This window comes from Flagellimonas zhangzhouensis (assembly GCF_900102925.1).
Taxonomy (GTDB): Bacteria; Bacteroidota; Bacteroidia; order Flavobacteriales; family Flavobacteriaceae; genus Flagellimonas; species Flagellimonas zhangzhouensis.
Genome location: NZ_FNKI01000005.1, coordinates 1 through 57671, shown reverse-complemented (window position 1 = coordinate 57671; position 57671 = coordinate 1). Strand labels below are relative to the sequence as shown.

General features: G+C 37.9%; 40 protein-coding genes (1 of these 40 running past the window's edge). 22 read left to right on the top strand and 18 right to left on the bottom strand.

The window, feature by feature from the left end; all coding sequences use genetic code 11:
* The 4 genes from BLQ18_RS15425 to BLQ18_RS15410 form a co-directional block, all read left to right on the top strand.
* Positions 1–1488, top strand: partial view of a translocation/assembly module TamB domain-containing protein gene (locus BLQ18_RS15425; protein WP_470303230.1) — the end only. Its footprint begins 2976 nt before the window's first position; the window shows 1488 of its 4464 coding nt (coding positions 2977–4464); its start codon lies beyond the left edge, outside the window; its stop codon occupies positions 1486–1488.
* A 133-nt stretch (positions 1489–1621) separates the two neighbouring features.
* Entirely contained in the window at positions 1622–2608 is a 987-nt protein-coding gene (pfkA, locus tag BLQ18_RS15420; protein WP_090298720.1) for a 6-phosphofructokinase, read from the top strand.
* 23 nt (positions 2609–2631) lie between these two features.
* Positions 2632–3633, top strand: a complete 1002-nt coding sequence (gene gap / locus BLQ18_RS15415; RefSeq protein WP_090298717.1) for a type I glyceraldehyde-3-phosphate dehydrogenase — start codon at positions 2632–2634, stop codon at positions 3631–3633.
* 75 nt (positions 3634–3708) lie between these two features.
* Positions 3709–4560 (top strand): N-acetylglucosamine kinase, encoded by an 852-nt coding sequence (locus BLQ18_RS15410; protein ID WP_090298715.1) that lies wholly within the window; start codon positions 3709–3711, stop codon positions 4558–4560.
* On the opposite strand, the gene BLQ18_RS15405 is transcribed toward BLQ18_RS15410, so the two are convergent.
* Together BLQ18_RS15405 and BLQ18_RS15400 are read right to left on the bottom strand one after the other, a co-directional pair.
* A complete protein-coding gene (locus BLQ18_RS15405; protein ID WP_090298711.1) occupies positions 4553–4933 on the bottom strand; it encodes a RidA family protein in 381 nt (126 codons plus the stop codon). The genes BLQ18_RS15410 and BLQ18_RS15405 overlap by 8 nt on opposite strands.
* 47 nt (positions 4934–4980) lie before the next feature.
* Positions 4981–7674 carry a putative LPS assembly protein LptD gene (locus tag BLQ18_RS15400; protein ID WP_090298708.1) on the bottom strand — a complete coding sequence of 898 codons (2694 nt, stop codon included), beginning with the start codon at positions 7672–7674 and terminating at the stop codon, positions 4981–4983.
* 176 nt (positions 7675–7850) lie between these two features.
* On the opposite strand from BLQ18_RS15400, the gene BLQ18_RS15395 reads away from it, so the two are divergent.
* From BLQ18_RS15395 to BLQ18_RS15345, 11 genes are all read left to right on the top strand, one after another.
* Positions 7851–9032 carry an N-acetylmuramoyl-L-alanine amidase gene (locus tag BLQ18_RS15395; RefSeq protein WP_245668159.1) on the top strand — a complete coding sequence of 394 codons (1182 nt, stop codon included), beginning with the start codon at positions 7851–7853 and terminating at the stop codon, positions 9030–9032.
* A 55-nt stretch (positions 9033–9087) separates the two neighbouring features.
* On the top strand, positions 9088–10089 hold the full coding sequence (locus tag BLQ18_RS15390; protein ID WP_090298701.1) for an MlaD family protein: 1002 nt from the start codon (positions 9088–9090) through the stop codon (positions 10087–10089).
* The gene (locus BLQ18_RS15385; RefSeq protein WP_090298698.1) at positions 10090–11418 is read left to right on the top strand and encodes a 4Fe-4S dicluster domain-containing protein; all 1329 of its coding nucleotides are present in this window, start codon (positions 10090–10092) and stop codon (positions 11416–11418) included. It abuts the gene before it with no gap.
* A 10-nt stretch (positions 11419–11428) separates the two neighbouring features.
* The gene (locus tag BLQ18_RS15380) at positions 11429–12214 is read left to right on the top strand and encodes a (Fe-S)-binding protein (protein ID WP_090298695.1); all 786 of its coding nucleotides are present in this window, start codon (positions 11429–11431) and stop codon (positions 12212–12214) included.
* A 1-nt stretch (position 12215) separates the two neighbouring features.
* Positions 12216–12698 (top strand): ABC transporter ATPase, encoded by a 483-nt coding sequence (locus BLQ18_RS15375; RefSeq protein ID WP_090298692.1) that lies wholly within the window; start codon positions 12216–12218, stop codon positions 12696–12698.
* A 91-nt stretch (positions 12699–12789) separates the two neighbouring features.
* Positions 12790–15702, top strand: coding sequence for a glycoside hydrolase family 3 N-terminal domain-containing protein (locus BLQ18_RS15370; RefSeq protein ID WP_090298689.1), 2913 nt, complete (start codon positions 12790–12792; stop codon positions 15700–15702).
* Positions 15703–15730: 28 nt separating this feature from the next.
* Positions 15731–16873 (top strand): N-acetyl-alpha-D-glucosaminyl L-malate synthase BshA, encoded by a 1143-nt coding sequence (gene bshA / locus BLQ18_RS15365; RefSeq protein ID WP_090298686.1) that lies wholly within the window; start codon positions 15731–15733, stop codon positions 16871–16873.
* Positions 16874–16976: 103 nt separating this feature from the next.
* Positions 16977–17333 (top strand): hypothetical protein, encoded by a 357-nt coding sequence (locus tag BLQ18_RS15360; RefSeq protein WP_139297740.1) that lies wholly within the window; start codon positions 16977–16979, stop codon positions 17331–17333.
* Between the two features lie 118 nt (positions 17334–17451).
* Complete coding sequence (locus BLQ18_RS15355) at positions 17452–18621, top strand: OmpA family protein (RefSeq protein WP_245668158.1); 1170 nt, start codon at positions 17452–17454, stop codon at positions 18619–18621.
* Between the two features lie 233 nt (positions 18622–18854).
* Complete coding sequence (locus BLQ18_RS15350; RefSeq protein ID WP_175443788.1) at positions 18855–22883, top strand: T9SS type B sorting domain-containing protein; 4029 nt, start codon at positions 18855–18857, stop codon at positions 22881–22883.
* A gap of 21 nt (positions 22884–22904) precedes the next feature.
* A complete protein-coding gene (locus BLQ18_RS15345; protein WP_090298678.1) occupies positions 22905–23840 on the top strand; it encodes a PorP/SprF family type IX secretion system membrane protein in 936 nt (311 codons plus the stop codon).
* Between the two features lie 234 nt (positions 23841–24074).
* Here BLQ18_RS15345 and BLQ18_RS15340 read toward each other — a convergent pair whose 3' ends face one another.
* The 5 genes from BLQ18_RS15340 to BLQ18_RS15320 form a co-directional block, all read right to left on the bottom strand.
* Entirely contained in the window at positions 24075–25103 is a 1029-nt protein-coding gene (locus tag BLQ18_RS15340) for a glycosyltransferase (protein ID WP_090298675.1), read from the bottom strand.
* Between the two features lie 214 nt (positions 25104–25317).
* Positions 25318–26586, bottom strand: coding sequence for an ATP-grasp domain-containing protein (locus tag BLQ18_RS15335; RefSeq protein WP_090298673.1), 1269 nt, complete (start codon positions 26584–26586; stop codon positions 25318–25320).
* Positions 26587–26652: 66 nt separating this feature from the next.
* Positions 26653–27894 (bottom strand): glycosyltransferase family 2 protein, encoded by a 1242-nt coding sequence (locus BLQ18_RS15330; RefSeq protein WP_245668157.1) that lies wholly within the window; start codon positions 27892–27894, stop codon positions 26653–26655.
* Between the two features lie 2 nt (positions 27895–27896).
* Positions 27897–28709 carry an SMP-30/gluconolactonase/LRE family protein gene (locus BLQ18_RS15325; RefSeq protein WP_090298670.1) on the bottom strand — a complete coding sequence of 271 codons (813 nt, stop codon included), beginning with the start codon at positions 28707–28709 and terminating at the stop codon, positions 27897–27899.
* A gap of 6 nt (positions 28710–28715) precedes the next feature.
* Complete coding sequence (locus BLQ18_RS15320) at positions 28716–29462, bottom strand: SDR family NAD(P)-dependent oxidoreductase (protein ID WP_090298667.1); 747 nt, start codon at positions 29460–29462, stop codon at positions 28716–28718.
* A 346-nt stretch (positions 29463–29808) separates the two neighbouring features.
* Between BLQ18_RS15320 and BLQ18_RS15315 the strand changes: the two genes are divergently transcribed.
* Positions 29809–30591, top strand: a complete 783-nt coding sequence (locus BLQ18_RS15315; RefSeq protein ID WP_090298664.1) for a hypothetical protein — start codon at positions 29809–29811, stop codon at positions 30589–30591.
* Positions 30592–30645: 54 nt separating this feature from the next.
* Here BLQ18_RS15315 and BLQ18_RS15310 read toward each other — a convergent pair whose 3' ends face one another.
* From BLQ18_RS15310 to murJ, 9 genes are all read right to left on the bottom strand, one after another.
* Positions 30646–31260 (bottom strand): sugar transferase, encoded by a 615-nt coding sequence (locus tag BLQ18_RS15310; RefSeq protein WP_090298661.1) that lies wholly within the window; start codon positions 31258–31260, stop codon positions 30646–30648.
* Positions 31260–32402 carry a glycosyltransferase family 4 protein gene (locus BLQ18_RS15305; protein WP_090298658.1) on the bottom strand — a complete coding sequence of 381 codons (1143 nt, stop codon included), beginning with the start codon at positions 32400–32402 and terminating at the stop codon, positions 31260–31262. The genes BLQ18_RS15310 and BLQ18_RS15305 overlap by 1 nt, the downstream gene beginning before the upstream one ends.
* A gap of 11 nt (positions 32403–32413) precedes the next feature.
* Positions 32414–33511, bottom strand: coding sequence for a glycosyltransferase (locus BLQ18_RS15300; RefSeq protein ID WP_090298655.1), 1098 nt, complete (start codon positions 33509–33511; stop codon positions 32414–32416).
* 64 nt (positions 33512–33575) lie between these two features.
* On the bottom strand, positions 33576–34655 hold the full coding sequence (locus BLQ18_RS15295; protein WP_139150413.1) for a glycosyltransferase: 1080 nt from the start codon (positions 34653–34655) through the stop codon (positions 33576–33578).
* Positions 34652–35242 (bottom strand): serine O-acetyltransferase, encoded by a 591-nt coding sequence (locus tag BLQ18_RS15290; RefSeq protein WP_245668156.1) that lies wholly within the window; start codon positions 35240–35242, stop codon positions 34652–34654. Before BLQ18_RS15290 ends, BLQ18_RS15295 begins: the two co-directional genes overlap by 4 nt.
* A 362-nt stretch (positions 35243–35604) precedes the next feature.
* Positions 35605–36144, bottom strand: coding sequence for an acyltransferase (locus BLQ18_RS15285; protein ID WP_090298649.1), 540 nt, complete (start codon positions 36142–36144; stop codon positions 35605–35607).
* A 21-nt stretch (positions 36145–36165) separates the two neighbouring features.
* Positions 36166–37230 (bottom strand): glycosyltransferase family 4 protein, encoded by a 1065-nt coding sequence (locus BLQ18_RS15280; protein ID WP_090298646.1) that lies wholly within the window; start codon positions 37228–37230, stop codon positions 36166–36168.
* Between the two features lie 106 nt (positions 37231–37336).
* Positions 37337–38515 (bottom strand): O-antigen ligase family protein, encoded by a 1179-nt coding sequence (locus BLQ18_RS15275; RefSeq protein ID WP_090298643.1) that lies wholly within the window; start codon positions 38513–38515, stop codon positions 37337–37339.
* A gap of 78 nt (positions 38516–38593) precedes the next feature.
* Positions 38594–39943 (bottom strand): murein biosynthesis integral membrane protein MurJ, encoded by a 1350-nt coding sequence (murJ, locus tag BLQ18_RS15270; RefSeq protein ID WP_090298640.1) that lies wholly within the window; start codon positions 39941–39943, stop codon positions 38594–38596.
* A gap of 499 nt (positions 39944–40442) precedes the next feature.
* On the opposite strand from murJ, the gene BLQ18_RS15265 reads away from it, so the two are divergent.
* Complete coding sequence (locus BLQ18_RS15265; protein ID WP_090500101.1) at positions 40443–42587, top strand: CBM96 family carbohydrate-binding protein; 2145 nt, start codon at positions 40443–40445, stop codon at positions 42585–42587.
* Between the two features lie 181 nt (positions 42588–42768).
* Here BLQ18_RS15265 and BLQ18_RS15260 read toward each other — a convergent pair whose 3' ends face one another.
* Together BLQ18_RS15260 and BLQ18_RS15255 are read right to left on the bottom strand one after the other, a co-directional pair.
* A complete protein-coding gene (locus tag BLQ18_RS15260) occupies positions 42769–43791 on the bottom strand; it encodes an NAD-dependent epimerase (RefSeq protein ID WP_090298634.1) in 1023 nt (340 codons plus the stop codon).
* Positions 43788–45185: a nucleotide sugar dehydrogenase gene (locus BLQ18_RS15255; RefSeq protein WP_090298631.1), complete on the bottom strand. Its 1398-nt coding sequence runs from the start codon at positions 45183–45185 to the stop codon at positions 43788–43790. The genes BLQ18_RS15260 and BLQ18_RS15255 overlap by 4 nt, the downstream gene beginning before the upstream one ends.
* 271 nt (positions 45186–45456) lie before the next feature.
* Here BLQ18_RS15255 and BLQ18_RS15250 point away from each other — a divergent pair, with 271 nt between their 5' ends.
* From BLQ18_RS15250 to BLQ18_RS15230, 5 genes are all read left to right on the top strand, one after another.
* Positions 45457–46551, top strand: coding sequence for a DegT/DnrJ/EryC1/StrS family aminotransferase (locus tag BLQ18_RS15250; protein WP_090298628.1), 1095 nt, complete (start codon positions 45457–45459; stop codon positions 46549–46551).
* A complete protein-coding gene (locus BLQ18_RS15245; protein ID WP_090298625.1) occupies positions 46544–48487 on the top strand; it encodes a nucleoside-diphosphate sugar epimerase/dehydratase in 1944 nt (647 codons plus the stop codon). The genes BLQ18_RS15250 and BLQ18_RS15245 overlap by 8 nt, the downstream gene beginning before the upstream one ends.
* A gap of 14 nt (positions 48488–48501) precedes the next feature.
* Positions 48502–49275 carry a polysaccharide biosynthesis/export family protein gene (locus BLQ18_RS15240; RefSeq protein WP_090298622.1) on the top strand — a complete coding sequence of 258 codons (774 nt, stop codon included), beginning with the start codon at positions 48502–48504 and terminating at the stop codon, positions 49273–49275.
* 29 nt (positions 49276–49304) lie between these two features.
* Positions 49305–51665, top strand: coding sequence for a GumC family protein (locus BLQ18_RS15235; protein WP_090298618.1), 2361 nt, complete (start codon positions 49305–49307; stop codon positions 51663–51665).
* Between the two features lie 253 nt (positions 51666–51918).
* Positions 51919–57671, top strand: a 5753-nt coding sequence (locus BLQ18_RS15230) for a malectin domain-containing carbohydrate-binding protein (RefSeq protein ID WP_175443787.1), incomplete at its 3' end; no start/stop codon positions are given.

The following is a 57671-nucleotide window of genomic DNA, read 5'->3' as shown; positions in this document are numbered from 1 at the left end:
GTGCGTTTGTTCGACCAAACGTTCTATTTTGAAAGAATAGGATTGTCTGATGTCGCTGAGGGTACTACTGCCGTTTTGGATGGAACCATTAGCCACACAGGTTTTGATGATTGGCAATTTGGTTTGGACATAGATACCCAAAACGATCGTTTCATGATTCTGAACACTGAATACGACGAGGAAAACCTGTATTATGGTACAGGATTTATGAGAGGTACAGGGAGCATTTATGGTTCTGTGGATGCCTTAAACATATCAGTGGTGGCTGCTACGGCAAAAGGAACTTCATTAAAAATTCCGTTGAGCGATGTAACTAGTGTTGGGGATTATTCTTTCATCAATTTTATAGAAAAAGATAAAGCAAATTCATTTGATGATGAACGTGTGATAGAAGAGTATCAAGGTTTGGAAATGGACTTTGATTTGGATATTACGCCCGATGCGGAAGTAGAGATTGTAGTGGATCAGGATACAGGCAGTTCCCTTAAAGGAACGGGAGCAGGACTTATGCTGATGGAAATCAATACCAATGGTAAATTCAATATGTATGGTGAATTTGCCGTGGTTACAGGAGAGTATCAGTTTAAATATGGAGGTATTATTGATAAACGTTTTAGTGTGCGGCCAGGAGGAACCATTCTTTGGGAAGGTGACCCTTTAGCGGCCCAATTGAATCTGGAAGCTGTCTATCAACTGAATGCCAATCCAGCTCCCTTATTGGATAACGCAGGTTATACAGGTCGTGTACCCACCGAAGTGGTTGTGCGATTGGATGGAGAACTGGAAAGCCCCAACGTAAACTTTGATATCGACTTCCCAGGAACTACCTCGGTTGTGCAGTCTGAGTTGGAATATCGCCTTCAAGATCCAACAGTGAAAGAACGAAATGCCTTTTTCCTTCTAGCGCAGGGCACTTTTGTAAACGATCAAACAGGTATCAACCAACAGGCCGTTACTGGGAATTTGATTCAATCTGCTTCAGGATTGTTCAACCAAATATTATCGGGCAACAATGACAAATTAAACTTGGGACTTTCTTACGAGCAGGGTTATACAGATCCAAATGCAGATATTGCCACCGAAGATAGAATTGGGGTTACCGTATCCACACAAATTTCCGATCGTATTTTAGTTAATGGTAGAGTAGGAGTTCCAGTTGGCGGTAGCGGCGTATCAGAAACCGTTGTGGCAGGTGATGTTGAGGTACAGGTACTTTTAAATGAAGAAGGCACCTTAAGCGCAAAAATATTCAACAGGGAAAACCAAATTCAACAATTTTTGGCAGAACGACAAGGCTACACACAAGGGGTTGGTTTATCCTATCAGGTCGACTTTGATACCTTTCGGGAGTTAATTCGAAAAGTATTCAAACCAAATGCCGAAGAACCCGAACCAGAGCCCCAAAATACTACCACCGAAATTATGGGGCGGGATAGTTTAATTCGTTTCTCCCCAAAACCTGCAAATTTGCCAAATCCAAAGCGCTAGGCTTTTATATTTTTCATGAATTTGATATTAATTTATTACGAAAACGTTTGAGTATTTCACCGAATATAAATAAATTATTAAGCGAGTAGAAATTTGGATAAAGTTTCCTAGTTTTGAGGTCTTAAAATTTTTAATGGCTTCAGAAATTAAAAAAATCGCAGTTTTTACATCAGGAGGGGACTCACCTGGAATGAATGCAGCACTTCGTTCCGTTGTTCGTACCTGTGCATATTTGGGTAAGGAATGTGTTGGTATCTATAGAGGGTATCAAGGAATGATAGAGGGCGACTTTAAGCCCATGGATGCCCGTAGCGTAAACAATATAATAAACAAAGGGGGAACCATACTAAAATCGGCCCGTTGTGAGGAATTTAGAACTCCAGAGGGACGTAAAAAGGCCCACGAACAATTATTGAAGGAAGGTGTGGATGCCTTTGTGGTAATTGGTGGTAACGGTAGTTTTACAGGAGCCTTGAATTTCAATAGGGAATATAATTTTCCAGTGATAGGAATTCCAGGTACTATCGACAATGATATTATCGGTTCATCTTACACCATTGGTTTTGATACTGCCATTAATACGGTCGTGGATGCCATCGATAAAATTAGAGATACGGCAAGTTCGCACAATCGTTTGTTCTTTGTTGAGGTGATGGGTAGAGATGTAGGTCATATCGCCCTAAATGCAGGAGTTGGAGCGGGAGCAGAAGAGATTTTGATTCCAGAGCAAAACTTGGGACTTGAGCGATTGTTGGATTCCCTAAAAAGAAGTAAGGCTTCAGGGAAATCTTCCAGTATTGTAATTGTTGCCGAAGGTGACAAAACAGGGAAGAACGTCTTCCAATTAAAGGAATATGTTGAGGAGCATTTGCCAATTTACGATGTGCGTGTATCCGTATTGGGGCACATGCAACGTGGGGGTAACCCAACCTGTTTTGATAGGGTTTTAGCCAGTAGGATGGGAGTAAAGGCCGTAGAAAGTCTTCTTGAAGGAAAGTCAAACTTAATGGTGGGTGTAAGAGATACCAAATTGGTACTTGTACCGCTAGAAGAAGCTATAAAAGCACACACAGAAATTGACGAGGAACTCATAAGAGTTTCGGACATAATGACAACTTAATTGTTAACACTAAAAAAGTAAAAATGTCAAATTTGAAAATCGGAATCAACGGATTCGGTAGAATTGGAAGGTTGGTATTTAGAGCAACCGTAAAAAGAGGTGATGTAGATGTTGTGGCAATCAACGATTTGTTGGATGTGGAACACCTTGCATATCTATTAAAGTATGATTCGGTACACGGTAATTTTGAAGGTACTGTTGAAGTTAAGGATGGCCACTTGGTGGTAAATGGGAAAACCATCAGAATTACTGCTGAGCGTGACCCAAAAAGCTTGAAATGGGATGAAGTTGGTGCTGAAATCGTAGCCGAATGTACTGGTATTTTCACCACATTGGACATGGCACAATCACACATCGATGGTGGAGCCAAAAAAGTAGTTATCTCTGCACCATCTAAAGATGCTCCTATGTTTGTAATGGGAGTGAACCACAAAGATGTTAAGCCTAGCGATACAATTATTTCCAATGCATCTTGCACTACCAACTGTTTGGCACCTATTGCCAAAGTTCTTAACGATGAGTTCGGTATTGCAGAAGCTTTGATGACCACTGTTCACGCTACAACTGCTACTCAGTTGACTGTTGATGGTCCATCTAGAAAAGATTACAGAGGTGGTAGAAGTGCCCTTTTGAACATTATTCCAGCGGCTACAGGTGCTGCAAAAGCAGTAACCAAAGTAATTCCATCTTTGGAAGGTAAACTTACAGGTATGGCCTTTAGAGTACCAACTGCTGATGTTTCTGTAGTGGATTTGACCGTTAAATTGGAAAAAGAAACTTCTTACGAAGGAATTAAAGCTGCTATGAAAGCTGCTTCAGAAGGAGAGCTTGCAGGAGTTTTGGGATATACCGAAGAGTTGGTAGTTTCCCAAGATTTTGTAGGTGATGTTAGAACTTCCATCTTTGATGCCGATGCAGGTATCGAGTTGAACTCTAAATTCTTCAAAGTAGTATCTTGGTACGATAACGAAACAGGATACTCCAACAAATTGATTGAATTGGCTTTGCACGCAGCAAGCTTATAATTTAATTCTTACACATAATTTTTTCCTGAAGAGGGTTTGCGCCCTCTTCAGGTTTCTATACTAAACTCTCGACGTATGATTTTGATTGTGGATAGTGGCGCTACAAAATCCGATTGGATTGCCCTTGACGATAAAGGAAAGCAACTGTTTGTAACCCAAACTTTAGGCTTGAGCCCAGAAGTTTTGACCAAAGAAGTAATTGAAGACCGATTGGCCAACAACTTTGAACTTTCCAAAAACAAAGAACAAGTACGTCAACTTTATTTCTACGGGGCTGGTTGTGGCACCGATAGAATGAAAAAATTCTTAAAGGCTATTTTCAAGGATTTCTTTCCCAATGCCAAGGCAGAAGTTAGGGAAGATACCTACGCGGCCATTTATGCCACTACCAAAATTGGTAGACAGGGTATCGTTTGTATTTTGGGAACTGGTTCCAACTGTAGCTATTACGATGGCAACCAATTGATTCAAAAAGTAACTTCCTTGGGTTATATTTTGATGGATGATGGTAGTGGAAACTTCTTCGGTAGAAAACTGATACGGGATTACTACTTCCACAAAATGCCACAAGATCTTGGAATAAAATTTGCCAAGGAATACGACCTTGATGCAGATGTGATCAAAGATCATTTATACAAGCAACCCAACCCGAACACCTATTTGGCAACCTTTGCTCGTTTTATCATCGAGAACAAAGAGCACCCTTATTGCAAAGGTGTAATTGAAAAAGGGCTACAGCAGTTCGTGAACAACTACATTATGCAGTACGAACTCGCTACTAAAGTGCCGATCAGTTTTGTGGGAAGTATTGCCCATTTCCTTCAAGATGAATTGACCGCTTGTTTGGAGCGCAACGATTTAATCTTGGGTGTTATCCGTCGTAGACCTATTGAAGGTTTGGTGGAGTTTCACCAGGAAACTATTTAACGGCAATCATAGAAATTTCCACGTTCACAAATTTGGGAAGATTCGCAACCTCTACGGTTTCGCGAGCTGGAGCTGTTTTGGCATCAAAATAAGTGCCGTATACTTCATTGATTTGTGAAAACTGATGCATATCCGCAATAAAAATTGAGGTCTTGATGACATTTTCAAAGGTCATCCCAGCTTCATCCAAAATGGCTTTTAAATTTTCCATGGATTGTTGGGTTTCCTTTTTGATATCGCCCTCAACCAATTCCCCAGTTGCAGGATCAATTGGAATTTGACCAGAAATATATAAAGTGTCTTTTACCAATACTGCTTGGTTATACGGTCCAATAGGAGCAGGGGCATTTGGGGTATTGATTATTTTTTTCATTTGAATGAATTTAGCAGGTTTGAAGGTATAAAATTAAGACTAAAACCTTAACGCTGGGATCTACTTTCCCACTTAATATCGCTAAGAATGGAACTCTTGATCCCAATGAAGAAATACCAACGTTCGTAACGTCCAAAAGGTGTCCAATCGAAACTTAATCTAAAACTTCCCAAATCACGTTTAAAAGCAAAACGGGTATCGGCAAAACCTTTGTTCTTTAAGTCGTAACCAGAGTTAAAACCTACTTCCCATTTGGGGGATAATTGGATATTCCCAGAAAACATCAAAGAGTGATTGGTGATTTCTTGCTGACGATTGGTATTGTTATAAGTTGCGACATAGGTAAAACGCGCATCCCAGGGCAAGGAAGTTTTATAAATGGGGTTGTCCCGTTCCTCTTCATCATCTCCACCGCGACCTCCTTGACTTTGTCCACGAGTTGGAGTTCTAATATCGTCCATGGCAAACACATTGGTGCCATAGTCTGTATTTTGTTGGTCGTCTTTATCACCACCCTTTTTCTTTTCGCCACCTTTTTGGAACATTTCACTGTTCAAACTAAAACCTGTATTGATTCGAGCAGCGGTCAAACGGGCCAATCCACCACCATTGTTAACGTTTAGTGTATTAATTCGTCTGCCATTGTTGTCTACGGCATATGGGTCGAACGTCGCCGAAAAGTTGATGGGCACATTTTTAATGATTTGAGTGGCACCGCTCATGCTGATAGGACTCAATTTTAAGGAATCAGCTTCCAGGTTATAGCTGGCAGAAAAGGTAAGGTTGCTCAAAATACTCACCTTTTTAGGTTCGGTGGCAGTGGAATCCTTGTCCCTAACCTTGGCCTCCAAAGTGTTTTGGATAGAGAAGCTAAGGGAACTCCCCTTATTTAAAGAAGGACGTCCATAAATACTTGTTTCGTAGGGCGTGTATTGAACTTCTTCTCCATCAGCATCTAAATAACTGTCGTAAAACTGTTCAAACGAAGGAGTATACCCATAGCTAACGGATGGGCGAATCACGTGTCGCAGTGCTTGGATTTTTTTATCCTCACCGAAATTAAAAGTACCATACAAAGTGGTACCTATACTTGCTCCTAAATTGTAACGATTAAATCGGTCGAAGCCCGCAATCGTATCCGTTACCACTTCAGCCAAATCAGCATCATATTGCCTACGGATGGTCTCCAAAGTCCAAATATCTTCATAGCTACCACTTAAACTCACGCTTAAGTATTTGGCCATTTTAAAGTTGGTGGCAATGGGCAAGCGGTGTCTGGCTCCAATTCGGGCATCATCGAACATTCCGCTTTTAAAAAACTCTTCCTCTGTTGTGGTGATGCTGTTTTGGGCATTAACATCATATTGGAAGTTGATGTTGTCTATGATTCCTTTTTTAACCTCGTCACGCTTCACAAAAGGATAAATGCGTTCCATGCTGGCCTGAAAAGTAGGCAATGACATATTTATGGTCTGTGTCCTTGAGTTTTGGGTATGGCTTAAGGTTAAGCTTGCATTTACCGAAGGATATTCTGGAAAGGTCTTCGAATAACTTATAGATGATGCGAAGGTGTTGGTTTGCGCATTATTACGGTTCACTTGATTTAGCGAGTTGGTGTAATACTGGCTACTACCCAAGTTTACTGAGGCCGAGAAACGTGAATTGGGACTGGCTTTTGCATCTTGCGAATGGGAAATCCGTATGTTGTAATTACTGGTTCTGGAGTAGTCGTCAAACCCTTTTTGACTGGTCACCAAATTTTCGTAACTGAAATTAATATTCCCTTGAAATTTATAACGTTTGGAATACACGGATCTACCCTGAAAACCGTAACTACCGTTGGTGTAATAATCTCCCGTTAAACTTACATCTACATATTCACTGATGGGTAGATAGTATCCTCCATTTTGGATAAAATATCCTCTACGCGGGTCGTTACCAAAGGTGGGGAACAATATACCTGCCACCCTTCCCGTGGTAAGCGGAAAATAAGCAAAGGGGAGTGCTACTGGAGTGGGCACATCCACAATATACATGTTACTGTACCCTGCAATGATCTTCTTTTTAGGAACAAATTTCGCTTTCCGAACCCTGATGTAATAATCAGGATCAACGGTGTCTTTTGAGGTGGTCAGTTTACCTTCATAAAGGAAATAAACTGAGTCATTTTCCTTTTTCGTGATGTTGGCATACACCTTCATGGCATCACTGCCCAATTGCCCTAGCCCTGCTTGTTGTTCCGTTCTCGAATTCCAAATAAGGGCTTTTTGCGTATCAAAATTAAATCGGATGGAATCGGGTCTAACTTCGTTTTCACCTTGCTTAAAAAATGGTAATTGGGAATAGTTGCCCAACGAATCTTTGAGTCGCCCAGCGTACACCTCATTTTTAACATAATCCAAGATAATAACCCCTGCTTTAAGCTCTGTATCTTGGTAATAGATCTCAGCCTCATCGTACAAATAAATTTTGTTGTCTTTTTGGCTAAGTTTTACGTACTCCTTTGCTTTATATTGGATTTTATCCAACAACATCGCCTGTTTTTTGGGTACAGTGTCCGTTTCAACAGTATCGGTTTCTACCTGTTTGTTTAGGATGTTCGCTGGCATTATCGGAGCAACAAGGGTGTCGCCTACAGCTTTTATAGGTAAAGGTGTAATTGGATCTTCCTGAGCACTTAAGGTTGCTATGCCACAAAGAAGAACAAATAGGAAAAGTAAAAGATGTTTGTTTGCTTGCAACGTGATAAATCCTATTTTTGTGCTAGTCGGCCCAGTTTTTGAGGCCAAACTTACATATATTTTTTTGTTCTTTTAATTCGGTTACGATTATTTTAACCTATGTGGAACATATTAATTAATTAGTTCTTATGATCAAAAGTCCGTTAGTATTAGTAGTCCTCAACCTCACTCTTTTTATGATGACTTCTTACGGTGGCCCATTAAAGCATGAGCCTCCTAAAGACAAATTTGTAGTGGTTTTGGATGCCGGACACGGTGGTCATGACCCTGGAAACATTGGAAACGGTTATTTGGAAAAACAAATTTCCTTGGCCATTGTACTTAAAATTGGAGAAGAGTTAAAAAAGTATCCAGATATTAAAGTGGTGTACACCCGTGATGATGACACTTTTGTGGATTTATTCGCTAGGGGAGATATTGCCAATCAGGCTGATGCAGATTTGTTTGTTTCTGTGCATTGTAATGCCCATAACTCTGATGCGTACGGAACTGAGACCTACGTTTTGGGGCTTCATGCCAATCGTCAAAACTTTGAAGTGGCGAAAAAAGAGAACTCTGTAATTTATTTGGAAGATGATTACGAGCAGCGTTATGCTGAATACGATATCAATTCGCCCGAATCGGTTATTGGATTGACCATTATGCAAGAAGAGTTTTTGGACCAGAGTATTCAATTGGGAAAAAAGCTTCAGGATAATTTTACTTCTGGATTAAAAAGAAAAGATAGAAAGGTAAAGCAAGCAGGTTTTATTGTGCTTCATCAAACCTTCATGCCCAGTGTTTTGATAGAAGCTGGTTTTTTGACCAATAAAAATGAAGGCAGCTATCTAAACTCCAAAAAAGGTCAGAACGAAATGGGAAAGGCCATTGCGGATGCTGTTTTGGCCTATAAGGAAGAAATGGGATTTGTTTCTACACCAGTAGCAAATCAACCTAAACCAGAGGCGCCTAAACCAGTAGAAAAGGAAACCCCAAAACTTGAGGACACCCAAGTAGCGGTAAATATCCCGAAAGCCACTCCGAAAGAAGTTAAAACACCTGAAACTACTCCCGTAAAAGAGGAGCCAAAGGCGGCAGAGCCTATTAAACCAGAACCTAAGAATACAGGTGTGGTATTTAAAGTTCAGCTCTTGGCTACTGTAAAAACTATTCCTTTAAAAGGTGAGAACTTTAAAGGATTGGATGTGTTGTCCAAAGAGCCTTATAAAAATATGTACGGGTATATGTATGGTAACGCAGGTACATATGCTGAAGCTAAAGCTTTAAAAAAACAAGCAGATGCCGCAGGATATCCAACTTCCTATATTGTTGCCTACAAAAATGGAGTTAGGGTTCCTATAAAGGAAGCATTAAAGTAGTAGGGTGTGGTGTTGAAAATATTCCTAATTTTGTTTAAACCGTAAACCGAATCTTTTGAAACTATCCAGGGAAATTAAAACCGGGATTATCGTAGTCGCAGGTATTGCTGCCTTGATATTTGGCTTGAGCTACTTAAAATCCACTCCGCTTTTTGAAAATAACAAAACGTTTTACGCTGTTTATGACAATGTAGGAGGTCTACAACCTGGCACCCAGGTATCCATTAATGGATATAATGTGGGCAATGTAATGAGCATCAATTTTAAGGATAGTTCAGGAAAATTATTGGTCACTTTTACCGTAAGCAATGAATTTGAATTTTCTGGCAACAGTGTGGCGGAACTTTTTGATACAGGAATTATAGGAGGAAAAGGAATTCAAATTGTTCCAGTATTTGATGAGGCGCCTTTGGCCAAGTCAGGGGATACATTGCCTTCCAAAATAAAACCAGGGATTACCGAGTTGGTACAACAAAAGTTAACGCCTTTGCAAATAAAGGTTGAAGGAGCTGTATCTCAAGCGGATACCCTTTTGATGAACGTGAACCAAATCTTGGACGACCCTACCAAAAAGGAGTTGAAAGAGACCATTGTTTCTTTAAATGAGGTAGTAAAATCTTTTAAAGGAAGTGCAGATAATATTAGTTCGCTATTGGAGAATAATAAGGAACAATTGGATAGTTCATTGAAAAATGTGAACACCATTACTTCAAATTTCTCCAGATTGTCCGATTCCTTGGCTAATTCAGACCTATCAGGTACACTTGCCAATTTCCAAACCACGGTTAACCGTTTGAACGGAATTCTTGAAGCCATTGAAAATGGAGAGGGCTCTTTGGGTAAATTGCATAAGGATGATGCGCTTTACAATAATTTGGCCGAAGCTTCACGCGAATTGGATTTGTTGTTACAAGACTTTAGGTTGAATCCAAAGCGATACGTGAATGTATCCGTTTTCGGCAAAAAGCAAAAGGATTATACACTTCCTGAAAACGATCCTGCAGAAAACAATCCCGAGCAACAGGAAAATCCTACCGAACAAAAAGAAAATCAATAAATGGAATACGTACCCAATATCCTATTTGCCATAGCCCTTGTTTTGGGAATAGGTTTCTTCACCCGCAATGTGAAAAAACTGTCACGTAACATTAAATTGGGGAAAGATGTCGATGTTTCCGATAACAAATCCCAACGTTGGAAAAACATGGCAAAAATTGCTTTGGGTCAGACCAAAATGGTGGTGCGCCCAGTAGCAGGGATCCTACATATTTTAGTGTATGTTGGTTTTATCATCATCAATATAGAGGTGTTTGAAATCATCTTGGATGGACTTTTCGGTACCCATAGATTGTTTGCTTCCTTAGGTGGATTATACGACTTTTTAATAGGTTCATTTGAAATCTTGGCGCTTTTGGTGATTGTAGCCGTAGTGGTATTTTGGATCAGAAGAAACATTATTCGGATCCAAAGGTTCATCAAACCAGAAATGAAAGGGTGGCCCAAACAGGACGGGAACATGATTTTGTACATCGAATTTGTATTGATGACCTTGTTCTTGACCATGAACGCGGCCGATTTTCAATTACAGCAATTGGGAGCCGAGCATTATGCACAAGCAGGTGCTTTTCCCGTGAGTCAATTTATTGTTCCCTTGCTGGAAGGACTATCTGAGTCTTCGTTGATTTTGGTAGAACGTACGGCATGGTGGTTACACATTTTGGGCATTTTAGCCTTTTTGAACTACCTCTATTATTCCAAGCACTTACATATCCTATTAGCTTTCCCAAATACCTATTACGGAAAAATAAAGCCTCAGGGACAATTCAATAATTTGGCCGCTGTCACCAAGGAAGTGAAGTTAATGATGGACCCAGGTGCTGACCCTTTTGCGGCCCCTGCAGAGAATGAAGCAGAGGGAGAGCCAGAAAAATTCGGAGCTTCGGATGTGATGGATTTAAATTGGGTACAACTGCTCAATGCTTACACCTGCACCGAATGTGGTAGATGTACTTCGGAATGTCCTGCGAACCAAACAGGGAAAAAGCTGTCACCAAGAAAAATTATGATGGATACCCGCGACCGTTTGGAAGAAGTGGGTAAAAATATGGATGCCAATAAAGGGGAATTTGTTCCCGATGGCAAACAATTGTTGGACGATTACATCAGCAGAGAAGAACTTTGGGCCTGTACTACTTGTAACGCCTGTGTGCAAGCTTGTCCAGTAAGCATAGATCCATTGTCCATTATTGTTGAAATGCGCAGGTATTTGGTGATGGAGCAATCCGCCGCACCAACCGAATTGAACAATATGATGTCCAATATAGAAAACAACGGTGCCCCTTGGCCTTACAACCAAATGGACCGTTTAAATTGGGTAAACGAATAATTCTACAAGTATGAGTGAGCAATTGATAGTAAAGACCATGGAGGAATTTATGGCCGAAGGCAAACAGCCAGAAATATTGTTCTGGGTGGGCTCTGCTGGTAGTTATGATGATCGTGCCAAAAAGATTTCAAGAGCATTTGTAAAGTTGTTGAACAAAGCCAATGTAGATTTCGCGGTTTTGGGACCTGAAGAAAGCTCAACGGGCGATGTGGCCAAAAGGGCGGGGAACGAGTTTTTGTTTCAAATGCAGGCCATGATGAACATTGAACTGTTGAATGGCTATGAAATAAAACGAATTGTTACCTGCGACCCACATTCTTTCAATACCCTGAAAAATGAATACCCAGAGTTGGGAGGTAATTACGAAGTACTCCATCATACCCAATACTTAAAAGAATTGTTGGACAACGGACGCTTGACCATCGAGGGAAAGGAATACAAAGGTAAGCGCATTACTTTCCATGATCCTTGTTATTTAGGAAGAGCCAATTCCGTTTTTGAAGCGCCGAGAGAGGTATTGTCCAAAACCAATGCAGAATTGGTGGAAATGAAACGCCACAAGAAAACAGCCTTGTGCTGTGGAGCTGGTGGCGCCCAAATGTTCAAAGAGCCTGAAAAAGGGGATATGGACATAAATGTATTACGAACGAAAGATGCTTTGGAAACCCAACCCAACATCATTGCAACAGGGTGTCCTTATTGCAATACCATGATGACGGATGGCATCAAAGCCCATGAAAAAGAAGAAAGTGTTTCGGTTATGGATTTAGCCGAACTTTTAGCAAACTCTATTTAGTATGTTATCAGATTTTAAAGACCTACCAGGTCACTCAAGAATATGGATTTACCAATCCAACCGCAGTTTTACGGATGCCGAATTGGCGGAAATTGAAGCAAGCGTTACCGAATTTTTAAAACAATGGACTGCCCATGGAAGTGATCTGCAGGCAGGATTCGAAATTCGATACAAAAGATTTATTGTGATCGGACTTGATCAGACCAACGCCAGTGCCTCAGGTTGCTCCATTGATGCTTCTGTTCATTTTATCCAAAGTTTGGAACAACATTTTGGTGTTGAATTATTGGACCGCATGAACGTTTCCTATAAGCAGGGTGAGTATATCGCCTACAAACCGCTCAAAGATTTTAAGAAAATGGGAAAAGACAAAGCGGTTTCAGGAAATACCATTGTGTTCAACAATTTGGTGGCTACTAAACAAGAGTATTTGGAAAGCTGGGAAGTTCCCGCCAGTGAAAGTTGGCATTCCCGATTTGTATAGCCCAGAGCTTATTTAACTTAAAATCTGTGCATTCCTCGATGAAATGCAATATTTTTATGCGTATAAAGTTCATGTCTTAGGCAAGATATTTATGCAAAAACACCTCTACTTTCCCTTATTACTTTTATTCTGTTTACAAACCTTTGGTCAGCAAAACCCGTTGATAACCAATGATTCATTGGCTCAAATGGCTTGGGTTGAAACTCAGTACAACAACATGTCGTTGGAAGAACGGGTAGGTCAATTGTTTATGGTTATGGTTGCCTCCAGTCAGGAGAAATCAGCTACCGATAAGATCAAAGACTTAATAAGTGAAGAACAAATTGGAGGGGTGATATTTTCCACAGGAGGTCCAGTTCGTCAAGCTCAACTTACGAATGCATACCAATCCCAGTCCAAAGTGCCTTTGTTAATAGGAATTGATGGGGAATGGGGCATGGCCATGCGCTTGGATTCTACTTACGCTTTTCCTTGGAATATGACCTTAGGGGCAATTCAGGATAGTTCTTTGGTTGAAAAAGTAGGCTTCCAAATTGGAAAACATGCTAAAAGATTGGGGGTGCATATCAATTTTGCACCAGATTTGGATGTAAACAACAATCCCAGAAACCCGATTATTGGGAACCGTTCCTTTGGCGAAGACCCCAATAATGTTGCTCAAAAAGGAATCGCATTTCTGCAGGGAATGGAAAAAGCTGGGGTACTTTCAAGTGGCAAGCACTTTCCAGGACATGGAGATACGGCAACAGATTCCCATCATTCATTACCAGTTATAGAAGGTTTTCGAGAGGAATTGGATTCCATTGAATTGTATCCATTTAAACAAGCAGTTCAAAAAGGATTGAGCTCTGTGATGGTAGCTCATTTATCCGTGCCAGAGTTAGAATCGAGAGAGGGACATCCGTCCAGTCTTTCCAAAAATATCATTACCAATTTGCTTCAAAATGAATTGAGCTTCGAAGGATTGGTAATTACCGATGCATTAAATATGAAGGCAGTTTCTGAGTTTGCTCCCGAAGGTGAAGTGGAACTGGAGGCTTTTTTAGCTGGAAATGATTTGTTGTTGATGCCTGTGAATGTGGTTAAGGCCAAGGAAAAAATGATGGAAGCCTACAATTCGGGAAGAGTTACCGAAGAACGCCTTTCCTACTCCGTGAAGAAAATACTGATGGCAAAATACAAGGCAGGTTTGTATAATTATCAGCCTGTGAAGTTGGAAAATCTGTATGAAGATTTAAACAGCATCGAAAACGATGTGCTTTACGAGCAGGCCATTGAGGGGGCGATTACCGTTGCTAAGAACAATTTTTCGTTAATGCCCATCAGAAAGTTGGAAAACAAGAAAATTGCCTATGTGGAGTTTGGGGATGACTCTGGAGCTGAATTTTTAGCGACACTTAATAAATACAATAAGGTAACGCATATTAAAGCCAAGGATATTGCTGAATACCGTCAAATTTTGGCGGATTACAATTTGGTTATTATTGGTTTTCATAAAAATAATGACAGCCCGTGGAAAGGCTATAAATTTTCCAAACAGGAACTTTTTTGGATAGAGGAAATTTCTCGTTTACGCACCAGTAATACCATTCTAACCGTTTTTGCAAAGCCTTACGCGCTTTTGGATATGGTCAATTTTGATACCATGGATGGCGTGGTGGTTGCCTATCAAAATAGTAAAATAGCCCAAGAAAAAGCTGCTGAAGTTATTTTTGGAGCCATTGGCACCAGTGGTAAATTGCCAGTTTCTGCTCATCCTGAATTTCCTGTTGGAACTGGAATGGACCTTGAACCCATTCAGCGGTTAGGTTATAGTATTCCAGAAAGGGTTGGGATGGACTCAGGAATGTTGGCCGAAGTGGATACTTTGGTGCAAGATGGATTGGATTCACTCATGTATCCTGGTGCACAAGTGTTGATCGCTCGAAAAGGAAAGGTGATCTACAATAAAAGTTTTGGAAAGCCCACTTACGAATCTGATGAATTTATCAATGATGAGTCCATTTATGATTTAGCATCGTTGACGAAAATACTTTCCACCTTGCCAATGCTTATGAAAATGGAAGAGGAGGGCAAAATAGCCTTGAATGATACTTTTAAAGACCTCATTCCTGCCTATGCAGAAACGGACTTGAAGGATGTGACAGTTCTTAAAGCGTTATCACATTATGGTCGTTTACCCTCGTGGATTGCGTTTTATATTGATACCTTGACCAAGGATAGAAAACCTTCGCCAGAGTTTTATCGAAACAATCCATCTGAGGCATTTCCGTATAAGGTGGCTGAACAATTGTATCTGACTCGATCCTATAAGGATTCTATTTACAACAGGATAGGTAGACAGAGTTTAAAGTCAAATCGGTACCGATACAGTGATGTGGGATACTATGTATTCAAAGAATATATTGAAAAAACATACCAGCGACCTATTGATGAGTTGGTAGATGAATTTTTCTACAAACCCATGGGGCTTCAACGGACTACATTCAACCCCTTGAAAAAATTTCCAAAGGAGGCGATAGTTCCAACAGAAGAGGACGACTATTATCGATATCAAACCGTGCAAGGTTATGTTCACGATATGGGAGCGGCCATGCAAGGTGGAGTAGGTGGCCATGCAGGACTTTTTAGTACTGCCAATGAGGTCGCAAAGATTATGCAGATGTATTTACAGGATGGGTATTATGGGGGCGAACGCTTTTTGGAAGAGCGAACTGTTCGCAAGTTCAATACCTGTTATTTCTGTAATAAGAATGTGCGAAGGGGAGTGGGTTTTGATAAACCGCAATTGGAAGACAGCGGTCCAACATGTGGTTGTGTATCCCGAAAGAGTTTTGGACATAGTGGTTTTACAGGAACTTATACTTGGGCAGACCCAGATTCAGAGATTGTGTATGTGTTTATATCCAATAGAACCTATCCTTCGGCAACCAATAATTTGCTGATTAAGTCTGGATTGCGAACACGCATCCAGCAGGCTATTTATGATTCTATTATAAATTAGGCATAAAATAATGCCTTAGATTTGCTTTATGAAAATTGCAATTGTATGTTACCCTACCTTTGGCGGTAGTGGAGTTGTAGCCACCGAATTGGGCATTGCCCTTGCAGAACGTGGGCACGAAGTTCATTTTGTAACCTATCGCCAACCCGTTCGATTGGAGTTATTGGGGAACAATATTCATTTTCATGAGGTTCACGTACCAGAGTATCCATTGTTCCATTACCAGCCTTATGAATTGGCGTTGTCCAGTAAGTTGGTGGATACCATTAAAATGTACGACATTGAACTTTTGCATGTACATTATGCCATTCCTCATGCCTATGCAGGTTATATGGCGAAGAAGATGTTGCAAGAATCGGGAATTTTTATTCCTATGATCACTACACTTCACGGAACCGATATCACTTTAGTAGGGAAGCACCCTTTTTACAAACCTGCAGTTACGTTTAGTATCAATAAATCGGATGTTGTTACTTCGGTTTCCCAAGCATTGAAAGAAAGTACCTTGGAACTTTTCGATATTGAAAAGGAAATTGAAGTGATTCCAAACTTTATCGAGACCAAAAAATACAGTCCAACTTACACGGATTGCCAAAGGTCTTTGATGGCCAATGAAAATGAACGTATCATTACGCACATCAGTAATTTTAGAAAGGTAAAACGAATTCCAGATGTGGTGAAAATATTTTATCGAATTCAAAAAGAAGTGCCTGCTAAACTTATTATGGTGGGTGAGGGGCCCGAAAAGGAGAAGGCCGAAGATTTATGCGATTCTTTAGGGTTGAAGAATAAGGTGCTCTTCTTGGGTAACAGTAATGAGATTGATAGAATCCTTTGCTTCTCTGATATGTTCTTGTTGCCCTCTGAAACTGAAAGTTTTGGTTTGGCCGCATTGGAAGCTATGGTAAACAAAGTCGCAGTAATTTCCAGTAATACAGGGGGTATTCCAGAGGTTAACATTGATGGGGTATCAGGTTATTTGGCCGATGTGGGTGATGTAGATACCATGGCGGCAAAGGCAATCGAAATTTTAAAAGATGATACTGTACTAGAGAAGTTTAAGGAGAATGCCTATAAAATTGCCTCTAAGTTCGATATTGTGAACATTCTGCCACTCTACGAGGAAATTTACGAGAAGGCCTATAAATCACGATTCAAAAACACTTATTAGCATGAGGTCTTTTGGGTTTCTTCTTATGATTTTAGTGTTTTCTTGCAAAGCACAAAAGGAACCCCAAAATAAAACTGGCGATGAAATCGAAAATTTCGCTTTATTGGCACACGATGACTACAGTAATATAAGTGAGTACCAAACACAAATTATTCGAGACCAAAAATCACTACAAAAATTCTACTCTCAAGTCAACAAAACCCGAAAACCTGGGCTTCCAGTCCCGATGGTGGACTTTTCTAAAGACATGTTGATTTTGGTTTGTTTGGGTGAGCAACATTCGCATAAAAATGTAGTTATCTCAAAAGCCAAGGAATCGAATGAAGAGATAGTTCTCAAAGTAAAAGTTCTTGAAGAGACAGCTCAGGGCGACATCTCAATCCAACCCATGTATTATCCCTTTTACCTGTATAAAATGCCTTTGGTCGATAAGAACTTTACTCTCCAAAATATTGAATAATCTCTCCCTTAGAGCTATTTTTGCATCTTGTCGAAAATAAACGCACTTGAAAGCTCTATGTATTGTTTTTAATACGGTTAACATAGCTTTGAAGTCGATAAACCTCAAATCGATTAAAATGAATTTCTCAAAACCCACCATGTTGGTCATTGCGCTGTGTTCTATGGCGTTGACCTTTGCTCAAGACATTGAATTAACTAAAAAAGACAGTATCGTTCAAAGCTACTGGCTTGTATCACTTGGAATGAATGCCGTAGATGACTCTGGTCATGAATTCGATAGACTTTTTGATTTGGACGGCGCTTGGAATATAGTTCCATACCCCTCTAGAGTTAGCGTTGGACGATATTTTAATAACGGTCTTGGTTTGGAGGCCATTGGTAGTTACAACCAATACCAAGAAGGTAAAATAGTGGACAAGGTAGAAATGACTGAAGATGTTGACTATTATGCAATGGATTTGAGAGTTAGTTATGATTTGAATAAGATACTTGGGGAAACTGGTTTTTTTGATCCCTATATTGGAATAGGAGCAGGTTATACCGATGCCAATAACCAGGGTAGGGGAACATATAATGCCACAATCGGTTTTAGGACTTGGTTTTCTGACCATTGGGGATTGGATTTTAACTCCACAGGGAAATGGGCCATGAATACAGAAAAAGCCAACAATCACATTCAACATGCATTAGCAGTTGCTTATCGTTTTGATGTTGAAAAAGGTTTGTCCAGAAAAGGAATGGAGAAATTGGCCTTGATGGAGGAAATGGAAAAAGAACAGCAAAGAATCAATGATTCCATTGCCGATGCCAAGGAAGCTGAAAGATTGGCGGAACAACTTAAAAAAGAACAGGAAGCTGCAGCATTGGCTGCTGCGGAAAAGGCCAAGAAGGAAGCCGAGGAGGCTAGGAGAGCTGTGCTTCAAAATAAGATAAACAATTTGGGGAACGTATACTTCAAATTAAACTCTTCCTATTTAACATCCCAAGATAAAGAATTGTTAGATCAGTTGGTTTATATACTTAAGGATGAACCTAACTTAAAAATAAAAATTACCGCTCATACCGATTCTCGTGGTACAGAAAAATATAACCAATGGCTTTCGGAAAGAAGGGCAGAACGTACTTTGGAATATCTAATATCCAAAGGTATTTCAGAGGATAGGATTGCCCACGAAGCATATGGAGAGACCCAATTGGTGAATGAATGTACAGACGGCGTTCGCTGTTCAGAAGAGGAGCATTCTAAAAACAGAAGGTCTGAATTTAAGATAATTGCTTTTGATTAAACAGGTAGATAAAAAATATCAAAAACTGATTGTGAATAAAAGGTACAATCTGAAAGACTAGTTAACTTGGAAATTAACATCAACTTTTTAAAATGATACGAGTACATAAAATAGTATGCCGTTTATTTTATAAAAAAAGTGCAAGAAGTAATGTTTTATTACTCCTTGCACTTTTTTTATCCACCTTTTCTTTTGGCCAGTATGATAAGGTGGTAGTTATAGGTGCCTCAATAATGGAGCAAGTATATGGGAGGGATTTGGTTACCCCTGATCCAATTAGAACTGCAGAATGGCAAGCCAATGGGGTAGCAGTGGATGTTTATGGATATGGTTTTTCAGGTTATACTATCAACCAGATTATCAACGAGGTACAAACAGCAATGGCTGTTTTTCCAACGAATACGCTGTTCATGATTCATATAGGGGGCAATGATGTGAGCGCAACCAGACCATATGATACGGCAACTCAGCCAGAGTTGGATGCAATTAGCCAAGCTTATGATGACTTGTATGCGGCTATTGGTCCTACTCGTTTAAATGATGTTATTGTGATGCCCGTCACGTTTAGGGAATATAACACAGATGATGTATATAACAATCAGGAGTTGGGAAGTTTGCCTTATAATCAACATATTTTGATCCCAAAAATATTGGCCAATACCCCATCTCAAATTAATTCTGATGGTAATCCTATTGTCGATTTATACAATTTTTTTAGGAATAATAGTGATACTTATTCGGGTGATGGTATACACCCAACAGCTCCGGATGGGGAAATCTTGATTTCTGAATATATGAGCCTGAGGGCTTCCTATTTTATAAATAGTGAGACAACCCTTCCAGATCCTGTTGCACCAGCGGATGACAATGATGGAGATTTTGTAGTGGACAGTCAAGATATTGATGATGATAATGACGGTATAATAGATGTAGACGAGGGCGGGGTTTGTTCTTCTGGTGGTTCGATACTTGATTGGGGTACACCAACTTGGACGGGTGGTGATCCCGATGATGATTTTGCCTCTACCGCTACTACTACAATTGATGGTATTGTAATAACTGCAGATAATTCGGAAACTGATTTTCCTGAACTTGAAAATCCAAGCTTTGGGAGTGAAATTGGAACTTTTAATGGTGTTGCAGGGCTTACCTTACAAGCTCCTACAGCGCAATTTTTGGATAGTGTAAATATTTTGAGGTACCGGGTCAGTTTTGATAAGCCTGTTACCGATTTGTCTTTTAGGATTGTGGATATTGATATGAGGGAATTGGCAGATGGTGATCCTTATATTGGTCAAGTAAAAGTAACCATCTCAAGCCAAGGACAAATAATTACTCCAACTGCAGGTACGGATTATACCGTTGGTTCAGCAGTTACAGATTTAGGAGGAGGCTTTTTTAGGGGAAATTCTTGGGTTCCTGGAACTGCCGATATTGGTGATGTAGTGTATTCCTTGAATTATCCAGTAGATGATGTATTTATAGAGTTTGCCAACGTAGACCCAACAACCACTGCAACGACTCCAGGCTATATGGCACTTCTTATTTCTGATATGACTTGGAATTGTGCAGTAATCGATACCGATGGCGATGGTATTCCAGACCACTTGGACAATGATAGTGATGGCGATGGTTGTCCCGATGCACTTGAAGGTACTGGTGGTTATACTTTGGCCGATATTGATGAAAATGGAAGACTTGTAGGAGGTGTTGACGCTAATGGGTTGCCAGATTTAGCACCTGGAGGCCAAGGCCACGCTACTGATAAAGATGATACAGTTACTAGCGGCGCTTGCGATGATGACGGTGATGGTTTAACTAATGATGAAGAAAATAATAATTGGAATACGGACCCGAACAATCCAGATACAGATGGAGATGGTGTAGAAGATGGTCAAGAAGTCGCTGATACAAGCGATCCCTTAGATCCATGTGACCCTGTACAAGTAGCAGGCTATACAGGCTATGATGCCACCAATGCGATTTGGGCCGCTACCGACTGTGACGGAGATACCGTATTGAACGGTGATGAGGCCGCTGCAGGCACTAACCCATATCATGTGGATACCGATGGTGATGGCGTCAATGATGATCAAGAAGCCTCATTGGCGGAAGCGCAGGACCCATGTTTGCCAGCTCAGTCAACCGGTTATGCGGGCTATGATGCCACCAATGCGATTTGGGCCGCAGCCGACTGTGACGGAGATACCGTATTGAACGGTGATGAGGCCACTGCAGGAACGGACCCATATCATGTGGATACCGATGGTGATGGCGTCAATGATGATCAAGAAGCCTCATTGGTGGAAGCGCAGGACCCATGTTTGCCAGCTCAGTCAGCCGGTTATTCGGGCTATGATGCCACCAATACGATTTGGATGGCCGCAGACTGTGATGGTGATGGAGTGACCAACGGGGAAGAGTTTACCAATGGAACGGACCCTTACGCAGTTTCCACAGACGCGGATGGCGACGGAATCGATGACGACAACGAGATCAATAACGGTACAGATGAAAACGACCCATGTTCTCCAGCTCAGTCAGCCGGTTATATGGGTTATGATGCCAGCAATGCCATTTGGTTGGCGGCAGATTGCGATGGTGATGGTGTGACCAATGGGGAAGAGTTCACCAATGGTACAGATCCTTATGCAGTTTCTACGGACACCGATGGTGATGGTTTCGATGACGACAACGAGATCAATAACGGTACAGATGAGAACGACCCATGTTCCCCAGCTCAGTCACCCGGTTATGTAGGCTATGATGCCAGCAATGCCATTTGGATGGCCGCAGATTGCGACAGTGATGGTGTGACCAATGGGGAGGAGTCCACCAACGGTACAGATCCTTATGCAATTTCTTCGGACACTGATGGCGATGGTATCGATGACGACAACGAGATCAATAACGGTACAGATGAGAACGACCCATGTTCCCCAGCTCAGTCAGCCGGTTATGTAGGCTATGATGCCAGCAATGCCATTTGGATGGCCGCAGATTGCGACAGTGATGGTGTGACCAATGGGGAGGAGTCCACCAACGGTACAGATCCTTATGCAATTTCTTCGGACACTGATGGCGATGGTATCGATGACGACAACGAGATCAATAACGGTACAGATGAGAACGACCCATGTTCCCCAGCTCAGTCAGCCGGTTATGTAGGCTATGATGCCAGCAATGCCATTTGGATGGCCGCAGATTGCGACAGTGATGGTGTGACCAATGGGGAGGAGTCCACCAACGGTACAGATCCTTATGCAATTTCTTCGGACACTGATGGCGATGGTATCGATGACGACAATGAGATCAATAACGGTACAGATGGAAACGACCCATGTTCTCCAGCTCAGTCAGCTGGGTATACGGGCTATGATAGCTCCAATGCTATTTGGATGGCCGCAGACTGTGATGGTGATGGTGTGACCAATGGCGAAGAATTCACCAACGGTACGGATCCTTACCTAGCAGATATTGATTCGGATGGGGATGGTATAGATGATGATATTGAGATTACCAATGGTACTGATCCCAATGATCCATGTGATCCTGCACAAGCAGTAGATTATACAGGTTATGATTCCAGTAATTCAATTTGGGCATCAGCGGACTGTGATGGTGATGGCCTAACAAACGGTGAGGAGCTTAGTTTGGGAACTGATGTTTACAATGCCGATACCGATGGAGATTCCATCAATGATGGACAAGAGGTATCGGATGGCACCAATCCATTTGATGATTGTGATTCGGTTGGCGGAACTCCACTACCAGGTACTTTTTGTGATAGCGACAATGATGGCTTGAGTGATGATAATGAGTTGGAATTGGGAACCGATCCTGAAAATGCCGATTCTGATGATGATACTATTGAAGATGGCCAAGAAGTAGCGGATGGCACTGATCCTTTGGATCCATGTGATTCCAATGGAGGAACACCACCACAAGGTACTGTTTGTGGGGTTGAAATTGGGAATTCGATTGTAACACCAGATGGCGATGGTGTTAACGACAGGTTTGTATTGACCAATATTGAATTGTATCCCAACAATAGTGTGGAAATCTTCAATCGTTGGGGAGCTGCAGTGTTTAAAACTGAAAACTATAATAATAATTCCAATGCTTTTGAAGGTATTGCCAATACAGGAACTTCATTAAACAAAGGGAATGTACTTCCCGCGGGAGTTTATTTCTACATTATTAAATATGTAGAAGAAGGAGTATCTAGAAATGCATCAGGTTATTTATACATCAACCAATAAGAAACTTAAGATATACTAAAAATGAAAAAGTATTTTATAACAACATTAGTGGTTGCTCTGGGGATAACAACCATGGTCTCAGCCCAACAAGATCCACAGTATACCCATTACATGTTGAATACTATTGTTATAAATCCTGCTTATGCAGGAGCGGGTAATGTTTTCAGTATTTCTGCTTTGCACAGATCCCAATGGATAGGTCTTGACGGTGCTCCAGAAACTCAAACTTTGAGTGTGGAAAGTCCTTTAGGCGAAAGGCTAGGGGTTGGATTTTCCTTGGTTAACGATAATATTGGGGCAGGAACGGTTCAACAAACCTATATGGATTTGGCTGTTTCCTATACTATTCCTGTTTCTCAATATGGAAGTTTGGCCTTTGGTCTAAACGTAGGAGGTGATTTTTTAAATGTGGATTTTTCTAAATTGGTGAATTACGGTGCGGAAACCAATTTACCCAATATAGACAGTAAGTTTTCGCCAAACGTTGGTTTAGGTGTTTACTTCCGTCAAGAAAAGTTTTATGCTGGTCTTTCCGTACCAAATCTTTTGGAAACCGAACATTTTGACAATTCTTCTACCGGGACATCATATTTGGCAAAGGAAAGAATGAATTTTTATTTTCTTTCCGGGTATCAATTCGATTTGAACCCTGACTTGGCATTAAAACCTGGTTTTATGGTTAAAGCCGTTAGTGGAGGACCTTTGCAGGTTGATTTGACAACAAATTTGACCTTTAACAATAAATTTTCCGTAGGTGCGGCATATCGTTTAGATTCAGCTGTTAGTGCGTTGTTTAGCGTGAAGTTTGCTGAGAAGTTTCTTGTTGGACTAGCGTATGATGTTGAAACATCTGAATTGGGAAGTACTGTGTTTAACGACGGTTCTTTTGAGGTTTTCTTACGGTTCGATTTTATAAACCGAATCAATAGGAGAGATGTAATGGGTAGGTTTTATTAAGCTATTTTCAATGGCAAAATTGAGTCTTACTTCTCGATCATGATCCTACAGTCTTAAATAACCAACAAAATATAAAATAAAAGGCGCAGCATTTAAAGCTGCGCCTTTTATTTTGCGTTATTAGATTTATATTATAAAAAATCAATTTACTACGAATGGATACCCTGCTTTTTCCTAGGGTAGGGGAAGAATGAAAAAGCTACAACATTGTTAAACCAAAAATCCTTAAAAATATTAGGGCATAATCTTCATCAAACCCATGCCCAAATAAAGACAAGACTTGTTGTTAAAAATTGGAACGAAGGTCATGTTATAGAATTGGGCTGTTTTACCCTGACCAACTCCTCCAATTTTAGGGTCTATGGGATATGCACCCAATGTCTTCAACTTCATCAAAATTTCTTTTAGTTCATCGAAACTAAGAAGTCGAAATTTCAAGGTCCTAATTATTAGAGCAAAAACCAGTGCCTGCTGCCTACCTTTAAGGTTTTTCACCACTTTTGTGTAATCTGAATGCGAAGTATCCAGATTTTCAATCAATCCATGAAAATGTTCAATGGCATTGATCATACCTTTTATAAACTTAAGGTTGTGTGCACGATCTTTACTGGTCACGATAGAGTTTTCTACAACAATATATCGATGAATGTCCATATTGACCTTTGCCATTCGATCCGCATTCAAAAAAAGACTTGCCGTGAAAATGGCATCTTCATATAAGGTTCCCTCGATAAACTTGATATCTTTGGTTAATAGAAGATTGCGCTTAACAATATACCGCCAAGCTTCATTTCTAAAACTGTAATCTGCCACATACGAGATACCATCCTTAACCTTAACTACTAAATCCTTGGTGTTTTTAGTAGAAGATTCTTCTATAAGCTCAGAACCTTCCGGAATTTGTTTGGTATTGAATTCCAATATTTCAAGCTTATTTTGTTCCGCTAGTCCAATAAGGGATTTCAGGACGTTTATGGCTAAGTAATCATCTGCATCAAGAAAATAAACATAGTCGCCCGTAGCAGCGGCAAGACACTTGTTTCTAGCGGCACTGGGTCCTTGATTCTTTTGTTTTATTAATTGAATGTTGGTATTTTTTTCTGAATACTCCTGAACAATTGCCGCTCCAGCATCTTTTGAACCATCATCAACAACTATGACCTCATATTCATCTGGCGATAAATCTTGAGTCAATAGACTTTTAAAACATCGCTCAATATATTTTTCCTTGTTATATAGTGGAATAAGTATACTTAATTTCATTGTTGACTGATTTAACTTTTACTTTTTAAAAGATGATAATGTAAAATATTTGGCAACCTAGGATTTGTCAAATCCAAGTCAAAACTATGGCATCCCAATCGGTCAGCAAATAAAATTGATTTAATACAAATTAATCGGGACAAAATACTGGTCTTCATTTACTTTGGGATAATGCTGATACCTAATAAACCACCTTGTTAAAATATTCTAGCTTTTAGTAATCCTTTGGGTTGAAGGGTTTCAACCATTCCAAGATCATATCTTCCCCATGGGTGTCGGTAATTTGTAAATAGCTTTTAAATTCATTGATCTTTTGATTCACTTCCTCAATTGTATCTACCGATAGATAAATTCTTGAATACACTTGTCTTTCCGTACCCAGCCAATCTTTTTTAACAGTATCTCCTTCTTTAAACCGTTCCAGGACAAAAGTTACATCCTTATCTTCCTTTATCTTTTGTATACCTTTTATAGAACCTATTTCACCTCCGGTCAAAAGTACCCAAATGGTGCAGGCCACTTTCCCTTTATACCTGAAATCGTTCTTTTCGGCAAAATCGTCTTCACCAAAAACGCCGGTCAATGCAAAATTGACCAACATTTTCCTATGATCAAATCCATTTATTTTTTCAATATGGATATGAGGTGCCTCACCCTGTAACCTGAACCCTGGGTCGTAGGCGTAAACCACTCCGTTTTCAACAAAAAACTGGATGTTTAGAACCCCATTTTTTATTTTTAACCCTTTGAAAAGCTCACCTAATTTTGGGTGTACCTGTTCTATGAACAAATCTGAATGTTTAGAAGGATACACAGCGCCAATGCAAACAGGACTGGCATCGCCTTGTTTTTTTGTGGTGATTCTATCTGATATTGCCGAAATATATGCTACACCATCTTTAAATGTATAATAAGCGGCCATATCATCACAGTCCATATATTTTTCAACCAAAACCACACCTTTTTTTGAAAACTTCAATGCTGTTTTGACCGAATCATTGTAGTCTTTATCGTCCCTACAAATTTTCATTCCTACCCCGCCACCACTATCAACAGGCTTAATCATCAACGGGTAATCAAGGTTATCAGGTTTATCAATGCTAGATTCATCCAAATAAATTCCTGGGATATCCTGAATGTTGTAATCATCGCAATATTTCTTAAATCCATCCTTACTGCAGAACGCCTCTACCGCTTCTTGGGTAGCATAACAAGGGAAATTGAGCTTTTCACATATTTCCCAATATGGTTTTACCAAGATATCAGCAACACCGACCAATACTCCATCTACATTGAGGACCTTTGCCAGTTTCACGATTTCATCAACATCAAAACCATCAATATCGTAAGACTCGTTGGCATTTTTTTTGGCAGGAGCATTAGGGTTTGGATCAACAACAATAGTGTAAACTCCCATGGAGACTGCTACATCCACCAAAACACCTGTTTCTGGATTCCCCCCTAATATTATCAGTTTTTTCATAAGTCAATATATTTCAACACCTACTTTATTTGATGTTTCTATTGTTTGTGTTAGTAAGACTTTATATTAATTTTTTTGAAATTCAAATTGTGCATCAAACCCCAATGTTTTTAGAAATGGATTGATACTGGTAATGTCCGTATTTATTTCTACGATCTTGTTCTTATCAATGCCCATTAGTCCCAATTCCTTTTTTATTGCATCATAATTGGTTGGGTTTATTGTGGCAATGACCAAATAATCAAATTCATCATTATTTACAGCACTAATAGGTTGCACATAGTTGCCTCCAACATTCATGGGGTGATAGTCCAGATCGATCCATTTAACTATTTGGAAAAAGTCCGTTTTGGTATTGGTTGACAACATATGCTGACCAAAAGAACCTGAGCTATAAACGACCACTTTAGCGTTTCGCTTAACATTTACAAATGGATTAAAAATTAATTCACCATTTGTATCCAGGATCACCCCCCCTGAGCGAACCAAAATTTGTGAATATAAATAGTAGGTAAGCTGTTTATTCAAATTATCGGAGTCAAGTACATTGCTTAGTTTTGATTTTAAAAAACTCATTAATAGACCAAGCCTATAATATTCCATTTGTGGATTTTCAATGGATTTAACGATAGAATCGTGTCGCTGTCTATAATAATATGTTGGTATTCTACTTACCGTAACCTTTTTTGAAATTGCTAGATAAGCATACGTTATAGCGGCATCCTCTCCCATGATAATTTCATTGGGAACATCATATAAAACTTTGCTCAACAATGATTTTTTGAACAACTTGTTCCATACATAGGTAGAAATACCATGTTCGCAAAAGCGGCCATTAAAAATTGCAGTGGGAAGTATCGATGATTGTAATTGTTCTAGGCTAAAGTTACCGGCAGTTTTTGGTTTTATGGTCTCTATTTTACCATCGAACTCTCTAAAATGGCCCGTGACAACTAAATCGGAGCTGTTTGCCTCTACAAGTTTGTATAAAATATCCAGATAAAACTTATCCACCCAATCATCTCCATCTACATACGATATATATTTTCCGGATGCATTCTTAAGTCCCGCTTTTCTTGCACTCAAAAGCCCTCCATTTTCTTTATGGATTACCTTTATTCTAGCATCTTTTTTTGCGTAGTCATCACATATTTTTGGACAGTTATCTGGACTACCGTCATCAACTAGAATCAATTCAAAATTGGTGAAGGATTGGTCCAATAGACTTTCAATACACTTTGGTAAATATTTTTCAATTCGAAAAATTGGTACGATAACACTTATTTCAACAGTATCCAATTGATTCATTTTTAATTCAATTCAATATAGAACAAACCTCCGCTATAATTTTTGTTTTCAGCCTCCGATTTTGCAGTGGTTACATATAAATTGGCTTTATCATCAAAACAACAGGAAGTTACATTGGTACAAGGTAATTTTAGCTCGTTTAATTTTTTTCCGTTCGCTGGATTCCATCTCGATACACATGCACCGCCCCATTCGGCTATCCACAACATTCCCTCGAAGTCCATACACATACCATCTGGACTTCCCTCACCCAAAAATTCAATCACGTAAGAATCAAAAATAACATCTCCGGTATTTATATCATATAAATACTTGGCTACTTTATTTGTCGGCGTATCGATAAAGTACAGTACATCATCATTTTTTGAAAATGCCAGTCCATTAGAGATGGTAGTGTTTTCAATAATTTTTTTATGATGTCCGTTATCATATGAAAAAACATTACCTGCTTTTTCCATTACTTTAGGATACCCCATTGTACCAATAATAAACCTTCCCTTGGCATCTTTGATCCCATCGTTATATCGAACGGTATCCTCAACATCCAATTGAAATGCAAATTTATTTTCCAAAGTTTTAAAATTGATCTCGTAAAATCCATTTTTTGACGAGGCCATTACCTTATTATCCCCCAAAATAAAAACACAACTTACTGGAGACTCTAATTTTACACTGAGAATCTCTTTGGTGGTTGGATTATAACAATAAACCAAACAATCAAAAATGGACACAAAATATAGTAGCTTGTTCTCAATATCAAAAATGGGTCCCTCCAAAAGTTCGGCATTGGAATGAAATAGTAAAGTTGGGGCCATAATCGGTTAAATAAATTCTCCTCCTGTTATTCTGATCAACGATCCGGTAGTCATTGCCGAATCATCCGAAATAAAGTACATGACCGCAGGAATAGGGTCTTTAGTGTTCAGCATTCTCCCCATTGGGATAATGGTAGAAGCCTTTTCCTTTAAGGATTCTTCACTCACGCCTTCTTTTGTTCTAAGCTCTAGTTCCCCTTCGGTGTTTGTCCACCCCATTACCAAATAATTGGAACGAACACCATATTTTGCATAATGATGGGCAATATGGTTAGAAAGGGTATAAAGGGTACTTTTTGTAAGTGCATAGGGGGCTCTATCAATCTGACCATAATCCATATGGGCCGATCCAAAAAAGAGAATAGAACCTGATCTTTGCTCCACCATTCCCTTTAATACATGTTTTAATAAAAAATAGGGTGCCTTTAGATTAATGTTGAATACACTGTCATATATATCCTCCGTAGTATCAATTATGGAAGCAACAGGCGTAATTCCAGCATATAAGATCAATGCATCAATTTTATTGAAACGTTTTATGGTCTGATTGTAAAAATTTTCAATTTCATCTATACTGTTCAGGTCAAGCTTATGGAAATACAGCTGGTTTTCAGCTTGGGTAGATCTAATGATTTCTTCACCTTCTTTCGAACTTCGGCCACAAAATGATACGTTGTAGCCCTTATTCAAACAGGACTTCAGGATTTCTTTTCCCACGCCCTTAGAACCTCCCATGATCATTACTGTTTTCATGAATTTATTCGCTTACCTTGATTTATAAATTTTCTCTTGTTCAAATCTAACAATATTTTAAGTTGGTAATAATTTATACCTACAAAGAGAACGTATATTCGTTTAAAAGATTTTTGAATACACTTAACGGATTTTTTATAAAAAAGTTCTATTAATATATATTTTAACGGTGTATTTAAATAAAATGGTTTAGTACATGCCATCAACCTATATTGAACATCATTGCTCTAAGAATCTTTCAACACCGAGCAATCTTTTTTACGAAGGTTGTGTAAAATAATCAGACTACTCATTATGTTAATCCAAGTGAAACAATTACCCTATCCTTTTATAAATCCAACCTACAATGATTAAAAAAATCAAGAAGTTTATCATTAGTACCCCTCTTCATAAAACCATACTAAAAATCAAGGCAGCTCGAATTTCCAATAGTTGGGTAAGAGAAAACAATAAAATATTAGGGCACAAGACGATATATTGCATTTCTCCCTATAAAACAGGTACAACGTATTTGGCCAGTAGTTTTGATGATTCTATTTCCCAGCATGAGTCATTGCACTACACATCTATGAAAAAATTAAACGAAGATTTTGAACGTTATTTTATTAGGAGGCTCAATACCCTTAATTTAAAACTGGAATGCTCAGGATTTTTATCTAGTTATGTTGATGATTTGGCCCAAAATAAAATCTCAAAGGACCTAACCTATATTTGTGTCCTAAGAAAACCCTCTGCGTGGGTAACCTCTGCAGTAAACCACCATCAAATTGTCAAAGGAGCCAATCAACATTATTTTTGGGGTAATGAGCTATATTGGAAAGAACATGTTGGGGTTGATTTGGGTAACTTTTTATTGTTGAATGATGATGAAAAGTTGGCTGCAGCTAAAAAAATGACAGAATTCTACATGTCATTTACTAAGAAAACGAAACAACTAAAAAATGTAAAATACGTTTGGATCAAGGACCTTCAAGAGTTTTTGCCAAAGCTGGAAAAAATGATAGATGAAGAGGCCAAACCAGAAAAATCCGAAAAAAACAAAGCTTCGCTTAAAAAGTATACCTACAAAAACGATGAAATTGATCTAGCCTACGAAAAACTGGTCGATGAACTGTTGACAAACAACTAAACGTTGTCGAGTTTGGTTACCTGGTAAAAATGGAAGCCCTAAATTAAATCAGGTTCAATTTTTATTTGAACTTCCCATAAATCTGGGCATAGTATCACTTTCGCTAGCGGAAATGCCCTCTCGTTTAAAAACTTTTTTCACTGTTTGAAACAAAATTTTCATATCTGTGGCAAAGCTTAAATTATTGACATACCACACATCCAATGAAAATTTTTGCTCCCAACTTATTGCATTTCGCCCATTTACCTGAGCCCATCCTGTAATTCCAGGTTTTACTAAATGGCGTTTTGCTTGTTCTTGGTTATAAAGTGGAAGGTAATCCACCAACAATGGTCGTGGACCAATAAGGGACATATCGCCTTTTACAACATTTATCAGTTGCATTAGCTCATCCAATGAAGCACCACGAACGAATTTTCCAACTTTGGTAATGCGTTCTACATCCGACAAAAGATTACCTTGATCATCTTTTTTATCGTTCATGGTCTTGAACTTGATGATTGTAAAGATTTTTTCATTTTGACCGGGTCTTTTTTGAAAGAAAAATGGTTTTCCATTATTGGCCAATGCCAAAAGGACCGTCAATATTAAAATAATGGGAGAAAGCACAATTACCGCGATTGACGATATTATAAAATCCATTCCCCTTTTTAAGAATTTCGAGTACATTAAGCTGTATTTTGTTTGATTATATTTAATAAATCAGCATTCACCAAACGAACATCAAACTTCTGTTCGGCAAGTTTTCTACTTTCTCTTCCCATGACTTCAATTTTATCCGGGTTTTCCAGAAAATAAGAGGCTGCCTCAATGAGTGGAGGTAGTTGTTTGGGCGGAATTATAAAACCATTTTTTGATTCAATTACAGTTTCTCTGCAACCAGGAGTTTTTGTTGTGATAATGGGCATGCCAACGGATAGGGCCTCCAAAATAGACCTTGGCACACCTTCTCGATAAAAGGTTGGTAGAACAAATATATCGGCTGCTTTCAGATAAGGTCTTACATCCATTTGAACACCGTGATATACAATTACGCCTTTATGATTAAGGTTTTTTAATCTAGCTTCCAATTCGGTAAGATGCTCTGGAGGGTTTCCTACCACATGGAATATTGCATTCCCCTTTTTTTCATGGATAGCTTCAGCCGTATCTAGATACAGTTCTATACCTTTTTCAATCATCAAACGTCCAATTAAAATAAAGTTGAGGGGACGATCTCCCTTATTGAATTCATCAGGCTCCTTAAACTCAAATCGGTCCAAATTGATTCCGGAACCGTTCACTACATAGGATTTTTGTCCTTTAGGCAATATCCCTTGATCGGAAAAAAGAGTTTGGTCATCCACATTTTGAAAAATGGCCACGTTGTTCTTTCTAAGGGCAAGTTTATACAGTAATTTGGATACTTGTCCTAGCAGTTTTGCTTTTAGGGAAACTCCACTAAATGTAAACCCAAGACCTGTGATTAGTGAAAATATCTTAAGATTCAACTGTTGAGCAGCAAAGGCTCCATAGATGACTGGTTTTATGGTATAGGCAAAAACAAAATCCACTTCTATGTCCTTCAGGATTTTTTTTAGCTCACCTACACTTTTGAAGTCCTTCAATGGGTTGAGTCCCTTGCGTTGTAGGTTGAAATCTACTGGATGTGCCCCCATGGCCTTTACTTTATCGGAGATATCCTTACTGAAATCAGGACCCGCACACCATACCTCATAGCCCGATTGCACCAGCTCTTCAATAAAATCTTTCCTAAAGTTTATCAAGGAATATGAAACGGAACAGATAATTAAAACTTTTAGTTTTGCCATTGGTTTGGTGTTTATTCGGTATATTTTATTATTTGCTGATAAAAGTTTCCCTTAGAACGGTTTCTAAGAAAATCATCGAACAATTGCCTTTTATTTGGGTTGATTTCGTTTAATGTGAACATCATTGCCTGTTCCAAGGCCTTTAAATTTCCAGGCTCACATATGGTAATTCCAGGAATGTTTTCAATATCACCTGCACTTGTAGTTGACACCACTCTTTCATTTTGTGACATCATTTGTAATAAAACATTGGGAAATCCCTCTAAATGAGACGATATTACACACATTTCAGCTTGGTTAAAATACCTGTAAACATTGTTTACATATCCAGGAAGGTGCACGGAATTATCCAATCCAAATGAATTTTTAAGCTGTTCTAAGTTTTTTCTCTCATTTCCTTCACCCAGTATCACTAAATTTAATTCAGGATATTCTTTCACCACCTCTTTAAAAGCCTTAATTAATAGGTCAAAACCTTTTACAGGTGCTAACCTTCCAGCAGCTACAATAAACTTTTTATCTTGTAAGAACAGCGGAATATCTTCAAACTGTTCATGAATTTTGTCGAAATCAAATGGATTTAAAATAGTTTTTATATTCCATGAACTACTAATTTTCGGCATTTCACTTACAAGTTGACTTTTCATTAATTCCGTTTGGCAAATAACTAGTGCAGTCTTTGAATAAAATCTATAAAAGAACTTATAGATTCTCAACTTAGTACCTTTAAGTAAAATAAAAATTGAGTTTGATTCTCTAACAATAATTTTTGTTTCTTTTAAAAGCCCCATTTTTTTTACAAATCCAAGGGAACCATTAATCAGAGTTTGAGATGAAAATGTATAATCAAAATTTATCTTTCGGATTGAAAGGAAATAAATAGGGAGGTAGAATAAACCAAAAAAATATTTTGGAAATGGCAAATATTCTACTTTTATCTTGTCTTCCATATCTTCCCAGCCCTTGCCACTTTTTTTGCTTAAAATCAGCACATAACATTCACCTAAATTATGATCAATTACATACGTACATAATGTTCTTACAATATGTTCAGAGCCTTGAAGACTATCAGTAGGTAGAATAAACAGCCAATTTTTTTTAACGGACATCCTTAAATAGGTATTTGAATTTTTTGGAATTTCATTTTATGGTTCGAGTTGGATTCAGCCTAATTTATTCAATAGATATTTTTAAGAGTTTTAGAAATAAATTCTCATATTCTAATATAATTTTCTTTTCAGAATATCTAGAATTCACTGATTCTCTAATTGCTGCTGGGTCCCAATCTTGACAAACCGACAATTCCAATTTTTCTAAAAATTCAGAAGGGTCTTGAGCAATATAACCATTTAAACCAGGGATTATAATTTCATTGATACCTCCTGGTGCGTCATATACTACGGCTGGAGTTCCAGTTGCACAACTTTCCAATAACGCATTGGGAAACCCTTCAACATAAGATCCCTGTAAATAAAGATCGTTCTGCGCCAAATAATCATTGATTTTATCAGTATGGGAAACAAATGTGATTTTTTCGGGAATGCCAAGTTCATCTATCAAATTAACAAGTGTATCTTTGTAATCTCCAGACCCAATAATGGTATAATGAAAAGGTTTGTCGAACTCGGCCAAAACTTTTAAAACCCTTTGAAAACCTTTTTTTTCAGTCAATCTTCCAATGGTGATGAAATGTAAAACCTTGTCTTTTGCAAACGGACGTTCTTTTAGTTTAAATTTTGAGGTAACCGGATTATTGATGACCACCATCTTTGAAACTGGTAAGTTATGAGTTTTTATCAAGGAATTTTTCATGTCGTTGGATTGACAAATAATGTTATCCACAGCACGTAGGGCCAATCGATACAAGATGGGAGGTTTTTTATTTCTTGTGTCTTCATTTTTTAAGTTAAAACCTGATATTGAGGTTTCTCTTGCCACAAATATGATGTTAGGAAAAATGCGTCCAATTAGTCCCATGGTAACGTTCAGGTGAGCAATAGCACTGATTACGATCTTTGGCTTCTTTTTAAGCAAGAATTTAATTATTGCTGGAACCGCATGCTTAACCCGACTTTTATTTAGAAAGGTGACTGGAATATCCTCGACTTGGTATTTCTGATCTTCATTAGATCCTGTAATAAGTAGATGGGTATCAAATTTATCAGGATTAATGTTTTGGGCCAAGAACGACATGACCCTCTCAGCACCCCCTGAACGTAATGATGGTAGGATAAAAAGAACTTTAATTTTCAATATTTAAGATGTTTTATTATTGTTGAAATATCAAATTCTTTAATCCTTTTTGCAGGTGAACCAGCTATTAAAATGTTATTTTCTTCAAATGATTTATTTACTGAAGAATTTGCTGCAATGGCAATATTATTTCCTAAAATAATATTGCCATATATTTTTGCCCCAGGCCCAATGTAAACATTGTCACCAATTATAGGGGCTTCAGGCTTGCCGGCAGAGGCTCCAATATTAACACATACCTCTATCCTACAGTTTTTACCTATTTTACTTTTACTATTAACAACAATAGTTCCATAATGTAATATGCATAGGCCTGGGCCAAATACATTTGGAGGTATTGTATAATTTAGTTTTTGAGAAATTTTCCTAAAACTACGGTTAATAAAAAATAAACGTATTTTTGAAATTGGTCCTTTTTTTACATTAAGAAAATATTCATACTTTCTGAGTTTTTTTTGGAATACCCAAGTTGGTGTGGGTGATAAATACTTCTTGATTTTTGCTTTTAAGGACTGGTTAGATTCACCTCTAGCGACCATATCTTCCTTAAGATACCTTAAATAATCTTCTCTAGATTTAATCATCATTTAAATGTTTTATTATTCTCTTAATGTCGAATTTTTTAACTTTTTTAGACATTATCCTTTTGACAGGATTTGGCATTTATTTTTATCGAATTTATAGTCCTACTCCGGTAAAAAAAAATGAGTTTATTTCCTACGTTGTGATGAAAAAATATTTCTCCAGTGAAGATCAAATAAATTTTTCTTGTGAAATCATAACTTGATACTTGGTTTTTCCAAATTTCAATCATTATTTCCTGTAAAAAGAAGATGTTCGTTAAAAACCTTGTAATAAACGTTTTGTGCTAAAAACGACATCAACCGATCAGCACCTCTTGAACGCAATGGGGGTATTATAAAAAGTACTTTAGTTGGAGGTAAGTACATTATTTGGACATATAAGGTTTAAAAGAGCTATCTAATACTTCTTCAACTCTAGTTCTATAACTTTTCTTAAAATCAATTTCTGAATTGGATATGTAATTTTCCAGAACTTTTTTCTTATAATTATCGAAGTCACCAATAATTCTGGCAGGATTTCCTCCTACAATAACATTATTTGGAACTGATTTTGTTACCACACTCCCAGCTGCAATAATAACATTATCATCAATTTTTACGCCTGGCATAATAATTGAATTAATACCAATAAACACATTATTTCCTACAATAATCCTTCTGAATAATTGCCTTCTTCCTTTTTCATCTCTAATTAGCCAAGTTGAGCCATCGTGTGTTATAAATCTTACCCCAGAGGTAACCGTTACCCAATTTCCTATTTCGATTAGCCAAGGTTCAGAACCTACGGTGCTCGTTAAAAAACGACAATTGTCACCAATTTTGACACCTTTATATTTGGCATATTCCACCCCGGATAATTTTAGGATCCTATATCTATCCAATAATATATGCAGTATTTTTTTCATTTTAAGGTTGATTGATTTATATTATAATTGTTTAAAAAGTTTTTCCCACTGATTCCCAATGGATTCAATTGAAAAATTTTCTAGACTTTTGATTCCTTCATTGGATAATTTTTTCCTTAAAGATTCATTCATCATTAATAAGGATAATTTCTCGATCATTTCCTCGATGTTCTGATCTTCAATTAAAAATCCATTTACTTTATCGACTATAATACTAGAGGGGCCAGTTTTACAATCAAAAGCAATACAAGCCATACCTTGGGACATTGCTTCCAACAAAACCATAGGTAATCCCTCAAGTCTAGAAGGCAGAATAAAAATGGAGGATTTATACATATAATCAGAAACGTTCTTTTTATATCCCAGAAACTCCACTTTTTCCTTTAACTCATGTTTTTCCACCAATTTTGTTAGAAAATCCAATCCGTTATCTCCATTTCCAATTATTTGTAGTTTCCAATCTTCTTCTAATTTTTGTACTTCCTTGAAAATTGAAATTAAGCTGTCAAACCCTTTGTTCCAATATCTATCCAGTCCTCCAACAGCTAAAATTATTTTATCTCTGGTATGATTGTTTTCAGTAATGGGTAGAAAAGTACTTGGATTGGGCATTACAACCACGTTGACTTTCTTTTTTTTAAAAAAAGGGATGTCAAAAGGAGTAAGAACGGTTACAAAATTGCTTTTTGGATATATAAACTTCCAAGTAAAATTAGTCAACCAAATAGGGGTCTGTTTTCTTAGGTGGCTATTATGCTCAGAAGCAATTACCGGAAACCCATAAATTTTTGCAACCAAAATTCCTAAAAGGTTCACTTGGGTTATAAAAGGTATGATAACATCAGGTCTATTTTCCTTTTTTTTGTAATGGATTAACAGATTAACTAAAGATTGTAATTTTTTAATTTTAAAATTTACATGGTTAAGATCAATTAAATTTATTCCTTCATCCAGTTCATAGTCAACACCATCATTTAACATTACAATGTTGACCTGGTGTTTTTTTGTGAAATGATTGGCAAGGAGAATCATAACTCTTTCTGCCCCACCAACACTTAGGTTACTGGTTAAAAAATCTATCCTCATTTTTAATTGGGTAATAAACTACTAATAATAAACTTTACTTCCTTTAACGGTAAATTCAAGAAAAGATTTTGAAGATTAATAAAAAAGGGATCTGAATGCTAATATGCTACAATTCACTCTCAATTTTTGAATCCAATACATAGCCTATAAGTACGAATACTGTAATTAAGTAGCCTTGGTTAATAATGGATTGCAAACTCACCATAAAAATTGTAAGAGTGATTAAAATAGGAAGGATGAAAATTCGATTATTGCCATCGGTAAATAATGCCTGTTTGAAGTGGAGGGATAATAGGGCCAAAAATAAAATAAACGTAAAAATACCAGCATCAGCCCACACACCGAAAATCGTATTATGCCCCCTAATCGATACAGAATAATTAACACCATTTCCAATTATGGGGTTTTCATAAATTTTGTTGAGCATATTTTTAAAAAGGACATCTCTTTCGGAATAACTAATTTTGTCAGTTTGCAATGTCAATATATTCCCGATATTTTCTATTCTTTCTTTTTGGACCTCATTAAGTTTATCGGTCGTTTTTCCCCAATTAAATAGTAAAATAAATGTAACTGGAATAAATAATATGGAAGCTACAATTCTTTTGGCAGTAAACATTTTTTGATATGTTATGGCAAGAACCATTAAAAAAACAACTATGCCAGTTTTGGAAAATGTAAGTAAAATTGCATAAGTAGAAATCAGTAAACCTAAAACTTTGATGAATGTTTGAAACTTAGTTTTAGGATTAAAAACATTTTTTATAAAGATAAAAGATAAAATAGCCGAAACTGCAGAATTGTTGGCATCTCCATAAACTCCTCCCGCACGGCTCAGTGTATATTCATAAACGCCTTCATGATCTAACGAAAAATTGAAGTAATTAAATAGTATAAGAAAAATACAAGAAACAAAAAATGCACCTGCAAAAATTTTAGCAATTGTAGACCTTTCTCTCGGAATACTTAAAAGTATCGAGTAACCAAAAAGATAAATAACTGGAATTATAGATTTTAGAATTGATGGGGTACCCCCATGAATACCAACAGCAAGAAAACCAAAAACAAAATAACACAAAAAAAATAAAAACCATAGCTGCACTAGTTTTGGAAAATGTTTGTTTTGTTTTAACAGGAGAAATGCTCCAAAACCTATTAGCCCAACATTTAAATAGGCAATCATTTGCGATAGGGAAACCGAAACAAATTTAGCCACAAAAGCCTGAATATTCAATAAGTTTATTACTAGAGGGATATAAAAAAAACACACTTTAATCCACTTCATGGGCTAAAAATTTGAAATTTTATAGAATGCGTTGAATAAGAAGAAATGGATTCACTATTTTTTTCTTATTTGATATGGTTATTCATTTTTTAAATGTAATCGATATTGTCCTATGGTGAATCCAACATAAATAAAACTGTTTAGAATATATACACACGTGGTACTTAACATTAAGCCATATAGCCCATATAATTTGATGAAGATATAGTTTAAAACTAAATTCAAAATTAAGTTCCAAAGTGATGCCCAAGCCATAAAAACATTTTTGTTGATGGCCGTCAAAAACTTTACGGTTACCAATGTACAAAGATAAAATGGAACATAAATAAGAGCTATTTTTTGAATATCAGCTACAATTAGAGTGTCTTCAGAGGTAAACTCGTTTCTTTCAAAAAGTAATGCGATAATTTCATAAGACCCAAGAATAAGAAAAATAGCGGCAAACAACGTGACAATGAATAGCACTTTTAAAATTTTAAAAAGTTGCTTAAAAGCTTTGACCATATTTTGATTGGTCAATTTAGAAAAGTGGGGAAGCAGTACATTACCTAATGCCAAAATTAGTATGCCTACCAAAAATGCAGGTATTTTTTTTCCATAATTTAAAGCAGCTATCGATCCAACCACCAGTTGAGCGGCGAAAAATTGATCAACGAAGTTATTTAGACCAGAAAGTAACCCAGAAGATACTTTTGGAGGAAATTGCTTGATCATCATTCTTGAATTTTCGCTGAATTTGGGTTTGCCCAGGTGTAAGACCTTGTATTTTAATGCAAAAAATAAAATAAACAGGAAGCTTAAAATACAACCTGATAATAGACCAACTGAAAGCACTTTTTCTTTTAATACATCACTAAAAAATTTAAGACAAAAGATAGTAGTGATTGCTGGGAAAATTGCTGATATTGAGGTAACTAAAAACTTATTGGCTATTTCAATCAATCCCGCCATAAAATTGGTGAGTCCCCAAAAAAACAGACATGGAAGCACATAATAAAATTGCATTTTTATCAAATCATAATAGGTTTCTTCATGATTTGGAAAAACATAGTACAGGAAAAATTCTATAAACACCAATGAAAGTATTGATAGTGCTATAGCAAGCCCAATAACCAAAAGAAATGCAAGTGATTGGAACGATTTAATATTTTCGCCATTGGTTTGCTCGGTTATATAGTTGGGTACGAATAGATTCTTTAGTGAATTAATGAATACTTGTTGAACAAAAGTGGGAACAATTAACGCTAAAAAAAAAGTGTCGAGCAATTCTGACAAACCTATTTCTGAAGCGATAACAGTCTCCTTATAAAAAGAAGCGATTTTCACCAAAAATGCGATACCCCCCACTAACACAATATTCCTAATCAGGCCTATATTCGAAGGGCCTGAATATTTTTTGATGAGCCCGCTTATTTTTTTAATTACCATAATATCTGTTGAGATTATCCAATGGATAATGGAGAAATGAAATACTATTTGAATGAAAGTAAATTAAAGTAAAAACGAAGTTGGATCAAGTCCTTTTATTTTTTAAAATATAAAAAACGCTTGAACCCCTGTTTTAATTGTACCAATTCTCAAAATTAAATAATAAATCTAGAAAAAAAATGAAAGAACATTGCAACGCAGATTGGATTGTGAATTACAATTTTAGCTATTGTGTTTAAACGTTAAGGGGATGCTAAAATCATGTTAAAGGTGGTGAAGTAATAATCTAATAATTAGGAAGCTCCCGTATCTGGGAAGATGAAAAATCAATAATTAGTCATTTTGAAAAAAAATGTTGAATTGGGTTTTTTGCTCGATGAAATACAAAGATTTTGATATTCAGTGCATTTCGTCGAAAAAAAATTACTTGTCATCGATTTTTTGCGTTTTTGATTTATTATTGCACACTGAGTCTTGAATTTACATTTTTAACTTACTTATGAAGCGTAACCCCACCTCTACGTTTATGTTATCTTTTATTGTTTCAATTTTATTGCTTTTCGGTTCTTGTCAGAAAGATTCCGATTTGTTCGCTGAAGCAATTTTGGATGAACCGGATACCATTGTAGATGATACAAATGGTGCAAATGATGATGAAAATGCTGAAGTTGTAGTGTCTACCGAAAACTTCAATGCAGTTGATGATGCCTATATCCAAGACGGTAAAGGCTATGATGAAAGTATTGTACGTGTTGAGGCCAATGTGCGTACTACCTACTTGAAATTCGATTTATCCTCCATAGAAGGCACCATAACTAGTGCACATCTCGAATTTACTACAGATTCCGATCAAGGCTATGGCCAACTGGAAGCTTACGAAGGCTTGGGAACGGATTGGACGGAAGAAGACCTGACACTTGACAATGCCCCGGAGATGGGCGCACTTTTAGGTGAAATGGATAGTGAGTACACTGCAGGTGCCGTACAGACTATGCCATTGGACAGCGACTTACTGACCACTTCAATGACCTCGATTGTCTTGAATATTAAATCAGGAAACGATATTTCAATCGCATCTAAGGAGAGTGCGAACAATCCTGGTCCTAAACTCGTTGTTGAGTTCACTGGCAAAGCTAATGGTACTACGCAAGGGGATACAACAACTGATGACACCAATATAGTATATGATAATGTTCTTACACTCAATACATTAAAGGCCTTTCCGTCTGCTTTTGGTGCTGCGGCAGAGATAACGGGAGGTCGAGGTGGAACCATTTATGAAGTGACCAATTTGAACGATGGTGGTCCTGGTTCTTTTAAGGAAGCTTTTCAAGCATCTGGAAAAAGAATAATAATCATCAAAGTGGAAGGTTTAGCTAATAAATCTGGATTAGGTAGCACTTCTGGTGATGTTACCATATGGGGGCAATTTGCTCCAGGACAGGGAATTACGTTGAACGGAGGTGGATGGACCATGACCGGGGGAGGGAACGTGATTATACGACATATAACAGCGCAAAATGGTTATACAGATTGTACGGTTAATCAGAATTGTTTTGATGCAATCAACTTTTATGGTCCAGAGGCAGGAACAGGAATTTATACCGACCATTGTTCCTTACGTTATGGAGCTGACCAAACTTGGGGAATAAATTTGTACAATGAGAATATTAAGACTACACTTTCGTATAATCTTCTTGCTGAGGCAATTCCTGAACACAGTACGGCTGTAATATTTACAAACAAACTTAATCCAGGTGAAAATTCAGGAAACCATTCTTTTGCCAGAAATATGACATATAATATATCTCACAGGTTTCCAAATATGGAGGGGTTTATTGGCGCTTATGAAGTTTATAACAACTATTATGTGAACTGGAGTGCTAGGATGAGTAGAGGTAAAGGTGCAATAACGGTTGATTGGCATGATAATTATGCTGCAGCAGGCAACAGGTCAAAAAGCTCAGTACCTGTCAATAAATGGACTCCTAGTGATAGGGAATGGAATGGTAATCAGCCAAGCATTTATTCAGCGAACAACTTTATTGAAAACATCGATGAAAATCCTGATGTTAATCAAGAACATTTATGGACATGGTTCACGGATAGTTCTGATGTCCTTTCTGGTGTAGCAGACGTGATAATACAAGATGAGCAATTACCTGCTACTTTGTTTTCTTCTTTTAAACAATCAAATTTTGAACAACCTACAGACGGTTTTTGGAGTTGGGATGAAATCCCACAAAAAATGAATGCCAGTGTAGGGCATAATAGAGGAATTAATGCCGATGGTAGTCCTGGATTTTTTAGGGACGACCTTGATGCTGATTACCTTACACGTTCTTTAAATGGTACCACGCCGTCACGCTATCGCGAGCCTTCAGAATGGACTAATTCCACATTTACAAATACGGAAATGTATGTGGATTCCGATGGTGACCATATGCCAGATTGGTTCGAAGCACGTCATGCACATTTAGACCCTAATGACCCTAGTGATATGCTAAAAACAAATACCAATTGGAATTTTGATAACTATAGTGTTGTCAACAATGCAGGCTATACCAATTTGGAGATTTGTGCTGAGTATTATGCAGGTGGATTTGAGATTATGTTGGATGGTACAAACGACATGAGTTTTTAACCTTAATGAGTTAGGTGTATATTATTAAACAAAAAAAGTATCCTTTGGGATACTTTTTTTGTTTAAGGTGCCATTTTTTCAAGAAGTTTATTTATTTCTCACCTGTTGAATCTGCTAGAATTTTATTTTAGAAGTATTTTTAATATTTGAAAGCAAGTACATTTAAGCAAAAGCTGACGTACTAATTGATTTCATAGTATTTCCCATACCAACCCACAAACGATTGAATTCCTTCCTTTACGGGAGTATTTGGACGGTAGTTGTAATCAGCTATTAAATCATCCACGTTGGCCCAGGTTCTGGTGACATCCCCAGGTTGCATTGGCATCATATTCTTTTCGGCGATTGTTCCCAAACTCTGTTCTATGGCCTCAATAAAGTCCATTAACTTTACTGAGCTATTGTTGCCAATATTGTAGAGTTTATACAATTCCTTTCTGTCATCCACGGGTTTTTCCATGATGCGCTCAACACCCTCAACGATATCATCGATATAAGTAAAGTCACGCTCCATTTCACCATTATTGAACACATTAATAGGTTTACCATCAGTAATCGCTTTGGTGAACAAATATATGGCCATGTCAGGTCTTCCCCATGGTCCATAAACCGTGAAAAAGCGTAATCCGGTGGTAGGTATCCGGTATAAATGACTATAGGTATGAGCCATCAGCTCATTACTTTTCTTACTTGCAGCATATAGACTAATGGGGTGATCTACATTATCTTGTACTGAAAAAGGAATCTTTTCATTTAACCCATATACGCTACTACTACTGGCATATACTAAATGTTTGATTTTGTTATGGCGACAACACTCCAAAATGTTCAAAAAACCAACAATGTTACTATCAACATACGAATTAGGATTTTCCAAACTATAACGAACACCGGCCTGTGCAGCCAAATTGCAAACTACCTCAAAGTTCTGTTCCTTAAACAGTTGGGGGAGGGATTCCCTATCTTCAAGGTTCATCTTAATAAAGGTCATCTGCTCTCCATGTATACTACTGGAACATAATACCTTTTCCTTTGATGCTTCGATAGGGTCAATTCCTAATTCTTTTAGACGATCATATTTTAGTTTAACTTTATAATAATCGTTGATATTATCTAGGCCAACAACGGTATGTCCGTTTTTTAATAAAGATTCACAAAGATGGTAGCCAATGAAACCAGCTGCTCCGGTTACTAGTATCTTCATGATTGTCCAATTTTGTAATATTTGAATCCTATGGAATCCATTTTGTCCTTATCCAATATTCTTCTTCCATCGAACACAAAGGCAGGTTTTAGCATATTTTCAAAAATGGCTTTCCAATCATACGCTCTAAACTCATCCCATTCTGTCATAATGGCGATGGCATGGGCATCTTTATTGGCATCCATAGGATCTTTAACCACCTTGATCAATTTTCGGTTTTCCTCTGGACTTCTGGTTCCCAAATAATCCAAATCAGAATATATGGTTTCCTCCGATACTTTTGGATCATATATAACAATTTGTGCTTGTTCATCCAATAGGGCATCAGCTACATAAATAGCCGCTGATTCACGTGTGTCGTTCGTATCTTTTTTGAAGGCCCAGCCGTAGAAACAAATCTTTTTACCAGAAACTGTGTTATATAGGGTTGAGATTATGTTGTCTGCAAATCTCCTCTTTTGATAATCATTCATAATAATTACTTGCTCCCAATAATCCGCAACTTCGGTAAGTCCGTAACTTTTGGCAATGTATACCAAGTTTAATATATCCTTCTGAAAACAAGAACCACCAAAACCAACTGAGGAATTCAAAAATTTAGATCCAATTCTACTATCATGACCTATTGCTTTAGAAACTTCGGCAACATTGGCGTCTGTTTTTTCACATAATGCAGATACGGCATTGATGGAAGAAACACGTTGAGCCAAAAATGCATTGGCCACTAATTTTGACAATTCTGATGACCAAACGTTGGTTTGCAAAATTCTTTCTTTGGGCAACCAATGTTCATATATCCAACTAAGAGTATCCTTTGCTTTTTGACCTGATTCGGTTTCATCTCCCCCAATCAATATCCTATCCGCATTCATCAAGTCATCAACAGCTGTACCTTCAGCTAAAAATTCGGGATTTGAAAGAATTTCAAAGTTGACACCGTTACCAGTATTATCTAGTATACTTTTTATGGCACCAGCCGTTCTTACAGGAAGTGTGGATTTTTCAACTACAATTTTATCTGTTTTAGCAACTTTGGCAATATTTCGTGCACAAAGCTCAATATACTTAAGGTCTGCAGCTTGACCTTTTCCTTTACCATATGTTTTTGTAGGTGTGTTTACCGAAATAAATATCATTTCAGCTTCTTCAATCGCCTTATCTACTTCAGTTGAGAAGAATAAGTTCTTTCCTCTTGTTTCACCAACTATTTCTTTAAGACCAGGTTCGTAAATCGGCAATAAATCCAAATTTTCGTGGTTCCAAAGATCAATTCTTTTCTGATTGATATCTACAACTTCAACTTGTATTTCTGGGCAATTCTTTGCTATTACTGCCATAGTAGGTCCACCAACATAACCGGCGCCAATACAGCAAATTTTATTGATTTTTCTCATTAGTGATTTAGGTTTCTTTCCTACAAAGGTTATAATAACTTTAAAAAATGTGCATTATTATAATTGAAAAAAGATATATGACCCACTTTTTCGTTTATCGGCAGTATTTAAATAAAGGATACTGTATTGATTTCCTTTAATCGATAATATCAATCCTTGAACGAATTATAACCTGACCTGTCAAGCATATAGCTAAATTTGATTACTAAATAACCTTAAATCGAACCTCAACTTGATCACAAAAACTAAAATATGGCTGTCTTCTCCCCACATGGGTGGTACAGAGCAACAGTATATCCAAGAAGCTTTTGATACAAACTGGGTGGCTCCATTGGGGCCTAATGTTGATGCATTTGAGGATTCCATTTCTAATTACTATCAAAATAATCTTACTGCAGCTGTATTAAGTTCTGGTACTGCTGCAATTCATTTGGCACTTAAAATCTTAGGTGTTGGCACAGGAGATGATGTTCTTTGTCAGAGTTTCACATTTTCAGCGTCTGCAAACCCAATTACTTATTTGGGGGCAAATCCTGTTTTTGTTGATAGTGAGAAGGAGACGTGGAATATGTCTCCCGAACTATTGGAGCACGCCATTTTGGATATGATGACAAAAGGTAAAAAGCCCAAAGCTATTGTTTCGGTACATTTGTATGGTATGCCGTATAAAACTATAGATGTGGCAGAAATTTCCAAAAAATATGGAATACCTGTAGTTGAAGATAGTGCAGAGGCCTTGGGTAGCTCGGTTAATGGAGTAAAATGTGGTGAATTTGGAGATATCGCTATACTTTCCTTCAATGGAAACAAAATAATTACTACCTCTGGTGGTGGCGCTCTTTTAACAAAGGATAACGAGATTAAGAAAAAGGCCATTTTTTTAGCCACTCAAGCAAGAGACAATACCCCACATTATGAACATTCGTCCATAGGTCATAATTATCGAATGAGTAATATTTTAGCAGGTATCGGTAGAGGGCAAATGGAAGTTTTAAATGATAGGGTTGAGGCTAGAAGAGCAAATTATAGCTTTTATAAGGAGCATTTGGGCAATATTGAAGGAATTTCATTTTTAGAAGAGCCGGAAGGCTATTATTGCAATCGTTGGCTTACCTGTATACTGACGCCTTCGTATGATATAAGAGAAAAAATTCGACTAGCACTACAAGCTGAGGATATCGAAAGTAGACCTTTATGGAAGCCTATGCACGAACAGCCTATATTTAAAAATTGTACAAGTTATACCGATGGAACCAGTTCTGATTTGTTTGATAGAGGACTTTGCTTGCCAAGCGGTTCTAACTTAAATAAAGGAGATTTACTTAGAATTACCTCCCTAATCTTAAAAACACTAACTGATGTTTAAAAAATACTTTTTAAAACACTCAAATAGGTACGCATCAAAATGGTTGGTTTTAGCCATTGACACCATGGTTGTTGCATTTGCTTTTGTGTTGTCTTACATTATCAGATTCAATCTATCATTCAATTTTGATGTTTCAAAACTGATGATTCAATTGCCATTTGTTATGGTGGTTGCGGCCATAGCTTTAATAATTACAGGATCGCACAAAGGGTTTATCCGACATACGGGCGTACAAGACATTTACAATATTTTTAATGCTGTTTGTATTATGAGTATTGTGGTGATTTTCGTTGTTATGATGAATCGTTACTATGATTATTTAGATGGTTTTACCATACCATTGTCAATCATAATTATTCACAGTCTTTTAAGTTTGGTCGGCCTTACTACAGCTAGATATATCTTCAAGGCATTGTACCATAATATGGTTACTAAGTTTAAGGTGTATAAAAACATTTTCATCTACGGTGCAGGGGAGTCTGGTATTTTAACCTATAATGTGCTCACTAATCATAGTGGTACAAATTCCAAGGTCCTAGGGTTTTTGGATGACGACAAGAAAAAAACGGGAAAACGAATCAACGGACTTCCGGTATTTTCAAGAAAAGATTTAACAGAGTACCACATTGACAAATACAATATTTCTGAAATTATTGTTGCAATACACAAGATTGACAATAACAAATTAAGGAGTCTTGTGGAAGGCTTGGTAGATTTACCTGTTCAGGTAAAGATTGTACCACCTGTCAATGATTGGATCAATGGACAATTCAAAGCATCCCAAATTAGAACGGTACAAATAGAGGACTTGCTCAATAGGGTTCCAATTAGTATTAGAAAATCAAAGGTTTGTGACGAATTGAAGGGGAAGAATATCATGGTAACCGGAGGAGCCGGATCAATTGGTAGTGAAATAGTAAGGCAAATAGCAAATTACGATTATAATTCTTTAATAATCATTGATCAAGCAGAATCTGCGCTTTACGACCTTCAGCAGGAATTAAAGCAATCTGGGCACCATAATTTTGTACCTATTGTTGCAGACATTAGGGATAAAAATAGAATGAACCATTTTTTTGGTGAACATAAACCAGACATTCTGTTTCATGCTGCGGCTTATAAGCATGTGCCTTTAATGGAATACAATTCCTATGAAGCAGTTAAAATTAATGTTGGAGGAACTAAGGTTATCGCAGATCTAGCCATAAGCCACAATGTAGAAAAGTTTGTCTTTGTTTCTACGGATAAAGCAGTGAACCCTACAAATGTTATGGGGGCTACAAAACGTATTGCCGAAATTTATATTAGCTGCATGCAGCAAGAACATAAAACTAAATTTATAACCACTAGGTTTGGTAACGTTTTAGGTTCTAACGGTTCGGTTATTCCATTATTTAAAAAGCAAATTGAAAAAGGAGGACCGCTTACGCTAACCCACAAGGATATTACGCGTTACTTTATGACCATTCCAGAGGCATCCCAGTTGGTTTTGGAAGCTGGAGCAATGGGTAAAGGAGGAGAGATTTTCATTTTTGATATGGGGGAGTCGGTTAAAATATTTGACTTGGCCAAAAACATGATAAAACTATCCGGACTAAAATATCCGGAAGATATTGATATTACAATTACAGGATTAAGGCCAGGTGAAAAACTTTATGAAGAATTATTGGCTAATGGTGAAAATACGTTGCCAACCTATCATAAAAAAATAATGATAAGTAAAAGTCGGGAACTCAATTACCAATTTTCAAGGTCTAAAATAGATGAGTTGGTTGTATCCAATATGTTTTTCAATACCAATACGGTTCAGTTGATGAAGGAAATTGTGCCTGAGTTCATCTCAAACAACTCGGATCTTTGTAGATTTGATAAATCCAATAAAGCTTCGACTGTCAACTTGGAAAATAAAAAAGTTAAACAAATACAATCAACCTAAACCAAATAGTTTTTATGGGTAATTTAAATATAGTTAGACCTTGTATATTAGGATTGGTAACAATTCTTTTACTAGGAAGTTCTTGTGCTTCACCAAAAGATGTGGTTTATTTTCAAAATTCAAACAATTTTGAAACTTTAGTGGATGAAAACACTTTCTCACCTAAATTTAAGGTAGATGATTTGGTAGGAATTCACATTTCTACCCTAAATCCAGAAGCCAGTGTACCGTTCAACCTTTTCCGTGGTGCACAAGAGAATGGTATGCGACCAGAACAGGTGGATTATTTGGTGGATAAGGATGGTGAAATAGACTTTCCTGTAATTGGTAAAATTAAAATCGCGGGTCTATCTCCAGAGGAAGTAAGGGTACTTTTGCGTGAAGAGTTGAGCGATTATTTAAAGGACCCCATTATTAACATCAGATTAAAAAACTTTACAACTACTGTACTAGGTGCTGTTAATCGTCCTGGCACATACTATGTACAAGGAGAGCGTATTACTATTTTAGAGGCAATAGGACTCGCTGGTGATCTATCTATAAAAGGTAGACGCGATAATGTAATGGTCATTCGCGATTTTGATGGCACCAAGGTGTATACAAAAGTTGATTTAACCGATAAGGAGGTTTTAAGTTCCCCAGTATATTATTTAACCCAAAATGATGTGGTTTATGTTGAACCTAACAAGTCTGGGATCACAGCTTCAAGCTTGGACAATAGGGCGGGGCTATATGTTTCAATTGCTTCAATTCTCATCACATCCACACTGATTCTTATTAGGAACTAGACAAATAATTTAACTTTACGAATTTAATAATGAGTCAAAGAAACAGTAATGACTTTAGTTTAAGCGATGAAATAAGAAAGTATACAAAACACTGGAAGTGGTTTGTTTTGTCAGTAATTATTGGGGTTGGTTTTGCTTATTTATTTGTTCGCTATTCTACACCCAAATATGTTGCTAAGGGAAAAATTAAAATTGTTGAAGAAAAGTCCGCAGCTCCTGGAGCCAATTTATTACAGGATATAGGTGTTTTTTCCGACATGGAGAACAATGTTGAGGATGAGATTGAAATAATTACATCTCGTTCGAACTTGATTGAAGTAACCAAGAAATTGGGCCTCAATACCAAAGTATTTTCTCTAGGCAGTATTCGGAATACTGAATTGTATAATAATTCCCCAATAACCTTAAATATTATTGCTCCTGATTCTACAATTTTTAAAGCGAACTTCACCTTTTATTTGGAACTTAACACTTCTACCTTAAATTTTAGTTTTTCTATAAAAGAAGATGATGTTCCAAAAAGTTATGATTTTGGGAAGAATATAACAACTCCAATTGGTGAAATTGTAATTACACCCAACACGGATTATATAGACAATTATTTAGGAAAAAGACTTAAGGTACAGGTTTTACCCCTTTCTAAAATAGCTACCACCTACCAAAATGCAATTATTGTCTCAAAGCCAAATAATTTTTCAAATATTCTTGATCTTAATTTAGAGGATCCTGTTAAAGAAAAAGCTAGGGATATTATTAACGAATTGGTTAGAATATATAACAAGAATGCTATTGAGGATAAGCAACAGATTGCGGATAGGACTTCAAGTTTTATTGACGGACGCATAGCAGATATTTCATCGAGTCTGTCCTCTGTAGACCAAACGGCCGAAGATTTTAAAACAGGTAGGGGTGTAACTGATATCGCATCTGAAGCTAACTTAAACCTTAATGTAGGTGTGGCTAATCGACAAGATTTGGCCAATGCGGAAACTCAATTGAATATAACCTCTTCCATGCGGGATATGGTGGATCAACAAGAGGGTTTTGAGGTGCTTCCCGCTAATTTAGGATTGTCTGACCCCACAATTGCCAACACCACACAGCAATATAACCAGTTGGTTCAAGAAAGAAATAGATTATTGGAAAGTTCCAACGAGAAAAACCCTGTTATTGTAAATCTAGACCAGCAATTAAATGGCCTTAAAAAGACAATGCAGGCTAGTTTGAACAGTACAGTAAACAATTTGGAACTGCAGGTAAATACTTTAAGTGGTCAACAAGCCATTATCAATTCAAAAATTTACTCAGCTCCAAAGAATGAAAGAGCTTTGCGGGATATTACAAGACGTCAACAAACTACCGAGTCTTTATATCTCTATTTGTTGCAAAAAAGAGAGGAAGCCCAGATAACAGTGGCTTCAACTGCACCTAAGTCCCAAGTAATTGATAGTGCATATTTTGAAGAGCTTCCCGTATCTCCTAGGAAGAAAATAATCTATTTGGCATTTGGTATTTTGGGGCTATTTATACCATTTATTATCCTTTATGGCAAAGATTTACTAGATAATAAAGTGCATAATATGCACACTTTAGAAAATCTGGTTAAAAACATACCAATTTTGGGTGAATTACCTCGATTAACTAAAAAAGAAGGTAAGATAATTACAAAAGACGATCGTTCTGTATTGGCAGAGGCGTTACGAATAATAAGGGCGAATATGGATTATTTGCTGAAAATTAAAACAGGAACTAACAATATTGTTTATGTTACCTCAAGTGTGCCTGGAGAAGGAAAAACTTTCTTGTCCGTTAACTTATCTATGATTTTGGCAAGTACCAAAAAGAAGGTTTTATTGATTGGAGGAGATGTAAGAAACCCAAAATTCAAGAGTTTCTTTACTGGTCCTAACAGTGAAATGAAGTCAATCGAAAAATCCCAAACAACATTTGGTTTAACTGATTTTCTACACGATGAAAGTCTAACAATAAAAGATATTGTGAATAATCTACAAATTCATGATAATAGATTGGATGTGATATATTCAGGAAAGATACCGCCAAACCCTTCTGAACTTTTGATGAGTGACAGGTTAAAGGAGCTTCTTGATAAGATGTCTGGCCTATATGATTATGTTATTGTAGATACAGCTCCAATGATGATGGTTTCGGACACCATGTTGATTAGTGAGTATGCCAACTTGTTAATTTATGTGACGCGAGCCGATGTTACTGAATTAAAAGCAGTTAATTTTCCTTTGAAATTAAAGGAAGAAGGAAAAATAAAAAGCCTGTCCTTTGTGGTAAACGATGTTAAACAATCAAATTTAGGTTATGGAGGAAAATATGGCTACGGATATGGCAAAGTGGCTAAGAAATGGTGGAAATTTTAAAGTAGTAAACTTTAGAAAAATATTAAACACATAATTTATCAACTCATTTAATCGAGGAAAAACGTAGGTCGAACCTACGTTTTTTTTTGCTCTTACTTGTAGAATGAGGGGGATTGCTTTTTATCGATAAAGAACCCTAATTGAACGAATAATAGTTGCTTTACAATAGTACCTCCTGTTCATTAAAGTATCTTTAATCCTTATGTAACTAAGATTCAGTTTATAAAAAATTGCAGATACTATTCTGATTATTATGAAAAAAAATTACCCCAATCTGTTAATTTCATTAATGCTTGTAATGGCATGTTTGTTTTCCACGAAAACAATTGCACAAAACTTTGCACAAAGTCAACTCAACCTGAACGGATTGAGCAATATTTCAGCTGATGCTGGAGTCACCTCCTTAATGTACGGTCCTGATGATCGATTGTATGTGGCGCAATACCCAGGTACAATCGAAATACTATCAATCGAACGTAACGGTTTGAATGATTATGTGGTTACCAGTGTCGAGACCTTGACCGGTGTTAAGGACATAGTTAACCATGATGATGATGGTAGTCCTTGTAGTGGTATAGGTGGAGTGTGTTCAAGTCGTGAAACTACAGGGCTTACTGTAGCCGGTACAGCATCCAACCCTATTATATATGTTACTTCAAGTGATTTCCGTATAGGTGCTGGAGCACAGGGTAATGGAGATGTTGACCTAGATACTAATTCTGGAGTGATCACTCGTTTTTCATGGACCGGAACAGAATGGGAGGTTGTGGATTTAGTGAGAGGGCTTCCACGATCAGAGGAAAACCACGCTACTAATGGTTTGGAAGTTACTACTATTAATGGAAAAGAGTATTTGGTTGTCGCTTCAGGTGGTATTACCAATGCAGGAAGTCCATCTGCTAATTTTGTATACACCAATGAATATGCACTTTCAGGTGCAATTCTATCTGTAGACCTGGATGCTATAAATGCACTTCCGGTTCAAACAGATAGTAATGGTCGCGATTATATATATGATCTACCTACTTTGGATGATCCTACGAGACCAAATGTCAATGGTATTACAGATCCTGATACACCAGGATATGATGGTATTGATGTAAACGACCCTTGGGGGGGGAATGACGGACTTAATCAGGCTATGGTAGTGCCAGATGGCCCTGTCCAAGTTTTATCTCCAGGTTATAGAAATGCATATGATCTAGTGGTGACGGAAAGTGGTGCCTTATATGTTACAGATAATGGGGCAAACCTAGGTTGGGGAGGTTTTCCAGTTAATGAAGGAACTGCTTCAGTCAACAACGACTATGATCCAAACGAACCTGGTAGTCAATCAGTAGATGAAGATGGCGAGAAAATAGGAAATCATGACCATTTGGAAATGGTAACTACGGACTTGCAATCCTATACCTTTGGAAGTTATTACGCTGGACACCCAAACCCGACTAGAGCAAACCCCACTGGGGCAGGTCTATTTACAGCACCAGCGCAAATTGGTACAGATGGGGCAGTGTTTCGTACTCAAGTATATGACCCTGATCTTTCTACTCCAGGATCTACCGACGACCCTAGTATAGCTTTGCCGGCGAACTGGCCACCTGTGCCAATTGCAAATGCAAATATTGTGGAAGGAGATTGGAGGGGACCAGACTCTTCCTCTAACCCGGATGGTCCAGATGATACACCCGTTTTGGTATGGCAAAACAATACCAACGGTATTGATGAATATACTGCAAGTAATTTTGGCGGAGCCATGCAAGGTGATTTGATTGCAGGTAGTAATAAAGATGCCATACGTAGGGTACAATTGCTAGGAGATGGAACCGTGGACACGTATACCCAAAGTTTTTTCTCTGGTATAGGTGGTAATTCTCTGGGCATAACATGTAACAGTGATACAGATGTTTTCCCAGGAACAATATGGGCAGGTACGCTTAATGGCTTAATCGTTGTTTTTGAACCACAGGATTTTGTACAATGTGACAATCCTGAGGCAGAACCATTGGCCGATTATGACAATGATGGCTATACGAATCAAGATGAATTGGACAATGGAACGGACCCTTGTAATGGAGGTTCACAACCCAGTGATTTTGATAAGTCTGCTGGGGCACCATTGATTTCAGACTTTAATGATGATGATGATGATAACGATGGGATTTTGGATAAGGATGACCCATTCCAACTAGGGGATCCAACAGTGGGGGGCAGTGATGCCTTTACCATTCCCATTAGAAATGACCTTTTTAACGATCAACAAGGTCTAGGAGGTATATATGGACTGGGTATGACTGGCTTGATGAATAATGGAGACACCGGAGCTAACTGGTTAAATTGGTTGGACGTAGTAGGTGAAGGACCAAATCAAAATGATGTTTTAGGTGGGGCTCCTGGAATCATGACATCCCATATGACCGATGGGACTGCTCTAGGTAGTTCAAACAATCAGGATAAAGGGTATCAATATGGAGTTCAGGTCGACAATACCACAGGGCCGTTTACGGTAATAGGTGGAATGAATGGCTTTACTGGTCCTTTGCGTTTATATGAGAATACGGATGGAGTAACTGGAGGTGAACTCGGGTTTTTTATCGGTGATGGAACCCAAAGCAACTATATTAAGTTTGTGGTGACCACGGATGGATTCACCGCACTTCAAGAGGTTGATGATGTGCCTGACACTCCAATATCGGTGACTATTCCTATTATTGATAGACCAGATGCGGCCGAAGGTAAAATTCTGTTCTATTTTAGAGTAGATCCTGTTGCAGAAACTGTTGATTTAGAATATCAAATTGATGATAATCCAAAAATTTTACTTGGACAGATTACAGCACTTGGAAATGTTTTACAAGCTATTCAGAGCAGTGGTACTGATCTAGCTGTTGGATTTATTGGAACCTCAAATACTCCAGGTAAGGAATTGGAGGGGTCGTGGGATATTCTTAGTGTTTTGGGGCAAGAACCTATTGTAATAGAAGAAATTCCTAATATAGATCGGATTATCGGCTCAGCAGATGAAGATATCAATCTCAACAATTACTATAATGATGATGACGGTACTGCTAACTTAATATATACCGTTTCAAACAATTCGGACCCAAACGTAGGAACTGCCATCAATAGTAACATTTTAACCTTATCATATCCTTCTGTTGCAACAACTTCAGATCTTACTATTAGGGCTACAGATGGGGAAGGCAATTTTGTTGAAGATACTTTTACCATTAATGTGCTTGAAGGAAATATTGTTTTATATCGTGTAAATTCAGGTGGCGCACAAATTGCAGCTATTGACGGTGATATTGACTGGGAGGAGGATACAACGGGCAATAACTCGCAGTATCTTTCATCAGCTGCAAGTAATGACTCATATCCAGGAAGTATTACCACTACTGATGGTTCGGTTGATAATGGTGCCACTCCAATAGGAATTTTTGCACGTGACCGTTATGACGATACTCCAGGAGCACCAAACTTAAAGTATTCATTCCCTGTACCGGAATCAGGAAATTATGAAGTTCGACTATATATGGGTGATGGGTTTTCTGGGACTGCTGAGGCTGGTTCTCGAATTTTTGATGTGACCTTGGAAGGACTTGCGTATCCACTATTGACTGATATTGATTTGTCTGGGACATATGGTTCAAATATCGGAACAATGATTACCCATACTATAGCGGTAAATGATGGTACATTGGATATCGAATTTTTACATGGAGAAATACAAAATCCCTTGGTAAACGGCATTGAGATATTGGATGCTACAGATGCAGATACTCCAATTTATGTATACTCTATTGCAGATAGACTTAGTTATACAGATGAAGTATTGGATGGTAGTTTTACTGTCCAAGCTGTTGGAGGAGATGGTAATTTCCAATATTCAGCTATTGGGCTTCCCCCAGGAGTCACTTTAGAACCAACCAATGGACAGATTGGTGGAACCATTGACACAAATGCTTTTACAAATAGTCCATACAATGTAACTATTACTGTTGATGACAGTGATGGCTTCACCAACGACGAAGTTGAAATAAGCTTCACATGGGGGGTGGTAGAACCTTATTTGTATCGTATTAATGCTGGAGGAGACCAGATAGCTGCTTCGGGCTCAGGTGTTACTTGGGAAGATGATTTGGGTAATGGAGGACACACTGGAAATAGTTATAGTGTAAATACAGGCTTAACACAAGATTATAACCTTATTCTGTCTGATAATAGAGATAGCTCTATTCCGGCATATATGAATGATGCCATCTTTGAAAGTATTTTCAATGATGAACGATATGATGAATCTACCGCTCCTGAAATGGAATATACATTACCTGTGGAAAACGGGGATTACGTAGTCAATCTTTATTTAGGAAACAGTTGGGATGGTTCTAGTGGTATTGGAGAACGTGTTTTTGATATTTTACTGGAAGGAGTAGTTGTGGAAAATGATTTGGACTTAGTGGAAAGATTTGGTCACCAGATTGGAGGTATGGTTTCGTATCCGGTAACTGTTTCAGATAGTGAATTGAATATTTCTTTTGGTCATGAAGTTCAAAATCCATTGGTGAACGCTATAGAGGTGTATTTGGTAGATTCGGCCAATCCAACCTTTGCATTGACCAATATTGCAGATCAAACGAATTCAATTCTTGATAATGTCGACTTTACGGCTTCAACTACAGGAGGGGACGATACACAAAATGTGACCTATTATATTTCTGGCCAACCAGATGGTTTGTCAATAGATTCCTCTACAGGTCAAATATTTGGAACAATAGGTGTTACGGCAGCAACGGGAGGTCCTAATTCAGATGGGAACCATTCCGTTATGGTTACTGCCGTCAAGCCATTATCTGCTCCTTCTAATCTAACATTTAAATGGACTGTGGAAGCTGAATTTTATTGGACAGATAAGGACGAGGATGAAAATTATACCGCCCGTCATGAAAACTCCTTTGTGCAGGCCGGAGACAAATTTTATTTAATGGGTGGACGAGAAAATGCACCGACCGTTGATATTTATGATTATAATGCTGACTCTTGGACTTCTGTTGTAAATAGTACATCGGTTGATCCAACCGATTCTGAAGGAGATCGTTATGAATTCAACCATTTTCAGGCAACAGAATACAAGGGCTTGATCTGGGTCATCGGTGCGTTCAAGAACAATGACTATCCCAACGAAGTACCGGCGGAGTACATATGGATGTTCGACCCTGCCACCCAAGAGTGGATAAAAGGTCCACAGATACCTGAGGGTAGAAGACGGGGTTCCGCTGGCCTGGCCTTGTACAACGACAAGTTTTATGTAGCTGGAGGGAACAACGATGGTCACGATGGAGGCTATGTGGCCCAATTTGATGAGTACGATCCAGCAACGGGAACATGGACCCCATTGACCGATATGCCACGAGCACGAGACCATTTTTCCACAGTAATTATAGGAGATAAACTGTATGCTGCGGGAGGTAGGCTTACTGGAGGTACTGGAGGTGCATTTAAACCCCTGGTATCCGAAGTGGATGTCTATGATTTTACTTCTGGCACCTGGAGTACTCTGCCAAGCGATCAAAACATCCCGACACCACGTGCAGGTGCAGCAGCGGTAAATTTCAACGACAAATTGATTGTGATAGGTGGAGAAGTCCAAAATGAACTGGTCTATGGGGTCAGTACGGATGATGCACTGTCCATAACCGAAGAATACGATCCAGTTACCCAAACATGGGACCGATTGCCCGACATGAATTATGAGAGACAGGGCATCCAGGCGATAGTTTCCGGTCCAGGGGTGCATGTATTGGGAGGCTCGCCCAATAGAGGAGGCGGGAACCAGAAAAACTTGGAATACCTGGGCGAGGATGCCCCTGTTGGGACACCTATTGTAGGCAGTGCATTATCGGCACCCACAACTGTTGTGTTCAACGATGGGGAGACCTTGGAGATAGATCTAGATGTCATAGATGGCAACACAGGGCTTTTCATCAGTTCAATGGAGGTCACCGGCGC

Bases quoted from the DNA above. Each gene is read 5' to 3' on its own strand.
- pfkA (WP_090298720.1), top strand. From the start codon at position 1,622: ATGGCTTCAGAAATTAAAAAAATCGCAGTTTTTACATCAGGAGGGGAC.
- gap (WP_090298717.1), top strand. From the start codon at position 2,632: ATGTCAAATTTGAAAATCGGAATCAACGGATTCGGTAGAATTGGAAGG.
- BLQ18_RS15410 (WP_090298715.1), top strand. From the start codon at position 3,709: ATGATTTTGATTGTGGATAGTGGCGCTACAAAATCCGATTGGATTGCC.
- BLQ18_RS15405 (WP_090298711.1), bottom strand. From the start codon at position 4,933: ATGAAAAAAATAATCAATACCCCAAATGCCCCTGCTCCTATTGGACCG.
- BLQ18_RS15395 (WP_245668159.1), top strand. From the start codon at position 7,851: ATGATGACTTCTTACGGTGGCCCATTAAAGCATGAGCCTCCTAAAGAC.
- BLQ18_RS15385 (WP_090298698.1), top strand. From the start codon at position 10,090: ATGGAATACGTACCCAATATCCTATTTGCCATAGCCCTTGTTTTGGGA.
- BLQ18_RS15380 (WP_090298695.1), top strand. From the start codon at position 11,429: ATGAGTGAGCAATTGATAGTAAAGACCATGGAGGAATTTATGGCCGAA.
- BLQ18_RS15375 (WP_090298692.1), top strand. From the start codon at position 12,216: ATGTTATCAGATTTTAAAGACCTACCAGGTCACTCAAGAATATGGATT.
- BLQ18_RS15370 (WP_090298689.1), top strand. From the start codon at position 12,790: ATGCAAAAACACCTCTACTTTCCCTTATTACTTTTATTCTGTTTACAA.
- bshA (WP_090298686.1), top strand. From the start codon at position 15,731: ATGAAAATTGCAATTGTATGTTACCCTACCTTTGGCGGTAGTGGAGTT.
- BLQ18_RS15355 (WP_245668158.1), top strand. From the start codon at position 17,452: ATGAATTTCTCAAAACCCACCATGTTGGTCATTGCGCTGTGTTCTATG.
- BLQ18_RS15350 (WP_175443788.1), top strand. From the start codon at position 18,855: ATGGAGCAAGTATATGGGAGGGATTTGGTTACCCCTGATCCAATTAGA.
- BLQ18_RS15345 (WP_090298678.1), top strand. From the start codon at position 22,905: ATGAAAAAGTATTTTATAACAACATTAGTGGTTGCTCTGGGGATAACA.
- BLQ18_RS15340 (WP_090298675.1), bottom strand. From the start codon at position 25,103: ATGAAATTAAGTATACTTATTCCACTATATAACAAGGAAAAATATATT.
- BLQ18_RS15335 (WP_090298673.1), bottom strand. From the start codon at position 26,586: ATGAAAAAACTGATAATATTAGGGGGGAATCCAGAAACAGGTGTTTTG.
- BLQ18_RS15330 (WP_245668157.1), bottom strand. From the start codon at position 27,894: ATGAATCAATTGGATACTGTTGAAATAAGTGTTATCGTACCAATTTTT.
- BLQ18_RS15325 (WP_090298670.1), bottom strand. From the start codon at position 28,709: ATGGCCCCAACTTTACTATTTCATTCCAATGCCGAACTTTTGGAGGGA.
- BLQ18_RS15320 (WP_090298667.1), bottom strand. From the start codon at position 29,462: ATGAAAACAGTAATGATCATGGGAGGTTCTAAGGGCGTGGGAAAAGAA.
- BLQ18_RS15315 (WP_090298664.1), top strand. From the start codon at position 29,809: ATGATTAAAAAAATCAAGAAGTTTATCATTAGTACCCCTCTTCATAAA.
- BLQ18_RS15310 (WP_090298661.1), bottom strand. From the start codon at position 31,260: ATGTACTCGAAATTCTTAAAAAGGGGAATGGATTTTATAATATCGTCA.
- BLQ18_RS15305 (WP_090298658.1), bottom strand. From the start codon at position 32,402: ATGGCAAAACTAAAAGTTTTAATTATCTGTTCCGTTTCATATTCCTTG.
- BLQ18_RS15300 (WP_090298655.1), bottom strand. From the start codon at position 33,511: ATGTCCGTTAAAAAAAATTGGCTGTTTATTCTACCTACTGATAGTCTT.
- BLQ18_RS15290 (WP_245668156.1), bottom strand. From the start codon at position 35,242: ATGATGATTAAATCTAGAGAAGATTATTTAAGGTATCTTAAGGAAGAT.
- BLQ18_RS15285 (WP_090298649.1), bottom strand. From the start codon at position 36,144: ATGAAAAAAATACTGCATATATTATTGGATAGATATAGGATCCTAAAA.
- BLQ18_RS15280 (WP_090298646.1), bottom strand. From the start codon at position 37,230: ATGAGGATAGATTTTTTAACCAGTAACCTAAGTGTTGGTGGGGCAGAA.
- BLQ18_RS15275 (WP_090298643.1), bottom strand. From the start codon at position 38,515: ATGAAGTGGATTAAAGTGTGTTTTTTTTATATCCCTCTAGTAATAAAC.
- murJ (WP_090298640.1), bottom strand. From the start codon at position 39,943: ATGGTAATTAAAAAAATAAGCGGGCTCATCAAAAAATATTCAGGCCCT.
- BLQ18_RS15265 (WP_090500101.1), top strand. From the start codon at position 40,443: ATGAAGCGTAACCCCACCTCTACGTTTATGTTATCTTTTATTGTTTCA.
- BLQ18_RS15260 (WP_090298634.1), bottom strand. From the start codon at position 43,791: ATGAAGATACTAGTAACCGGAGCAGCTGGTTTCATTGGCTACCATCTT.
- BLQ18_RS15255 (WP_090298631.1), bottom strand. From the start codon at position 45,185: ATGAGAAAAATCAATAAAATTTGCTGTATTGGCGCCGGTTATGTTGGT.
- BLQ18_RS15250 (WP_090298628.1), top strand. From the start codon at position 45,457: ATGGGTGGTACAGAGCAACAGTATATCCAAGAAGCTTTTGATACAAAC.
- BLQ18_RS15245 (WP_090298625.1), top strand. From the start codon at position 46,544: ATGTTTAAAAAATACTTTTTAAAACACTCAAATAGGTACGCATCAAAA.
- BLQ18_RS15240 (WP_090298622.1), top strand. From the start codon at position 48,502: ATGGGTAATTTAAATATAGTTAGACCTTGTATATTAGGATTGGTAACA.
- BLQ18_RS15235 (WP_090298618.1), top strand. From the start codon at position 49,305: ATGAGTCAAAGAAACAGTAATGACTTTAGTTTAAGCGATGAAATAAGA.